The 55,944-nt window shown below is 69.8% G+C and carries 52 protein-coding genes, 8 pseudogenes and 1 riboswitch (1 of these 61 only partly in view); of the genes and pseudogenes, 37 read left to right on the top strand and 23 right to left on the bottom strand.

Features of this window, described 5'->3' with window-relative positions:
- On the top strand, window positions 1-243 hold the end of the coding sequence (locus tag NLX86_RS30355; RefSeq protein WP_254375019.1) for a DUF4394 domain-containing protein. 663 nt of this gene lie to the left of the window's left edge; 243 of the gene's 906 nt are visible here — the last part of the coding sequence; the start codon falls outside the window, past its left edge; its stop codon occupies window positions 241-243.
- Window positions 244-393: 150 nt separating this feature from the next.
- Here NLX86_RS30355 and NLX86_RS30350 read toward each other — a convergent pair whose 3' ends face one another.
- Window positions 394-498, bottom strand: a complete 105-nt coding sequence (locus NLX86_RS30350; protein ID WP_254375018.1) for a hypothetical protein — start codon at window positions 496-498, stop codon at window positions 394-396.
- A 96-nt stretch (window positions 499-594) separates the two neighbouring features.
- Window positions 595-1,437, bottom strand: coding sequence for a galactosyldiacylglycerol synthase (locus NLX86_RS30345; RefSeq protein ID WP_254375017.1), 843 nt, complete (start codon window positions 1,435-1,437; stop codon window positions 595-597).
- A 21-nt stretch (window positions 1,438-1,458) separates the two neighbouring features.
- Between NLX86_RS30345 and NLX86_RS30340 the strand changes: the two genes are divergently transcribed.
- The 6 genes from NLX86_RS30340 (at window position 1,459) to NLX86_RS30315 (ending at window position 6,544) form a co-directional block, all read left to right on the top strand.
- Window positions 1,459-1,629 carry a hypothetical protein gene (locus NLX86_RS30340; RefSeq protein WP_254375032.1) on the top strand — a complete coding sequence of 57 codons (171 nt, stop codon included), beginning with the start codon at window positions 1,459-1,461 and terminating at the stop codon, window positions 1,627-1,629.
- Between the two features lie 112 nt (window positions 1,630-1,741).
- Entirely contained in the window at window positions 1,742-2,446 is a 705-nt protein-coding gene (locus NLX86_RS30335; RefSeq protein ID WP_254375031.1) for a polysaccharide deacetylase family protein, read from the top strand.
- 108 nt (window positions 2,447-2,554) lie between these two features.
- A complete protein-coding gene (locus NLX86_RS30330) occupies window positions 2,555-3,391 on the top strand; it encodes a GAF domain-containing protein (RefSeq protein ID WP_254375016.1) in 837 nt (278 codons plus the stop codon).
- Window positions 3,349-3,948, top strand: a complete 600-nt coding sequence (locus NLX86_RS30325) for a PP2C family protein-serine/threonine phosphatase (protein ID WP_254375015.1) — start codon at window positions 3,349-3,351, stop codon at window positions 3,946-3,948. The genes NLX86_RS30330 and NLX86_RS30325 overlap by 43 nt, the downstream gene beginning before the upstream one ends.
- Window positions 3,945-4,334, top strand: coding sequence for an STAS domain-containing protein (locus tag NLX86_RS30320; RefSeq protein WP_254375014.1), 390 nt, complete (start codon window positions 3,945-3,947; stop codon window positions 4,332-4,334). The genes NLX86_RS30325 and NLX86_RS30320 overlap by 4 nt, the downstream gene beginning before the upstream one ends.
- Window positions 4,335-4,459: 125 nt before the next feature.
- Window positions 4,460-6,544: a SpoIIE family protein phosphatase gene (locus NLX86_RS30315; protein ID WP_254375013.1), complete on the top strand. Its 2,085-nt coding sequence runs from the start codon at window positions 4,460-4,462 to the stop codon at window positions 6,542-6,544.
- Window positions 6,545-6,837: 293 nt separating this feature from the next.
- On the opposite strand, the gene NLX86_RS30310 is transcribed toward NLX86_RS30315, so the two are convergent.
- Window positions 6,838-9,519, bottom strand: a complete 2,682-nt coding sequence (locus NLX86_RS30310) for a SpoIIE family protein phosphatase/ATP-binding protein (protein ID WP_254375012.1) — start codon at window positions 9,517-9,519, stop codon at window positions 6,838-6,840.
- Window positions 9,520-9,686: 167 nt separating this feature from the next.
- On the opposite strand from NLX86_RS30310, the gene NLX86_RS30305 reads away from it, so the two are divergent.
- The 4 genes from NLX86_RS30305 (at window position 9,687) to NLX86_RS30290 (ending at window position 14,769) form a co-directional block, all read left to right on the top strand.
- Window positions 9,687-10,115, top strand: coding sequence for a GNAT family N-acetyltransferase (locus NLX86_RS30305; protein WP_254375011.1), 429 nt, complete (start codon window positions 9,687-9,689; stop codon window positions 10,113-10,115).
- A gap of 102 nt (window positions 10,116-10,217) precedes the next feature.
- The gene (locus NLX86_RS30300; protein ID WP_254375010.1) at window positions 10,218-12,662 is read left to right on the top strand and encodes a SpoIIE family protein phosphatase; all 2,445 of its coding nucleotides are present in this window, start codon (window positions 10,218-10,220) and stop codon (window positions 12,660-12,662) included.
- A gap of 273 nt (window positions 12,663-12,935) precedes the next feature.
- Window positions 12,936-13,931 carry a hypothetical protein gene (locus tag NLX86_RS30295; RefSeq protein WP_254375009.1) on the top strand — a complete coding sequence of 332 codons (996 nt, stop codon included), beginning with the start codon at window positions 12,936-12,938 and terminating at the stop codon, window positions 13,929-13,931.
- Window positions 13,932-14,061: 130 nt separating this feature from the next.
- Entirely contained in the window at window positions 14,062-14,769 is a 708-nt protein-coding gene (locus tag NLX86_RS30290) for a class F sortase (protein WP_254375008.1), read from the top strand.
- Window positions 14,770-14,780: 11 nt separating this feature from the next.
- On the opposite strand, the gene NLX86_RS30285 is transcribed toward NLX86_RS30290, so the two are convergent.
- On the bottom strand, window positions 14,781-16,259 hold the full coding sequence (locus tag NLX86_RS30285; protein ID WP_254375007.1) for a glutamate-cysteine ligase family protein: 1,479 nt from the start codon (window positions 16,257-16,259) through the stop codon (window positions 14,781-14,783).
- A 187-nt stretch (window positions 16,260-16,446) separates the two neighbouring features.
- On the opposite strand from NLX86_RS30285, the gene NLX86_RS30280 reads away from it, so the two are divergent.
- The 3 genes and pseudogenes from NLX86_RS30280 to NLX86_RS30270 all read left to right on the top strand — a co-directional run.
- Window positions 16,447-17,280 carry a class II glutamine amidotransferase gene (locus tag NLX86_RS30280; RefSeq protein ID WP_254375006.1) on the top strand — a complete coding sequence of 278 codons (834 nt, stop codon included), beginning with the start codon at window positions 16,447-16,449 and terminating at the stop codon, window positions 17,278-17,280.
- Window positions 17,281-17,349: 69 nt separating this feature from the next.
- A complete protein-coding gene (locus NLX86_RS30275) occupies window positions 17,350-18,225 on the top strand; it encodes an aldo/keto reductase (protein ID WP_254375005.1) in 876 nt (291 codons plus the stop codon).
- A gap of 313 nt (window positions 18,226-18,538) precedes the next feature.
- Window positions 18,539-19,327 (top strand): annotated as a pseudogene (locus NLX86_RS30270) (NAD(P)/FAD-dependent oxidoreductase); the annotation flags it as partial.
- Here NLX86_RS30270 and NLX86_RS30265 read toward each other — a convergent pair.
- Window positions 19,310-19,938, bottom strand: a pseudogene (locus NLX86_RS30265) (LD-carboxypeptidase); the annotation flags it as partial. The pseudogenes NLX86_RS30270 and NLX86_RS30265 sit on opposite strands and share 18 nt — an antisense overlap.
- 314 nt (window positions 19,939-20,252) lie before the next feature.
- A riboswitch (cyclic di-AMP (ydaO/yuaA leader) is annotated at window positions 20,253-20,444 on the top strand.
- Between the two features lie 4 nt (window positions 20,445-20,448).
- On the opposite strand from NLX86_RS30265, the gene NLX86_RS30260 reads away from it, so the two are divergent.
- The 3 genes from NLX86_RS30260 (at window position 20,449) to NLX86_RS30250 (ending at window position 21,940) form a co-directional block, all read left to right on the top strand.
- A complete protein-coding gene (locus tag NLX86_RS30260) occupies window positions 20,449-21,219 on the top strand; it encodes a transglycosylase SLT domain-containing protein (RefSeq protein WP_254375004.1) in 771 nt (256 codons plus the stop codon).
- Between the two features lie 142 nt (window positions 21,220-21,361).
- Window positions 21,362-21,508: a hypothetical protein gene (locus NLX86_RS30255; RefSeq protein ID WP_254375003.1), complete on the top strand. Its 147-nt coding sequence runs from the start codon at window positions 21,362-21,364 to the stop codon at window positions 21,506-21,508.
- Window positions 21,509-21,526: 18 nt separating this feature from the next.
- The gene (locus NLX86_RS30250; RefSeq protein ID WP_254375002.1) at window positions 21,527-21,940 is read left to right on the top strand and encodes a dihydrofolate reductase family protein; all 414 of its coding nucleotides are present in this window, start codon (window positions 21,527-21,529) and stop codon (window positions 21,938-21,940) included.
- A gap of 206 nt (window positions 21,941-22,146) precedes the next feature.
- On the opposite strand, the pseudogene NLX86_RS30245 reads toward NLX86_RS30250, so the two are convergent.
- Window positions 22,147-22,885 (bottom strand): annotated as a pseudogene (locus NLX86_RS30245) (beta-galactosidase); the annotation flags it as partial.
- Here NLX86_RS30245 and NLX86_RS30240 point away from each other — a divergent pair.
- Both NLX86_RS30240 and NLX86_RS35205 read left to right on the top strand, forming a co-directional pair.
- Window positions 22,811-23,113: pseudogene (locus tag NLX86_RS30240) on the top strand (hypothetical protein); the annotation flags it as partial. The pseudogenes NLX86_RS30245 and NLX86_RS30240 sit on opposite strands and share 75 nt — an antisense overlap.
- A gap of 32 nt (window positions 23,114-23,145) precedes the next feature.
- A pseudogene (locus NLX86_RS35205) lies at window positions 23,146-23,268 on the top strand (hypothetical protein); the annotation flags it as partial.
- Between the two features lie 84 nt (window positions 23,269-23,352).
- Here the strand turns inward: NLX86_RS35205 and arsM are convergent.
- Window positions 23,353-24,114: an arsenite methyltransferase gene (arsM, locus tag NLX86_RS30235; protein ID WP_254375001.1), complete on the bottom strand. Its 762-nt coding sequence runs from the start codon at window positions 24,112-24,114 to the stop codon at window positions 23,353-23,355.
- A gap of 298 nt (window positions 24,115-24,412) precedes the next feature.
- Between arsM and NLX86_RS30230 the strand changes: the two genes are divergently transcribed.
- On the top strand, window positions 24,413-24,574 hold the full coding sequence (locus NLX86_RS30230) for a hypothetical protein (RefSeq protein ID WP_254375000.1): 162 nt from the start codon (window positions 24,413-24,415) through the stop codon (window positions 24,572-24,574).
- Between the two features lie 188 nt (window positions 24,575-24,762).
- Here the strand turns inward: NLX86_RS30230 and NLX86_RS30225 are convergent, their stop codons facing one another.
- The gene (locus tag NLX86_RS30225; protein ID WP_374213996.1) at window positions 24,763-25,374 is read right to left on the bottom strand and encodes a TetR/AcrR family transcriptional regulator; all 612 of its coding nucleotides are present in this window, start codon (window positions 25,372-25,374) and stop codon (window positions 24,763-24,765) included.
- Window positions 25,375-25,507: 133 nt separating this feature from the next.
- Between NLX86_RS30225 and NLX86_RS30220 the strand changes: the two genes are divergently transcribed.
- The 6 genes from NLX86_RS30220 (at window position 25,508) to NLX86_RS30195 (ending at window position 31,544) form a co-directional block, all read left to right on the top strand.
- Complete coding sequence (locus NLX86_RS30220; protein WP_254374998.1) at window positions 25,508-27,973, top strand: glycoside hydrolase family 3 protein; 2,466 nt, start codon at window positions 25,508-25,510, stop codon at window positions 27,971-27,973.
- A gap of 159 nt (window positions 27,974-28,132) precedes the next feature.
- Complete coding sequence (locus NLX86_RS30215) at window positions 28,133-28,492, top strand: hypothetical protein (RefSeq protein ID WP_254374997.1); 360 nt, start codon at window positions 28,133-28,135, stop codon at window positions 28,490-28,492.
- Between the two features lie 103 nt (window positions 28,493-28,595).
- Complete coding sequence (locus NLX86_RS30210) at window positions 28,596-29,318, top strand: response regulator transcription factor (protein ID WP_254374996.1); 723 nt, start codon at window positions 28,596-28,598, stop codon at window positions 29,316-29,318.
- A complete protein-coding gene (locus NLX86_RS30205; protein WP_254374995.1) occupies window positions 29,315-30,856 on the top strand; it encodes a HAMP domain-containing sensor histidine kinase in 1,542 nt (513 codons plus the stop codon). The genes NLX86_RS30210 and NLX86_RS30205 overlap by 4 nt, the downstream gene beginning before the upstream one ends.
- Before the next feature lie 50 nt (window positions 30,857-30,906).
- The gene (locus NLX86_RS30200) at window positions 30,907-31,305 is read left to right on the top strand and encodes a hypothetical protein (RefSeq protein WP_254374994.1); all 399 of its coding nucleotides are present in this window, start codon (window positions 30,907-30,909) and stop codon (window positions 31,303-31,305) included.
- Window positions 31,305-31,544, top strand: coding sequence for a hypothetical protein (locus NLX86_RS30195; RefSeq protein ID WP_254374993.1), 240 nt, complete (start codon window positions 31,305-31,307; stop codon window positions 31,542-31,544). The genes NLX86_RS30200 and NLX86_RS30195 overlap by 1 nt, the downstream gene beginning before the upstream one ends.
- A gap of 67 nt (window positions 31,545-31,611) precedes the next feature.
- On the opposite strand, the gene NLX86_RS30190 is transcribed toward NLX86_RS30195, so the two are convergent.
- The 3 genes and pseudogenes from NLX86_RS30190 to NLX86_RS30180 all read right to left on the bottom strand — a co-directional run bounded on the left by NLX86_RS30190 (window position 31,612) and on the right by NLX86_RS30180 (window position 33,734).
- A complete protein-coding gene (locus NLX86_RS30190) occupies window positions 31,612-32,217 on the bottom strand; it encodes a TetR/AcrR family transcriptional regulator (RefSeq protein WP_254375030.1) in 606 nt (201 codons plus the stop codon).
- A gap of 124 nt (window positions 32,218-32,341) precedes the next feature.
- Window positions 32,342-33,180, bottom strand: a pseudogene (locus NLX86_RS30185) (3-hydroxybutyryl-CoA dehydrogenase); the annotation flags it as partial.
- Between the two features lie 116 nt (window positions 33,181-33,296).
- Window positions 33,297-33,734 carry an acyl-CoA dehydrogenase family protein gene (locus NLX86_RS30180; protein ID WP_254374992.1) on the bottom strand — a complete coding sequence of 146 codons (438 nt, stop codon included), beginning with the start codon at window positions 33,732-33,734 and terminating at the stop codon, window positions 33,297-33,299.
- 24 nt (window positions 33,735-33,758) lie between these two features.
- Here NLX86_RS30180 and NLX86_RS30175 point away from each other — a divergent pair.
- Window positions 33,759-34,076, top strand: a pseudogene (locus NLX86_RS30175) (aldehyde dehydrogenase family protein); the annotation flags it as partial.
- Window positions 34,077-34,145: 69 nt separating this feature from the next.
- Here the strand turns inward: NLX86_RS30175 and NLX86_RS30170 are convergent.
- The 9 genes from NLX86_RS30170 to NLX86_RS30130 all read right to left on the bottom strand — a co-directional run bounded on the left by NLX86_RS30170 (window position 34,146) and on the right by NLX86_RS30130 (window position 45,191).
- Window positions 34,146-34,826 carry a triacylglycerol lipase gene (locus NLX86_RS30170; protein ID WP_254374991.1) on the bottom strand — a complete coding sequence of 227 codons (681 nt, stop codon included), beginning with the start codon at window positions 34,824-34,826 and terminating at the stop codon, window positions 34,146-34,148.
- Between the two features lie 62 nt (window positions 34,827-34,888).
- On the bottom strand, window positions 34,889-36,217 hold the full coding sequence (locus tag NLX86_RS30165) for a M14 family metallopeptidase (protein ID WP_254374990.1): 1,329 nt from the start codon (window positions 36,215-36,217) through the stop codon (window positions 34,889-34,891).
- Window positions 36,218-36,352: 135 nt separating this feature from the next.
- Window positions 36,353-37,561, bottom strand: coding sequence for a S8 family peptidase (locus tag NLX86_RS30160; protein WP_254374989.1), 1,209 nt, complete (start codon window positions 37,559-37,561; stop codon window positions 36,353-36,355).
- 364 nt (window positions 37,562-37,925) lie between these two features.
- Window positions 37,926-39,236, bottom strand: coding sequence for a hypothetical protein (locus NLX86_RS30155; RefSeq protein ID WP_254374988.1), 1,311 nt, complete (start codon window positions 39,234-39,236; stop codon window positions 37,926-37,928).
- Window positions 39,237-39,339: 103 nt separating this feature from the next.
- A complete protein-coding gene (locus NLX86_RS30150) occupies window positions 39,340-41,259 on the bottom strand; it encodes a GAF domain-containing protein (protein ID WP_254374987.1) in 1,920 nt (639 codons plus the stop codon).
- Window positions 41,260-41,361: 102 nt separating this feature from the next.
- Window positions 41,362-42,735, bottom strand: a complete 1,374-nt coding sequence (locus tag NLX86_RS30145; RefSeq protein WP_254374986.1) for an MFS transporter — start codon at window positions 42,733-42,735, stop codon at window positions 41,362-41,364.
- Window positions 42,736-42,778: 43 nt separating this feature from the next.
- Entirely contained in the window at window positions 42,779-43,576 is a 798-nt protein-coding gene (locus tag NLX86_RS30140) for a 3-hydroxybutyrate dehydrogenase (protein WP_254374985.1), read from the bottom strand.
- Between the two features lie 171 nt (window positions 43,577-43,747).
- Window positions 43,748-44,407 (bottom strand): CoA transferase subunit B, encoded by a 660-nt coding sequence (locus tag NLX86_RS30135; RefSeq protein WP_254374984.1) that lies wholly within the window; start codon window positions 44,405-44,407, stop codon window positions 43,748-43,750.
- 1 nt (window position 44,408) lies between these two features.
- Window positions 44,409-45,191, bottom strand: coding sequence for a CoA transferase subunit A (locus NLX86_RS30130; protein ID WP_254374983.1), 783 nt, complete (start codon window positions 45,189-45,191; stop codon window positions 44,409-44,411).
- Window positions 45,192-45,396: 205 nt separating this feature from the next.
- On the opposite strand from NLX86_RS30130, the gene NLX86_RS30125 reads away from it, so the two are divergent.
- On the top strand, window positions 45,397-45,978 hold the full coding sequence (locus tag NLX86_RS30125) for a TetR/AcrR family transcriptional regulator (RefSeq protein ID WP_254374982.1): 582 nt from the start codon (window positions 45,397-45,399) through the stop codon (window positions 45,976-45,978).
- Window positions 45,975-46,811, top strand: coding sequence for an oxidoreductase (locus tag NLX86_RS30120; protein WP_254374981.1), 837 nt, complete (start codon window positions 45,975-45,977; stop codon window positions 46,809-46,811). The genes NLX86_RS30125 and NLX86_RS30120 overlap by 4 nt, the downstream gene beginning before the upstream one ends.
- A gap of 218 nt (window positions 46,812-47,029) precedes the next feature.
- Here the strand turns inward: NLX86_RS30120 and NLX86_RS30115 are convergent, their stop codons facing one another.
- On the bottom strand, window positions 47,030-47,542 hold the full coding sequence (locus NLX86_RS30115; RefSeq protein WP_254374980.1) for a DinB family protein: 513 nt from the start codon (window positions 47,540-47,542) through the stop codon (window positions 47,030-47,032).
- A 224-nt stretch (window positions 47,543-47,766) separates the two neighbouring features.
- Between NLX86_RS30115 and NLX86_RS30110 the strand changes: the two genes are divergently transcribed.
- The 5 genes from NLX86_RS30110 to NLX86_RS30090 all read left to right on the top strand — a co-directional run bounded on the left by NLX86_RS30110 (window position 47,767) and on the right by NLX86_RS30090 (window position 52,266).
- Window positions 47,767-48,135, top strand: coding sequence for a hypothetical protein (locus NLX86_RS30110; RefSeq protein ID WP_254374979.1), 369 nt, complete (start codon window positions 47,767-47,769; stop codon window positions 48,133-48,135).
- 1,086 nt (window positions 48,136-49,221) lie between these two features.
- Window positions 49,222-49,905, top strand: coding sequence for a hypothetical protein (locus NLX86_RS30105; RefSeq protein ID WP_254374978.1), 684 nt, complete (start codon window positions 49,222-49,224; stop codon window positions 49,903-49,905).
- Window positions 49,905-50,594 carry a hypothetical protein gene (locus NLX86_RS30100; protein WP_254374977.1) on the top strand — a complete coding sequence of 230 codons (690 nt, stop codon included), beginning with the start codon at window positions 49,905-49,907 and terminating at the stop codon, window positions 50,592-50,594. Before NLX86_RS30105 ends, NLX86_RS30100 begins: the two co-directional genes overlap by 1 nt.
- 717 nt (window positions 50,595-51,311) lie before the next feature.
- Entirely contained in the window at window positions 51,312-51,902 is a 591-nt protein-coding gene (locus tag NLX86_RS30095; protein WP_254374976.1) for a type II toxin-antitoxin system prevent-host-death family antitoxin, read from the top strand.
- A 130-nt stretch (window positions 51,903-52,032) separates the two neighbouring features.
- On the top strand, window positions 52,033-52,266 hold the full coding sequence (locus tag NLX86_RS30090) for a hypothetical protein (protein ID WP_254374975.1): 234 nt from the start codon (window positions 52,033-52,035) through the stop codon (window positions 52,264-52,266).
- 222 nt (window positions 52,267-52,488) lie between these two features.
- Here the strand turns inward: NLX86_RS30090 and NLX86_RS30085 are convergent, their stop codons facing one another.
- The gene (locus tag NLX86_RS30085; RefSeq protein WP_254374974.1) at window positions 52,489-52,989 is read right to left on the bottom strand and encodes a hypothetical protein; all 501 of its coding nucleotides are present in this window, start codon (window positions 52,987-52,989) and stop codon (window positions 52,489-52,491) included.
- A gap of 19 nt (window positions 52,990-53,008) precedes the next feature.
- Window positions 53,009-53,599 (bottom strand): hypothetical protein, encoded by a 591-nt coding sequence (locus NLX86_RS30080; protein ID WP_254374973.1) that lies wholly within the window; start codon window positions 53,597-53,599, stop codon window positions 53,009-53,011.
- Window positions 53,600-53,649: 50 nt separating this feature from the next.
- Here NLX86_RS30080 and NLX86_RS30075 point away from each other — a divergent pair.
- The 3 genes and pseudogenes from NLX86_RS30075 to NLX86_RS35200 form a co-directional block, all read left to right on the top strand.
- Window positions 53,650-53,946 (top strand): annotated as a pseudogene (locus NLX86_RS30075) (glycoside hydrolase family 15 protein); the annotation flags it as partial.
- A gap of 337 nt (window positions 53,947-54,283) precedes the next feature.
- Window positions 54,284-55,537 carry an agmatinase gene (gene speB, locus NLX86_RS30070; protein WP_254374972.1) on the top strand — a complete coding sequence of 418 codons (1,254 nt, stop codon included), beginning with the start codon at window positions 54,284-54,286 and terminating at the stop codon, window positions 55,535-55,537.
- Between the two features lie 224 nt (window positions 55,538-55,761).
- Window positions 55,762-55,944 (top strand): DUF4158 domain-containing protein (locus NLX86_RS35200; protein WP_374213995.1); only part of this gene is annotated, 183 nt, incomplete at its 3' end.

Here is a 55,944-nt window from a genome sequence, read left to right as displayed (position 1 = left end):
CCGGCCAACGCCGGAAACCTCGCACCCACCGGCAGCCTCGGCGTCGACGCCGGACTGAACGCCGGTTTCGACATCTACTACAACTCCAAGGCAGGCAAGAACCTCGGCTTCGCCGCCCTGAAGACCAACGGCTCCTACGGCTTCTACAAGGTCAGCCTGCTCACCGGCCGAGCCACCAGCCTGGGCGCCTTCCCCAAGGACTGGCAGGTCACCGACGTCGCGCTGCCCCTGAACCAGCGCTGACCCCAGCCCCCGCCGACAGTGCTGTGCCGGAGCAGACCACTCTCCGGCACAGCCGTCCGCCGTGGGGTCCTGGTCCTGTGACGGAACTGGACCTCGTCCGGCTGCGCCGGGCCCGAGACCGGATGGACGGCTCAGCGGCCGCAAGGTCCGTCAGGCCGCGGTGAGGTGGTGACGGGTACGGACGGGGAATCCGGTCAGCCGGTCGCGCTCCACCAGGCCGCGCTGTTCGAGTACGTGCAGCCGGTCGGCGAGCACCTTGGCGCTGATCTCGGGCAGTCGCTCGCGCAGCCCGCTCGCGCAGGACCAGTGTGGTCCAGCGGCCTCGACAATCCGCTCGGCACGGCCCGACGATCAGCTGCCCCCGGCGTAGGGCCCACCGCGTGGTCCCTCCGGGGCGGTCAGGTCGGTGATCAGGCGCGCCGCGTCCGACAGGAACGCGGACGCGCCCCGCGCGAGCTGCCGGTCGCGGGCCGCTCCCGGCTGCGCCAGCCGGTCGACCGCCCCAAGCAGCTCGCCGAGATCGCGGGCGGTTACGGACAAGCCCGCCGCCGCCATGTGCCGTACGCCCTCGGCCCCGTGGCCCGGGATGGGCCGGTAGGCGATGACGGGCACGCGCGCGGCGAGCGCCTGTACGGCCGTCTGCCCGGCCGCGTTGTCGATCAGGACACGCGCGCACGGCATCAGCTGCGCCATGTCCGTCACCCATCCCAGGGCGAGTACACCCGGCAGCCGGGCGGCCCGGCGGCGCAGCCGCTCGTCGCGCCCGCAGAGCAGAACGGGCAGGCACCCGTGGCGGGCGAGGCCGCGCACCGTGCCGAGCAGCGCCGAGCCCACGCCCCACGCGCCCGCCGACACGAGGACCGGCGGCCGGCCGGGCGCGTACCGGGCGAAGGTGGCCTCCCACCGCGAGCGCCGCGCGAGAGGCAGCCCCTGCGGAAGGTGGAATTCCGGTGCGACGAGGGGACCGGAGGCCACGGCCGGCCGGCCGGTGCCCGTGCGGGCAGCCGCCGCGGCCGCCTCGGTGACGCATACGTGCAGGTCGTTGCCGGGGTGCAGCCAGCCACGGTGCAGGGCGAAGTCGGTGACGTACACGACCGTCGGTACGGACAGCACCCCGCTGCCGCGCAGCCGGCCGGTGATCTGCCCCGCGAGGTGGAACGTGGAGACGACGGCGTCTGGCGCCCACTCATCCACAGCCGTACACGGCCCTGGGGCGTGGGCCTCGGCAGCTTCCTGCTGTTGCAGGTCACTCTGAGGGCGGGCGCGCTGGTCGCCTCACAACCGGCGCTGACCCTGGGCGACGCGTTTCTCAGCGCGGTGCTCGGGGTGGTGCTCTTCCATGAGCACATCGAGCTCGGCGTGCGGATCGTGCCAGATCGCCGCTGATCTCGGGTGAGGACGGGAAGGAGGCATCGTGGTGAGCGCCCTGCACGGGAGCGGCGCACCGCCGGCCCGTACGGGCGGGGCGGCCCCGACGCGCGGGGCGGCCCGTCCGGTCATGGCCGTCGCGGCGCTCGCCGTCGCCGGATGGCACGTCGGCCCCGCCGCCACCTGGCTGCCGGCCGTGCGCGGTGCCCTCAGCCCCGCGCTCGACGGCCGGGGAGATCCCCGCCGGGTGGCGCTCACCTTCGACGACGGCCCGGACCCAGACAGCACCCCGTACTTCCTCGCGGCTCTGGACCGGCTCTCGGTGCGGGCCACATTCTTCGTACTGGGCAGCAGGCTGGAACGCCACCCGGACCTCGGACGTCGCATGGTCGCCCAGGGCCATGAGCTCGCCGTACACGGCTGGCACCACGAGCGGCCCTGGCGCCCCCGGCCGGTCCGCGACGCGCGCGAGGTGGCACGTGCGGCGGACGCCGTGCGCGGCGTCTGCGGCGTACAGCCTCTCTGGTACCGGCCCCCGTACGGCATCCTCACCGGCGGCCGCTGGGCGGCCGCGCGCCGGGCCGGACTCTCGCCGGTGCTCTGGTCCGCGTGGGGGCGCGACTGGACCGCGCGGGCCACCCCCGACAGCGTGCTCGAAGAGGTGACGAGGACCCTGCGCGGTGGCGCGACGGTGCTGCTGCACGACACCGACGCGCAGAGCGCGCCCGGTTCCTGGCGCGCTGCGCTGGGCGCGCTGCCCGACCTGGTCGCCGTCTGCCGTACCGGCGGCCTGACGGTCGGCCGGCTCGCGGACCACGGACTGGCCCGGTTCTGAATCCCTTCCTCCGCATCCCTTCCTCCGCGACCCCGGCCCTGGCATAAGGTCGCCCAGGAAGACCGGCTGAACAGCCCGCCAGTCGTCAGGTCGTGGGGAAGGGCCATCATGTCGACAGCTGTACCTGCGGCCGCGCCGGGTGGCGAGCCGGTCCTGAAGTGCGTGCCGCCGGCTGCGGAAGAGGCGGCACGGATGGCGGCGGTGCGCCGCTACGACATCCTCGACACCCCGCCCGACGGCGCGTTCGACCGTGTCGCCGCGATGGCGGCCCGCCTGTTCGACGTCCCGGTGGCGAGCGTGACGATCGTCGACGCCGACCGGATCTGGTTCAAGGCGGCCCACGGCCTGGAAGGCGTCAAGGAGATCGGCCGGGACCCGGGCCTGTGCGCCTCGGCGATCCTCACCGACGACACCCTGGTGATCTCCGACACCCTCACCGACCCGGTCGCCTGCACCAACCCGCTGGTCGCGGGCCCGATGGGAGTACGCTTCTACGCCGCGGCCCCGATCATCACCACCGACGGGCACCGGCTGGGCACCGTCAACATCCTCGACACCGCCCCCCGCCTGATCACCGAGGCCGACTCCGCCACCCTGGCCGACCTCGCGACGATGGTGCTCGACGCGATGGAGCTGCGCCTGTCGGGCCTGCGTCTGCTGCGGGCAGAGCAGGAGCGCCGCAAGGAACAGGAGGAGGCGCGGGAGCGGGCCGAGCGCGACACGGCGCCATCGCCGCGTTCGCCTCCACACTCCAGCGCACGCTCCTGCCCCCGGCGCTTCCGGTCGTCCCCGGTCTGGAGTTGGCCTGCCACTACCAGACCGACTCGCCACGCGAGGTCGGTGGCGACTTCTACGACGTCTTCCTCCTCGGCGGCGGCCGGTGGGCGTTCTTCCTGGGCGATGTGTGCGGCAAGGGCGCCGCGGCCGCGGCCGTCACCTCCCTGACCCGCTACACCCTGCGCGCAGCCGCTCAGCACGACGGCGACCCCGTTGCCGTGCTCGCCGCACTCAACAGCGCGCTGCTGCTGGACCCGTCCAGCGGCAGCCGGTTCTGCACCTGCGTCTTCGGCACCCTCGACCCCGATCCGCGTGGCGGCTTCACCGTGACGGTGGCAACCGGCGGCCACCCCCCGGTACTCCACCTCCACCCGGGCGATGCGAGTGACGAGGCAGGAGTGGAAGCCGTGCGCCCCGCCGGCGGAATGCTGGTCGGCGCCTTCCCCGAAGCCCACTTCGCCTCGCGCACCCTCCATCTGGCCCCCGGCCACAGCCTGCTGCTGTACACCGACGGGCTCACGGAAGCCCGCCTCGCTGACGGAAGCATGCTCGGCGAGACGGGCCTCGCCGGCTTTCTGGCCGGGCGCACCGGGCCGGCCACCGCGACCGCGCTGGTGGCGGACACCGTCGCCCTGATCACCGACCTCCCCGAGGGCGCAGGTGACGACATCGCCCTCCTCGCCCTGTCCGTCCCGCCCGCACCGGCCAGGAGCTCTGTCCTGTGAACGACAGCAACCTCACGCTGACCGTCGCACACACCGACGGCCCCCTCGCCCTGGTCACCGCGACCGGCCAGATCGACATCGACACCGCCCCGGCCCTGCGCGCCCGCGCGCTGGAGCTGATCGCGGCAGGCCACCCGCACCTGATCCTGGATCTGGGCGGCGTCACCTTCTGCGACTCCTCCGGCTTCAACGCCCTCATCGGCATCCTGCGCTGCGCCAATGACGCCGACGGCTCCCTGGCACTGGCTGCCGTCCCCGACCGCCTGTCCCGGATGCTGGACCTCACCGGCGTGAGCCGGCTGATGCCGTCCTACGCCCACGCCGCCGAAGCCTTCAAGGCACACGGCGCGACGGCACCAGCTGGTCCGGGCGGAGGATGTCGCTGACCTGTTCCGGTGTCAGCAGGCTGGTGCTCGCGCGGCCGGCAGATGTGCGTCAGACGGCCCGGTGCGGCCTTTCGGCCGAGGCGGAGAGAGTATGGAACGGTGCCGGTGGCTGGAAGGAGCTTGGGATGTGCGCAGCCGAGTCCTTCCCCGAAGATCCCGGGCAGCCCGGGAGTGTGACGTCCGAGCCCGGTGGCCTGCTGGACGTGCTGAGCGTCGCCGCTGTGGTGCTGGACGCGGACGGGCGGATCGTGCTGTGGAGCCCGCAGGCCGAGGAACTGTTCGGCTACACCGCCGGGGAGGCGCTCGGCCGGTTCGCGGGCCGGCTGCTGGTCCATGAGGAGCACCTGGAGCTGGTGGCGCAGCTGTTCACCCGGGTCATGGCGGGCGAGGGCAGCTGGGCAGGGGTCTTCCCCGTGCGGCACAAGGACGGCGGCACCAGGCTGGTGGAGTTCCGCAACATGCGGCTGGAGGACGAGAACGAAGACCTGTACGCCCTGGGCCTGGCGACCCGCCAGGCCACGTTGCGCGGCGTGGAGCGGGATCTGGCGTTGTCCACCCGGCTGGTCTCCCAGTCACCGATCGGGCTGGCGGTGGTCGACACCGACCTGCGTTGTGTCGCCGTCAACCCGGCGCTGGAGCGCATCAACGGCCTGCCGGCTGCCGGGCAGGTGGGCCGGCGTGCTCGCGAGGCCCTGCCCTTCCTGGACACCGATGCCGTCGAGTCCGCGATGAGTGAGGTTCTGGCCACGGGTGTTCCGATCCTTGACCAGGAGTACGTCGGGCGCACCCCGGCGGTTCCGGAGGAGGAGCACGCATGGTCGGTGTCCTTCTACCGGCTGGAGACATCGAACGGGAGGATCCTGGGGGTGGCGACCTCCGTCGTGGAGGTCACCGAGCGGTATCTCGCCACAGCAGAGGCCGCCCAGGCCCGTCACCGCCTTGCCCTCGTCGCCGACGCCTCCATGCGTATCGGGACCACGCTCGACCTCGACCAGACCGCCCGGGAACTCGCCGAGATGTCCGTGCGGGAGCTGGCGGACGTCGCTGCAGTCGACGTACTCGACAGCGTCCTGAACGGTCGCCCGCCCACCGACACACATCAGGGGCCCGCGGTCTTCCGCGCTCTGGCCCTGGCCGCCGCCCATCCCACCGAGGCGGTACGGGCGGCTGACCCGCCCGGCGAGGTCGCCCGGTACGAGGCCGACCGGATGGTCACCCAGTGCGTGAACACCGGCCACCCGGTCCGCGTGCCCCACCTGGGCCGCGACGACCTGGCCTCCATCGCCCGCAGCCCCGAAGCCGCCACGCTCCTGGCTGCCGCGGGAGTGCACTCCTACCTGGCGGTGCCGCTGATCGCTCGCGGCGAGGTCCTCGGCGCCCTCGACCTCAAACGCACCCGCAACAACCCGGCACCGTTCACCGCCGACGACGAGATCCTGGCCGGCGAGCTGGCCGCGCGGGCGGCCGTGTGCATCGACAACGCCCGCTGGTATCAGCAGGTACGCAACACCGCCCTCACCCTCCAGCGCAGCCTTCTCCCTCAGCAGCCACCGGACCAGCCCGGGCTGGAGATCGCCTACCGGTACCAGCCCGCCCTGGCAGCGAGTGAGGTGGGCGGCGACTGGTTCGACGTCATTCCGCTGACCGGCGACAAGACCGCGCTCGTCGTCGGCGACGTCATGGGCAGCGGTATCAGCGCCGCCGTCACGATGGGCCAGCTCCGCACCGCCACCCGCACACTCGCCGAACTCGACCTCGAACCCGCCCAGGTGCTGCACCACCTCGACCGCATCACCGACCGTATGGGGCAGACCATCACCACCTGCGTCTACGCGGTCTACGATCCCGGCCGCCACCAGTGCCTGATCTCCAACGCCGGACACCTGCCCCCCGTGCTGGTACGTCCGGACCGGCCCCCCGAGCTGCTCGGCCTGCCCACCGGCGCCCCGCTCGGCGTCGGCGATGTCACGTTCCACACCACCACGCTCGATCTGCACCCCGCAGACGCACTGGTCCTGTACACCGACGGCCTGGTCGAAACCCGTCACCATGCGATCGACGAACGCCTGGACGTCCTCATCGGCCTCCTCGGCGCGCCACTGCGGTCGCTGGAGGAAACGTGCGACGTGCTCCTGCACGAACTGCGCCACCCCGGCGACCACGACGACGTGGCCCTGCTCATGGCCCGGGTCCGGCCCTCCGGGTCGTAGGTGGCGGGAATCCCCAGCACCGGACCCCCGAGGAGTGCGCAGAGGCCCGGGACACGAGGACACGCGGCAGACGCGGGAGACGCGGGACACCAAGGAACCGGCCCGCCGGGCATTCCGGGTGCCGTCGAGATGCCCGACCTCATCGGGCGGACCGTCCAGGCCGCAGTCGCCGCGTGCGACGGCGACCTCGATGCCGCGACAGCCGGGTTCGCAGTGGGGGAAGTACGAGTACGTCAGCTCCCTCGGCTTCGCCGCCTAACCGGACGGAATGGGCGGCGTGGGGGAGCGCGCGGTCAGTCCGGGGGCGAGGGCAGGGGCTGTTCCGTCCAGATGACCTTGCCGGCGTCGGTGTACCTGGTGCCCCAGCGCTCCGCGAACTGGGCCACCAGGAAGAGTCCCCGGCCGCCCTCGTCCGTCGTGGCGGCGCGCCGAAGGTGCGGCGACGTACTGCTGCCGTCCGTCACCTCGCAGATCAGGGACCGGTCCCTGAGCAGGCGTACGCGAATGGGACCCGTGCCGTAGCGGATTGCGTTGGTGACCAGCTCACTCAGGATCAGCTCCGTGGTGAAGGCCTCTTCCTCCAGTCCCCATTCGCCCAGCGTCCGGGCCGCCGCCGAACGCACCCGGGCGACCGCCGACGGGTCGGTCGGCACGTCCCAGACGACGGCCCGGTCGGCGCTCAGCACCCGCGTACGGGCGACAACCAGCGCGATGTCGTCGCGAGGCCGCTGGGGCAGCATGGCCTCCAGCACTGCCCGGCACGTCTCCTCCGGCGTCCTGCCGGGATGGGCCAGCGCCCGCCGCAGCAACTCCAGACCCTCGTCGATGTCCCGGCCTCGGTCCTCCACCAGCCCGTCCGTGTAGAGCACCAGGCTGCTGCCCTCCGGAAGTTCCAGCTTGGTCGTCTCGAACGGCAGACTGCCCAGTCCGAGCGGCGGACCGCCGGGAATGCCGGGGAACTCCACGCGGCCGTCGGGGTGCACGATCGCCGGCTCGAGGTGGCCCGCGCGGGCCAGTGTGCATACGCGGGACCCCGGGTCGTAGATCGCGTACAGACAGGTGGCGCCGGTGACCGAGGCGACCGCGCCGTCGTCGGTCTCGTCCTGGTCGATCCGCGTGACCAGCTCGTCCATGTGCCACAGCAGCTCGTCGGGCGGCAGGTCCAGGGTGGAGAAATTGTGCACCGCCGTACGCAGTCGGCCCATGGTGGCGGCGGCATGCAGCCCGTGGCCGACGACGTCCCCCACCACGAGCGCCACCCGGGCGCCCGGCAGCGGGATGACGTCGAACCAGTCCCCGCCGACTCCGCCCCGGCCGGCCTGCGCGGGCAGGTAGCGATGGGCGACGTCGAGCGCGTTCTGCTCGGGCAGGCCCTGCGGCAGCAGACTGCGCTGCAGGGTGACCGCCATGGTGTGCTCGCGCGTGTAGCGGCGGGCGTTGTCGATGCTCACCGCCGCGCGGGCGACCAGCTCCTCGGCGAGGGACAGATCGTCGTCCTCGAAGGGCTCGGGCTTCTCCGACCGCCAGAACGTCGCCACGCCCAGAATGACGCCGCGGGCGCGCAGCGGAGCGGCGATCATCGAGTGGATTCCGAAGCCGACGAGCCTGCGCGCCCGCTCCGGGTCCTGCACCTGCCAGCCGGAGAAGGTCGTCATGTCAGCCTCGAGAACGGCTTTCCCCGTCTCGAAACCGGCGGCCTGCGGCGTGGCCGGAAGGAAGTGGATCAGCTTCCCCGTCGCGTAGAGCGGGGTGTCGTCCCGGATGCCCCGGAACGCGATGCGCCGCATGTCCGTGCCGCCATCCGCCGGTTCTTCCCCGCGCAGTACGGGGTCCGCCAGGTCGACGGTGACGAAGTCGGCGAACCGGGGGACCGCGAAATCCGCCAGCTCCTGCGAGGTCCGGACCACGTCGAGGCCGGTGCCGATCTCCATCCCGGCGTCGTACAGCAGCTTCAGCCGCCCCCGCGCCACATCGGCGCGGCCCGTCAGAGCCCGCAGCTCGGTGGTGTCCCGCAGGGTCGCGACGGTGCCGGACGGCCCGCGACTCTGGTCGGCCGACTCCTGTTCGGTCAACCGCTGGTTGACGGCCAGCAGTCGGTCCCCGGCCGGATGCACCTCGTCGGTGGCGACCCGCCCCGAGACCAGCAGCCGGGCGGTGCCCGGGTCCAGCCCCAGTTCGGAGACCGGGCGGCCCTCAACGTCCGCGGGCAGGTCGAGGAGCCGGCGCGCCTCGTCGTTGGCGAGCAGGATCCGGCGCTCGGTGCCGAGGATGAGCACCCCCTCCCGTACCGCGTGCAGGACCGCGTCGTGATGCTCGTACATACGGGTCATCTCGACGGGGCCGAGGCCCCGGGTCTGGCGGCGCAGCCGTCTGCTCACCAGCGCCGTCCCGGCCGTGGCGAGGAGAAGCACCCCGGCGGCGACGCCGAGGAGCAGCGGAAGCTGCTCATCGACGACACCGCTCACGTTCTCGATCGTGATGCCGACGGACACCATCCCGACGACCGTGCCATCACCGTCGGTGACAGGAACCACGGCCTGCACCAGCGGCCCGATGGTCCCCGTGATCTTCTCCGTGACGATCCCGCCCGCCAGCGCGGGCTCCAGATCGCCGACGAACTGCTTCCCGATCCGGTCGGGCAACGGGTGGGTGTAGCGGATTCCGTCCGGGCTCAGCACGACGATGAAGTCGACCCCGGACCGCTTCCGCGACTCCTCGGCCCGCGGCTGCAGCACACTCGTCGGGTCGGGGCCGGCGAGGGCGTCCACGATCCCGGGCGAATTCGCGAAGGTCTCGGCCACGGCGACGGACCGGTTGCGGGCCTCCCGCTCGCTGTCCGTACGGGACTGCAGTACGAGGGCCACCACGGCGGCCACCACGAGCACCACAACCACCGCCACCTGTAGGACGAAGACCTGACCGGCGACGGTTCGCACTCCGAGGACCGAGCGAAGGCGCCCGAAGGATCCGCCCATGGCTTCATCTAACACGTCCTGCTCGCCCCCGCGCGACCCTTGATTCGTACACGCCAGAACACGGGCGTGGCGGCAGGTCCGGGGAGTTGGACGGTTTACCTGTCCGCAACAGGAGCTCGGCAGAATCCGCAGCATGAAGATCGAACCGGTCTCCTGGACGGACCCGGATGCCACTGCGCTGCGTGCACCGGCAGCGGGCCGAGATCGCCGCGGCATACGGGACCCCGGACAGCGAGCCGGGGGTAGCGCCCTCGGCAGCGGACATCGCGGTGTTCTTTGTGGCGTCCGACGACGACGGCACCGCGGTGGGGTGCGGAGGACTGCGCGACCTCGGTGGAGGCGTAGGCGAGGTCAAGCGCATGTACGTCGCCCCGGCCTGGCGCGGCTCAGGCGTCGCCGCCCGCATCCTGCGCACCCTGGAGGAGTGGGCGCGCGGGCAGGGATGGACGAGCCTGCGGCTGGAGACGGGGGACCGCCAGCCCGATGCGGTGCGCTTCTACACGCGCTCCGGATACGGACGGATCCCGAATTTCGGCGCCTATGCGGGCCTGGGGAGTTCCCTGTGCTTCGAGCGGCCGCTCAGCGAGGGTTCCTGATCCTTCCTGATCCGCGGTTCCGACCGGGCACGGCGCAGCGCGGTTGTGCCGGTCCTGGGCAGGGCGGATTCTGTAGGTAATGAACCGGGCTGGTGTGGCGCCATGAGCACGTGGAACGCGGCGCAGAGTGCCGACTTCCGTGGTCCCCTCGACGTCACCAGGGCAGCCACGGCGGTTCTGGACGCCCAGAGCGTGATCATCGGGTGGAGCCCCGCGGCCGAGGATCTCCTCGGTTACCCGTCGTACGAGATTATCGGGCGGCCCCTGGATACGTTCCTGCCGTCCGTTGTGGCATCGGGTATCCCCGCAGCCACGGAGCCGATCCTTCCGCTCGGCCCGTTCGGCGGAAGCGAGATCCGCGTAGCCAAGCACCGGAACGGCCACACTCTGCTGGTCGCCACCGCTGTGTGTCCGTTGCCCGGCACCGGCACGGCGGAGCGCGTGCTCGTGGCTGCGGACCTGGCGAGTCTGCGGATGTGGGAGTCGCGGTTGTCCATGCTGCACGGGCTGGCCACCCAGTCACCCGTCGGCCTGGCCATCTACGGCACCGACCTACGCCTGACCTGGTGCAACGCGGCGTACGAGCGGGAGATCGGAGCGCCGCTCGCCGCGTTCCGTGGTCTGCGGGCCGATGAGCTGTACTCCGAGGGCAGATTCGTGACCAAGGGGTACCCGGACACGCTCGACGCGGTCATGCGCCAAGTCCTCGACACCGGCGAACCGATCCTCGACCTGCACTTCCGCGGCCAGCCACCCAGCGACCCGGGCAGAGACCACCTCTGGTCCTGCTCCTACTACCGGCTCCAGGACGCCGACGGGCACGTCTTCGGACTGTGTGAGGACGCTTTCGACATCACCGACCGGTACGAGGCCCAGCGGCGGCTTTCCCTGCTCGTCGAGGCAGGCCGAGGAATTGGCACCGCCCTGGACGCGATCGTCACCGCCGAGGAGATCACCGAGGTGGCCGTCCCGGATTTCGCCCACACCGTCACGGTCGACCTCGCCAAGGCCGTACTGGAAGGGGAGGTGCCGGGCGACGGCAGCTCCGCGGTGATGGCACTTGTACGGGTCGCCTCCCGCTCGGCCCCGGCAGCCTCGGCCCCGGCTGCCGAGCAGGGCGACCCGGGGAAGCGGCGGGAGCGGCGGGGGAAGGCGCAGCGTCATCGGCCGCACCCCGTGGAGTACGCACCGGGTTCGCCCCAGCACCGCAGCCTCTCCTCAGGCGGGCTCGTACTCGACGACAACACCCTGGTCGTGCCCTTGCGGGCCGAGGGAGGCACGCTGGGCCTCGTCACCTTCCTCCGCAGCAGCACCTCGGCCACCTTCGACGGCGGTGAGGTCGCACTCGCCGACGAGCTGGTCGCCCGAACGGCGGTATCGATCGACAACGCCCGCCGCTTCACCCGCGAACGCACCGCGGCCCTCTCCCTGCAGCGTCAACTGCTGCCGCAACACCTGCCGCAGCAGTCGGCTGTGGACCTGGCCTACCGTTATCTGCCCACCGACGACGTGACCGGGGTCGGCGGCGACTGGTTCGACGTCATCCCGCTCTCCGGAACCCGCGTCGGGCTCGTCGTCGGAGACGTGGTGGGCCACGGCCTGCAGGCGGCGGCCACCATGGGAAGACTGCGCACGACCGTACGCGCGCTCGCCCAGCTGGACATGGCTCCCGACGAGCTGCTGAAGCGACTCGACGATCTGGTGGGCCAGTCGGCTGAGGAGCAGTCGGAGGCTCGGGGCTCGCTCGCCGACCGCTACGACGACGTGATCACCGGGGCGACCTGTCTCTACGCCGTCTACGATCCGGTCTCGCGACGGTGCGCCATGGCCCGTGCCGGGCATCTGCCGCCGGCGATCGTGGACCCCGAGGGCCGTCTGTCCTTCCTGGACCTTCCGGCCGGCCCGCCGCTGGGGCTCGGCGGCCTGCCGTTCGAGTCCCTGGAGATCGAGCTTCCGGTGGGCAGCTTGGTGGCGCTCTTCACCGACGGGCTGGTCGAAGCCCGCGAGCGCGACATCGATGTGGGGCTGGACACCCTGGGGCGGGTGCTCAGCGACCGCCGCGGGTCCCTGGAAGAGCTGTGCGACCGGGCCGTATCGGAACTTCTGCCGGACGGCACGACAGCCGACGACACGGCACTGCTGCTCGTCCGCACCCGCGAACTCGGCGCCCAGCAGGTCGCCGACTGGGAACTGCCCGCGGAACCGGTCGCGGTGGGCCATGCCCGCGATCTGGCCACCGGCCAGTTGCACGACTGGGGACTGGAAGAGCTGTCGTTCTCGACCGAGCTCGTGGTCAGCGAGTTGGTGACCAACGCCGTCAGGCACGCCGGCGGGCCGCTGCACCTGCGCCTCATCCGTGATCGCACGCTCCTGTGCGAGGTCGCGGACGCCGGCCACACCTCACCGCACCCTCGCCACAGCGCGGAGGACGACGAAGGCGGGCGCGGACTGTTCATCGTCGCGCAGCTGGTCCAGAGATGGGGCACGCGCTACAGCCGGTCCGGAAAGACCATCTGGACGGAACAGGCCCTCCCGTCGGCCGACTGACCGGCGGTGTTCAGGCCGTAGCCGCCGAACGCCGAGCGGCCCCGGGCGCGAATGCGGACACAGGCGGCCGCTGAGGACCCAAAACATCGCTTCGGCGTGGCGTGCAGTCCAATGGGTGATTATCCGCTCTTCGCCACTCGAAGAGCCCATGGTTGCGGTGCTCTCAGCTGGCGCGAACTCGCAATTCAGCTGACGGTGGATCATGTCGCTATTGCGATCCGATGAGCCGACGAAGTGTCAGCCCTCGCGGTGGCGGCGAAAGGAATGTGCCCCATGCGCTCTGCCCGCACCCTGCTCGCCTCAGCCACCATCACGGCTGTCCTCGCGATCTCCGCTCCCGTAGCGAGTGCCATCATCGCCGAGGGCCGGGAATACGACAGCTCTTCCTCCAGCAGCGATGACCACGACGAGTCGAAGAAGGATGACCACGACGAGTCGAAGAAGGATGACCACGACGAGTCGAAGAAGGATGACCACGACGAGTCGAAGAAGGACGACTACGACGAGTCCAAGAAGGACGACTACGACGAGTCCAAGAAGGACGACTACGACGAGTCCAAGAAGGACGACCACGACTACAAGAAGGACGACCACGACTACAAGAAGGACGACCACGACTACAAGAAGGATGACCACGACAAGGACGGCAAGCACGAGAAGCCGAACGGTGGCGTCCACACCGGTGGTGGCGCCCTGGCCCACCTCGTAGCCGCGGACGACCACGACGAGTCGAAGAAGGACGACCACGACGAGTCGAAGAAGGACGACCACGACGAGTCGAAGAAGGATGACCACGACGAGTCGAAGAAGGATGACCACGACGAGTCGAAGAAGGATGACCACGACGAGTCGAAGAAGGACGACTACGACGAGTCGAAGAAGGACGACCACGACTACAAGAAGGACGACCACGACTACAAGAAGGACGACCACGACAAGGACGGCAAGCACGAGAAGCCGAACGGCGGTGTCCACACTGGCGGCGGTGCCATGTCCATGACGCTGGCCGGCAGCTGGGACCAGGAGGGTGGCAACTCCAGCGGCTACGGCCACGACAAGGGCGAGAAGGGCGACGACCACGGGTACGGGAAGGACGACCACGGGTACGGGAAGCACGACAAGCCGTACGGCGGTGTCCACACCGGTGGCGGTGCCATGGCCCTGTCCGGCGGCAGCCTGGCTGCCGGCTCGGTGCTGATGATCGGTGGTCTCGGCGCCGCGGCGTACAAGCTGCGCCGCCGCAACGTGACGGGTGGTGCGGCGGCCTAAGGGGCCCGACCACTAGCACGTCGCTGCGCTGTCGCGGCCGCCGCCCGTCACGGGCGGTGGCCGCGGCGATTGCTTTTCCGCACCGCACCGTACGCCCGGCAAGGCCCCCGTACGTGAAAGGCACGCTTGTATGACCGCTCAGCCTCCGCCCGGTCCGAACCCGCCCAGTCCCGCCCCCGCCTCCAGTCCCGCCAACCGCACCATGCTCTGGCCCTTTGTGGTGTTCGGGCTGGGTCTCCTCCTCATCTTCAACTCCTCCGGCACCTTCGCGGAAGGCCAGTCGCAGGTCCGCCCCGCGGCCGCGGCCCCAGCCCCAGCCTCAGCCCCAGCGACACCGAGTGCCACCGCCTCCACTCCCGCGGGGCCGGCGCTGCCCCGTTCCGCCCCGAAGCGGCTGTCGATCACGGACATCGCCGTCGATGCGCCCTTCATCCCGTTGTCCATCGGCGCGTCCGGACAGCTCAACGCACCACCCCCGAACGACAAAAACCTGGTCGGCTGGTTCCAGGGCGGTGTGACACCCGGCGAGCGCGGCGCATCGATCGTCGCGGGCCACGTCGACACCAAGACCGGCCCGGCCGTCTTTCTGCAGCTCAGCTGGCTCAAGCCCGGGAGCAAGGTCGACATCGCCCGCGAGGACGGCACCGTCGCCACGTTCAAGGTGGACTCCGTCGAAACCTTCAGCAAAGCGCGCTTCCCCAACGAGCGGGTCTACGCCGACACCCCATCTCCGGAGCTGCGCCTGATCACCTGCGGTGGCGAATACGACAGGAAGGCCCAGGACTACACGGCCAACGTTGTGGTGTTCGCCCACCTCGACTCCGTCAGGCGCGCCTGAACACGTGGGGATCAGTCGACCGGCCAGGTGTGTGCCGGAGCGTTGAGGTGCATGTAGTCGATGTACTGCTGCGTCATCCGGCGCAGAGCTTCATGGCGGTTGACATGGGTGGTGTCGTCGATGTGGTGGAACATCTCCGCCTGCCATACGGCGCCATTGCGGCTGGTGACGCACCGCTGCTCGATGATGCCGAGCAGCGGCTCCCGCCATGCCGCGTCCATGCCCGAACTCTCCAGCCCACGGTGTGCCAGAGGGAGCAGGCGCCGTAGTACGAGTTCGGGCACCGGCACCTCGCCCATCCCGGGCCAGTACAGGCGCGCGTCGATCCCGTGCCGCGCCGCAGCGTGCAGGTTGTCCTCCGCCGCCGCGAACGACATCTGTGACCAGACCGGCCGTTCCTCGTCGACCAGGGCGCGCGTCAGCCCGTAGTAGAAGGCGCCGTTTGCGAGGACGTCGGCCACCGTGGGGCCGGCGGGCAGCACCCGGTTCTCCACCCGCAGATGCGGTTTGCCATGGGCGACGGCGTAGACCGGGCGGTTCCACCGGTAGATGGTGCCGTTGTGCAGGGTGAGTTCGGCGAGTTCCGGAATGTCGCCGCCGTCGAGCGTCTCCAGCGGATCCTCCTCGTCGCACAGCGGCAGCAGCGCGGGGAAGTAGCGCACGTTCTCCTCGAAGAGATCGAAGACGCTGGTGATCCACCGCTCGCCGAACCACACCCGCGGTCGCACCCCCTGCACCTTGATCTCCTCCGGACGCGTGTCGGTGGCCTGTTCACAGAGGGGGATACGTGTCTCGCGCCAGAGCTCCTTGCCGAACAGGAACGGAGAGTTCGCCGCCAAGGCGACTTGCACCCCGGCGATCGCCTGCGCCGCGTTCCAGTAGTCCGCGAACTCGTCCGGCGAGACCTGGAGATGGAACTGGGTGCTGGTGCAGGCCGCCTCGGGCGTGATGGTGTCCGCGTAGGTACGCAGCCGGTCCACCCCGTCCACCGCGATCCGCAGATCCTCGCCCCGGGCAGCGAATACCTGCTCGTTCAGCAGGTGATACCGCGGGTTCTCCGACAGCGCCGCCTCGCCCACATCCGACTGCTGCAGCGTCGGCAGAATCCCGATCATGGCCAGATGCGCTCCCACCGCCGCGGCCCGCTCCTCGGCATGGTTGAGCGCGTCCCGGATCTCCTGCTCCCACGCATCGGGGCCGCCGGCCGTCAGCCGCCGCGGTGGCACGTTGATCTCCAGGTTGAACCGGCCCAGCTCGCTCGACCAGGCGGGATCCGCGATCGCCTCGAGCACGTCGGTGTTCCGCATCGTCGGCTCCCCGGCCGCGTCCACCAGATTCAGCTCGATCTCCAGACCCACCTGGGGCCGCTCGCTTTCGAAGCGTGCCTCACGCAGCATCTGCGCGAACGCATCGAGGCACTTCTGCATCTTGTTCCGGTACCGGCGTCGGTCATCACGGGTGAACACCAGCGCCGGGACATCTCGTCCCATCGGCCCTCCCGAGTCTCCTCGGCAGACGCACCCTCCTCCAGCGTCCCACTCCACGGCCGACCGGACCAGTGAGAAGGGCACGACGGGACCGCCTGGGCTACTCTCTGTTGTGTAGCGGGACGATTCTCGTCCGGTTTCGTCCGGGATGACACGGCCGCTGGGCCGCCTGGCGGAAAGGATTGTGCCCATGTGCCGATGGCTCGCCTATTCCGGAACGCCTGTTCTGCTCGACGACATCCTGTACAAACCGGCGCACTCCCTGATCGACCAGAGCCTGCATTCGCGGCTGGGGGTCGAGACGACCAACGGCGATGGTTTCGGCATCGGTTGGTACGGACCCGACGGTGACACTCCGGCGATCGTCCGGGACATCGGACCTGCGTGGAACAACCGCAATCTGCAAGAGATCTCGAACCATGTCCGCTCGCGACTGTTCTTCGCCCACGTCCGTGCGTCGACCGGTACGGCGGTGCAGCAGACCAATTGCCACCCCTTCCGCCACGGCCGCTGGATGTGGATGCACAACGGTGCGATCACCGACTTTCACCGGCTCCGGCGGGATCTCTGCCTGGCCATCGACCCGGCGTTGTTCTCCTCCATCGAGGGATCGACGGACTCCGAGGTGATGTTCTACCTGGCGATCACGTTCGGACTGGACCAGGACGCGCCGAGCGCCGTGGCACAGATGGCCGGCCTGGTGGAGCGGCTCGGGCGGGAGCACGGCGTGGAGTTCCCGCTCCAGATGACGATCGCGGTGACCGACAGCGAACGCCTCTGGGCCTTCCGCTACTCGAGCCGGCGCACCTCGCGGTCGCTGTTCTACAGCAGCCGAGCGGATACGCTACGGGCGCTGCACCCCGACATAGCGTTCCTGCGAGATGTGTCCGACGAGACCCGCCTTGTGGTGTCCGAGCCGCTGGGGGACCTGCCAGGCGTCTGGAACGAACTCCCGGAGGGCAGTTACGGACTCGTCCAGCCCGGCGCGGACGAACTGCTGCCCTTCGCCCCGGAGCCCGCGTAGTCCCGGATCCGCGTCGTCGAAGCGGTTCGCGATCTTGTGATCTGCCGCGTTGATGAGCATGCTGCTGCTATGACGCCGACACCGATCAATTCCCCAGGGAACACCTTCGAGCTCGGAGGCACGGTCACCGTCCCGCGTCTGGGCTTCGGTGCCATGCAACTGCCGGGCCGTTGGAACGGACCCGCAGTCGACCATGCGACGGCGGTGGCCGTCGCGCGCCGTGCCGTTGAGCTCGGCGCGCGTCACATAGACACCGCCGCCTTCTACTTCTGCGGCACCAGCCGCGCCAACGACATCCTGCGCAACGCCCTCCACCCCCATCCGGTGGACGTCACGATCGCCACCAAGGTCGGCCCGCTTCGCACCGCGACCGGGGAGATGTACGGCGAGGCCGGCCCCGAACAGCTGCGCCCTGCGGTGGAGCAGAATCTGCGCGAACTCGGCGTCGATGTCCTGGACCTCGTGTATCTGCGGGTGGGCCGCCTCGGGGCAGCGGCCAGTGACCCCATCGGCGACCGCTTCCACGTACTTGCCGAGCTGCGCGACGAAGGCCTGATCCGGCAGCTGGGGGTGAGCAACGTGACGCGCGAGCAACTCGCCGAGGCCCGCTCCATCGCGCCGGTCGCGGCAGTGCAGAACCGGTTCGGCGTGCTCGATCAGGCGGACGCCGCGCTGGTCGACGAATGCGCGGACGCAGGCATCGCCTTTATGCCGTTCTTTGCCCTCGGCGGCGGTCACACCTCACTCGCCGGCGAGAACCTGCAGAAAGTCGGGGAGCGGCACGGTGCGACAGCGTTCCAAGCAGCCATCGCCTGGGGACTGGCGCGCTCGCCCTCGATCGTGCAGATCCCCGGCACCAGCTCGCTCCCTCACCTCGAGGAGAACATGGCGGCGGCACGCCTTGTCCTCGATGAGGCCGACATGGAGCTGCTCGGAAGGCGATAGCGCAGGGCACGACGCCGTTCGGTGGCGAAGTCTCCCCCGTGCCGGGCGGGGCGGGCGCGTAGGTGGAGCCGTTCGCCAGCAGCAGCGCGCGGGCCCACGGCGGTCAGCACGTGCGAGAGGTCGTCGTCTGCCATGCCTCTATTTGCCGCTTCGGCAAGAACATTGGTCAATTGGTGCGGTGTCGGCGCACTGTCCGTGAAACGGAGGTAGCTATGGCTGTGCCAACAGAAGAGACCGTGATGACCTTCCTGCCCGCAGGCGAGGAGCGCCGTGACGACGTCGTGGTGGTCGGTGGCGGACCCGCCGGACTGAGCGCGAGGACTCACCACCGTCGGAGCTGCTGGCCGACGGTCGAGCGGAGGCGACCGGCTACGGCGCCGAGATCGTCAAGGGCAGCGTCGTGGCCGCCGAGCGCACGGACACGGGCGGCTTCCGCGTCATCCTCGACGACGGGTCCGTAGTCGCGGCAGACCGACTGCTGGTGACCACCGGCCTGGTCGACGAGCTGCCCGACGTACCCGGCGTGGCGGAACGCTGGGGACGCGGAGTGCTGCACTGCCCGTACTGCCACGGCTGGGAGGTCCGAGACCAGGCCATCGGCATCCTGGCCACCGGCCCGCCGACGGTCCATCAGGCCCTGCTGTGGCGACAGTGGACCAAGACCGTGACCCTCTTCCCCACACCGCACCCGAGCCGAGCGACGACGAGTACGAGCAACTCGCAGCCTGCGACATCGTGGTGGTGGACGGGCAAGTGACGGATCTCCGGGCGGCGGGGCGACCGGCTCACCGGAGTGACCCTGGCCGACGGCCGGGTGATTCCCTGTCAGGCGCTGGTGGTTGCCCCGCGCTTCACCGCCCGCGCCGGCCTGCTCACCAAACTGGGCCCTGAGACGACTGAGCAGGAGTGGGGCGGACACGTGGTCGGCAGCTGCATCGCCGCCGACGCGACCGGGGCGACGCAGGTACCGGGCGTGTGGGTGGCCGGCAATGTCGCCAACCTGACCGAGCAGGTCATCGGCGCTGCCGGCGCGGGTGTACGGGCGGCAGCGGCGATCAACGCCGACCTGATCGCGGAGGACACCCGCCGGGCCGTCCACTCGCACCACACCGCCGTACGGGATCACCACCTGCGGATCGGTGTGTCCGAAGTCCACATCAAAGACCGCCATGGTGTCCGGGGCGTACGCGGCCGGCGCGCGCGCAGCACCGCATCGCGCTGCTCATCGCCGTAACGCCGCTTGTCCTCGGCCTCGTTCGGCTGCTGGAAGGACCAGGCCTTGGCGCGGCCCATCAGTAGCGCAGGGAATCGGGCCAACAGGCCGCGGTCACCCATGTTGCGCAGGATGCGGAATACGTCCTGTCCGCCGGGCATTTCCTCGGAGGTCTCCAGGAACAGGACGCTGCCCTCGTACGCGGCAGGGTCGGGAGCAGCAGGTTGGTGTTGTCGCTGGAGCCGAGGAATGGCTTGGGGGCGGCGCGGATCAACTCCCGGTCCAGCAGCGGCAGCACGGTGATCTGGTCGTCACCGCCTTGACCGTCGGATCGGCGAACGCGGCGTGGACGTCGTCGGCACGCTCTTGAGGTGACCGCCATGCGGTCGCCGGGGACGGGCTTGGGCGGATACGCAGCCGACCTCATGCGCGTGAAGGTAGGGGCGTGGCTGCGTCCTGATCAGCCCGGCTTCCGGGATGCAACGTTCGCGCGGTGAGATTTACGGCCAGAAGGCTCCGGTATGACCGAATTGCCTCTATGGTGCCTGATGTCTTTATCGAGGCTTCGTGGGCGACTTATTGCCTTCTGGTCCGGCGCCACCGGGCCGCTGTTCTGTGCCGCCCGTGATACGGCTCACATCTGCAACGCTGCGCAGTAATGGCGCCGAGCCCAGATCCCCTCTGGAGAAAGAAAGTTGAGCTTCCGATCCGCGGTGGGTGAGGGGAATTCTCACGGCCGGATCGGCCGCACGGATTGCGATGAGGAATTCAAGGCTTGTTCTGCCCGGTCGATTTCGCTTACGGTCACCGCAATCCGGGTGGACCGCCGAATCCTGCCACCGTCCGGAATCCGCACCCACCACTCACGTACGGCAGGAGCGGGGGACCCAGGTAAGCCGCCGATCCGGAATTCCGGAACGGCTCGGGGTTAAGTCGCAGTCACGCTGCGGCCGGGCATCTCCAGTCCGAACCCGACAGCTCACCTCGCAGGCGACGGAGAGGAATTCGTCATGCCCGCAAAGGGTAAGCACCGTCGGCCCAAGGCCAATCCGATCACTCGCGGCTTCGTGGCCGCCGGCACGGGCGGCGCCGTACTCGCCCTCCCGGTGTTCGGCGCAACCGCCGCCGGCGCGGCGGAGAAGGCGGCGACGCCGGCCGTCGCTCCTGTCGCAGCCGTCGCCATTACGCCGGCCGCCGCGACGGCCAAGCCCCTGACCTATTCCGTGGTCGTGGGTGACTCCCTTTCCAAGATCGCAGACGAGCACCCCCGCAGCGGCGGCTGGAAGAAGCTCTACAAGGACAACCGGAAAGTCGTCGGTGACGACCCCAGGCTGATTCATCCCGGCCTCAAGCTGACGATCGGTGCCAAGGCGAAGGCCGCGACCAAGGCGAAGGCCGCGACCAAGGCCAAGGCGCAGTCCGGCGAGAGCAAGGCCACCGCCCCGAAGCCCGCCACCTACACCAACGACCTCGACGGCTGGATCAAGGAATCGCTGGACGTGATGGCCCAGCACGGCATCCCCGGCACCTACGACGGCATCCACCGCAACATCATGCGCGAGTCCTCGGGCAACCCGCTGGCCATCAACAACTGGGACTCCAACGCCGTGGCCGGAACGCCGTCCAAGGGGCTCCTCCAGGTCATCGATCCGACATTCCAGGCCTATCACGTGCCCGGTACCTCGATGGACAGCTATGACCCGGTCGCCAACATCACCGCCGCGTGCAACTACGCCGCCCACAGGTACGGCTCGATCGACAACGTGAACGGCCCCTACTGATCCGCGGTCTCCGCCGTCGAAGCACTGCGTGCGGATGAACGGTGTCGTGCCGGGCGGCGCCGTTCGGGTCAGTGCGATGCGCGGGGCGTATCGTCTGTGACCGGTGGAAGCCCGATTCCTGAGGACCTCGGTGAGGCCGGCGATGAGAAGGATCGTCCTGATGATGTCGGTTTCCCTCGATGGTTTCATCGAGGGACCGGACCGCCAGATCGACTGGCACATGGTCGATGACGAGCTGCACAGCCACTTCAACGAGCAGCTCAGGGCGATGGGCGCCTTCCTGAACTGACGGGTCACCTACGAGCTCATGGCCGCGTTCTGGCCAACTGCCGACGCCGATCCCTCAAGCACCGGGCCGATGGTGGAGTTTGCCCGTATCTGGCGGGACATGCCCAAGATTGTGTTCTCCCGGACTCTGGAGCGGGCCGACTGGAACACCACCGTCGTGCGGGACGTCACCGTCGAGGAAATCATGGCGCTCAAGGCGCAGCCGGGTGGGGATCTGGCGCTCGGAGGTGCCGACCTCGCCGCGGCCTTCATGCGGCACGACCTGATCGACGAGTACCGCCTCTACATCCATCCGATCCTCATTGGGCAGGGCAAGCCCCTGTTTCAGGTATCGGATGCCAAGATCAGTCTCCGGCTGACCGAGACCCGGACCTTCGGCAACGGCGTCGTCCTCCTCCGTTACCAGCGCACCGAGGCTTCCCCGCCGGAGTGATCTTTTGTCGGCATGCCGCCGATGCCGGGAAGAGGTGGCTGCCATCGTGCGGCGCGGCGACGCGCCGGACATCGCCCAGATGGGCTCTCACGCCGACTACGCTGCCGAAGGCAAGCTCTACCCCGCCGACCAGCTGCTCAGCATCCCGGCCCAGGCCGACTTCCTGCCGGCGGCCGCCACGGCGGGCCCATCCTCCGGCTGTTCTCCTACAACAAGGAGCTCTTCACACAGGCCGGTATGGCGAAGCCGCCACGCACATGGACCGAGGTCCGGCCGCGATGCCGGGCGAGTGACCGGGCGCTGAGATCTCCGGCTGCGGGTTCGCCGCTGAGGAGTTCGGTGCCGAAGAGCTCCAGGTAGTCGCCGCTGTCACCGGAGCGGCGCACCACCTCGACGTCGCAGGGCAGTTCGGTACGGGGCACGATGCCGGCGTCCTCGCAGGCGGCGTCGAGGATCGTGTCCAGCGCGACCGAGTCCGGCCGGGAGGAGACGTACCAGGCGGTGCCCCGGCCCAGCCGGTGACGGCTGACGGCGGGGCGGCCGCCCGCGGCCGGTCCGTCGGCGTACGTCCACACGGTCTCGGCCCCGCGCGACACCACGAACTCGGTCCACACGTCGGCCGCGAGCGAGGCCCCTCGGGCCGGTAATCCGTACGGCCTCGCTCGCACCGAGCGGCGACCACTCCTCGACGGTCTGGCCGAGTGGGTCGCGCAGCACACCCGGACAGGCGCCGGGGTGGACGGTGTCTTGCTCGTCGACGATCCCCGAGAAGCAGGAGACGACGAGCGTGCCGCCGTTCTCGACGTACGTACGCAGATTGCGTCCCGTCCCCTCGGTGGCGAGGAAGAGCGCGGGAACCACGACCGGGCGATGGGCCCGCAGGTCGGTCTCCGGGTGGGCGAAGTCGACGGTCAGATGCCGGTCGTCGAGCGCCTCGTAGAAGCTGATCCCGGGAACCTTCACCAACACGGTTACGGTCACCGCGTCGACGGCGGACCCGCACCCGGAGGACAACACCGCCACGGAGACGACCACCGTCACCCCGGCCGGTGGTGGGACTCGCTCCGCTTCGGGCAGCCGGCAACCATCACCGGAAGCCCCGGGAACGACGTGATCAACGATACGCAGGGCCCCGACGTCATCGTCGGCGGTGACGGCAACGACTCCATCTACGGCCTGGACGGCTCGACTGCGGCACCGGCAACGATGTGCTTTCCGGCGGCTCCGGTGCCGATCAGCTCGACGGCGGCCCGGGGACGAACGTCAACAACGGCGGTTCCGGGACCGACGTGTGCACCAACCCCAGCTCGGAGCAGGGCTGCCCCTGAAGCACGGCTGTTCGTGGCTGTGCGAGCCGAGGGCGGCACCCCCTGCAGGAGGTGCCGCCCTCGGGCGTTCCGGCCGGACGCCCCTCAGTCGGCCGGACCGGGCTTGGTGGCGCGGACGATGGCCGAGTGCATGCCGTCGGCGACGGGATGGGTCGCGGTGACCTCCACATCGGTGAAACCGGCCGCCTCCAGCCCCTGCCGGTACTCCGCGAAGGAGAGCGCGCCGACCATGCAGCCGACGTACTCGCCGGGTTCGGCCCGCTGCTCGGGGGTCAGGTCGTCGTCGGCGACGACGTCCGTGATGCCGAGACGGCCGCCGGGGACGAGGACCCGGAAGGTCTCGGCGAAGACCGCGGGCTTGTCGGTGGACAGGTTGATGACGCAGTTGGAGATGACGACGTCGATCGTCTCCGCCGGCAGCGGGACGGCCTCGATGGTGCCCTTGAGGAATTCGACATTGGTGGCCCCGGCCTTCTTCTGGTTGGCCAGGGCGAGGGCGAGCATCTCGTCGGTCATGTCCAGCCCGTACGCCTTGCCCGTGGGCCCGACGCGGCCGGCGGACAGCAGGACGTCGATGCCTCCGCCGGATCCGAGGTCGAGGACGCGATCACCCTCTCGGAGGTCGGCGACGGCGGTGGGGTTGCCGCAGCCCAGCGAAGCTGCGACGGCCTCGGCGGGCAGCTGCTCGCGCTCCCCGGCGTCGTAGAGGGTGGAGCCGAAGCTCTCGCCGATCTCGATGAGCTGCGGCCCGCAACAGGCGGCGGTGCCGCCCTCGGTGACCTGGACGGCGGCGGCCGCGTAGCGCTCCCGGACGGACTCGCGCAGCTCGGCGTTCTGCTCGCTCATGAGGCTCACTCCCGGTCCTGTATCGACGCTTGCTGATACAAGCCTGGGTTCTGTATCGACAAATGTCAACATTGAAAAACGTCGATTCAAAGTCTGGGATGGCCGGGTCAGGCCGAGATTGGCGCGTCCATGAAGCGGGCGGCCGGCCCGTGCTTCTCGGTGCGACGACGTGTGGCGGGGGCGTCCGGGACGCATTGAGTCGAGGTCGACGCCGGCGAAGGTCGCGTCAAGAACTTGCATAGTTATGCAAATTTGGACATAATGTGCGTATCGCCCCGCTAGGAGGAGTACGCAGAGCATGGCCGCCCACGAAGCCCGCCCCAACGCCCCCACCCCAGCGCTCCGCGCGAACGTCGCCCTGGCTCGCGGCTGCCACGAGTGCGGCGAGTGGGGCACCAAGGTCACCCCCGAAGGCCGCGACGAACTGTGCCCGGCGTGCCAGCACCACCACGATGCCTGACCAGCCCGGCCGGCGTCAGCGGCTGGTCACGGGTGTGCCGTTGTAGAGGTTGCGGTCGGTGACGTGGCGAGGCCGCACAGAGGGTCAGTCCGAGCCGACCTGGTCGCCGACGCGGGCGACCGTCTCCCCGAGCCAGATGTGCGCCGCGTCCTGGGTGTGCAGTGCCAGCACATCGCCTCCCGGACCGGTCAGGCGGGCGGCTTCTCGCCCAGCAGGGCCAGAAAGTTCTGGAACGCCTGCGGCATGTCCACCGTTTCCGGCGCGAGCAGCCACTGGTACTGCAAGCCGTCCATGACTGCCACCAGCAGGGGTGCCGCCTGCTCGGGCGTGAGGCCGCCGGGGAGCCGGTCGCCGTACTCGGCCCGCAGGACGCCTGCCATGCTCTCGCGCACCTTCACGTAACGCCGGGTGAAGAAGTCGCGCGCCGGGTGGTCCTCCGTGACGCTCTCGCCGAGGAGGGCGGAGAAGGTCTGCACGATGCCGGGACGCATCGCGTTGTACTCGACGAGCGAGGTGAGCAGGTCGAGCCGCCACTGGGTGTCCGGTACCGCGTCCCACTGGTCGCGCTCCTCCAGGACGGCGACGAGCAGTGCCTCCTTGGTGGGGAAGTGGTGCAGAAGGCCTTGCTGGGTGAGCCCGACCCGCTCGGCGATCGCCCCGAGGCTGGCGCTCCGGTAGCCGCGCTCGGCGATCACTTCCAGGGCGGCGCGGAGGATCCCCGCGCGCCGCTCCTCACCCTTGACCGTGGCTGCCATCGCGCCCCTTCCCGGAAGTCTGCTGCTGGTAGGACCGTACGACATCATAAAGTAACAAATGCATTACGTAACCTACCGATCTACAGGTAGGCAAAGCATGATGAGGACGCGACAGGCACCGGCGGGCTGCGGCACAACCCCGGCCGGGCGGAACGGACATCAACGAGGAGGTACCGCAATGGCGGTAACCCAGGACACGCACGCTGATCGGGCGCGCGAGGCGGTGGTCGAAGCGGCGCTCGGCAAGCTCGACCTCGACACGAAGGCCACGCTGCTCGCCGGGCAGGACATGTGGTCCCTGCCGGCGATCCCCCAGATCGGGCTGGGCTCCCTGGTCATGTCCGACGGCCCGATCGGCGTGCGGGGCGTCCGCTGGACCGCCGACGATCCGTCGATCGCCCTGCCCTCGCCGACCGCGCTCGCCGCCACCTGGGACCCGGCCCTCGCCCGCCGCGCCGGCACGCTGCTGGCGCAGGAGGCCCGCCGCAAGGGCGTCCACGTCCTGCTCGCGCCGACCGTCAATCTGCACCGCTCACCGCTCGGCGGCCGCCACTTCGAGGCCTACAGCGAGGACCCGTACCTGACCGGTGCGATCGGCACCGGCTATGTACAGGGCGTGCAGTCCGGCGGTGTCGGCACCACGGTCAAGCACTTCGTCGCGAACGACGCCGAGACCGACCGCTTCACCGTCAACAACGTCGTCTCCGCTCGCGTACTGCGTGAGCTCTACCTCGCGCCTTTCGAAGCCATCGTCAAGAACGCGCGGCCATGGGGCATCATGACCGCCTACAACGCGGTCAATGGCGTGACGATGACCGAGCACCGCCACCTTGTGAGCGAAGTCCTGCGCGGCGAATGGGGTTTCGACGGGTTCAACGTCTCCGACTGGATGGCGGCCCGCTCCACCACCGGTGACATCGAGGGCGGACTCGACGTCGCCATGCCGGGGCCGCGAACCGTCTACGGTGAGGCGCTCGCCGACGCCGTCCGCGCCGGCGAGGTCGAGGAGGCGGTGGTCGACGACGCCGTGCGCAACGTCCTGCGTCTGGCGGCGCGGGTCGGCGTACTCGAGGGCGCGGAGCCCGTGGTCGCCCAGCTCCCCGCCGAGGTGGACGGCGAGGCCGTGGCCCGCGAAATCGCCCGCCGCGCCTTTGTCCTCGTCCGCAACGAATCCGTACGGGGTGCGGACCGGGCCCTGCCCATCAACCCCGCCCGAGTCCGCAAGGTCGCCCTCATCGGCGCCGCGGCTCGCGACGCCCGCGTCCTCGGCGGCGGCTCGGCGACTGTCTTCCCGGCCCGCACCGTCTCCCCGCTCGACGGCCTGTCCGCCGCGCTCCCCGAGGGAGTCCTCACGTACGCCGTAGGCGCCGACCCGAGTGACGAACTCGCTCCCGCAGGCAAGGACTTCACCCTGCGTGCCGTCTGTCGTGACGCCGAAGGCACCGTCGTCGGCGAGGGGTCCCTGCCCAACGGCCAGCTCCAGTGGATCGGCGACGACCTGCCCGCCGGGGTCACCCACGAGGCACTGCACAGCATCGAGATCACCGGCACGTTCACGCCGCGCGAGAGCGGCGAACACGCCTTCGGCACCCGCGGTCTGGGCACCTTCACGCTCACCGTCGCCGGCCAGGCCGTCTTCGACGGGGTACAGCCGATGGGGAACGCGTCCGACCCGTTCGAGGCGTTCTTCGGCACTCCTCTCGAGCGCGGGAAGGTCCACCTCACCGAGGGCGAGCCTGTGGAGGTCTCCCTGCTCCACCGGCTGCCCGGCGAGTCCGCGGCACCGCTGTCCGGCGTGATGTTCTCCCTGGTGCACCTCGGCCCGCGCCGCGACGCCGATGCGCTGATCGCCGAAGCCGTCGAGGCCGCTCGTGGCGCCGACACCGCCGTTGTCGTGGTCGCCACCACCGAGCGCGTGGAGTCCGAGGGCTTCGACCGGCAGGACCTGAGACTGCCGGGCCGCCAGGACGACCTCGTCCGCGCGGTCGCCGCCGCCAATCCGAACACCGTCGTGGTCGTCAACTCCGGTTCCCCGGTGGAGCTCCCGTGGCGCGACGATGTCGCGGCCGTGCTCCTCAGCTGGTTCCCCGGCCAGGAAGGCGGCACCGCCCTCGCCGACGTCCTCCTCGGCGCCGAGGAGCCTGGCGGCCGCCTGCCCACGACATGGGGCGCCCTCGCACAGGCCCCCGTCACCCAGGTCACGCCGGCGGACGGCGAACTCCACTACGCCGAAGGCGTGTTCGTCGGCTACCGCGCCTGGGAGAAGGCGGGCGCCGCCCCGGCGTACGCCTTCGGGCACGGCCTCGGCTACACCGACTGGACGTACGAGTCCATGGAGACCGACGGGACCTCGGCCAAGGTGCGCATCCGCAACTCCGGCGAGCGCGCAGGCCACGAGGTCGTCCAGGTCTACCTCGCCCCCTCCCAGGCCGACGCCGACCGGCCGGCCCGCTGGCTCGCCGGGTTCGCGGGCGCGGACGCCGCCCCGGGCGAGAGCGTCGAGGTGACCGTGGAACTCACCGCCCGTGCCTTCGAGATCTGGGACGAGCACATCAACTCCTGGCGCCTCGTGCAGGGTTCGTACGAGGTCCAGGTCGGACGCTCGATCGCCGACCGCCGCCTGAGCGCCCTGATCACCGTCTGACCGGCGGCTCCACAGAGCGGCTCCCGGGGCGGCGCCTGACAGCCGCCCCGGGAGCTCACGCCGAGGGGGCGCATGTCTGACGGCGATGCGGGGGCTCGTCCGGCGGCACGGCTGGGCGCTACACCTCGACGACGGCGGGACCGGATGGATACTGACCTGGTGCGCCAGGTATTGGTCCACAACGCAGTAGTGATCATGGAAGCCGGTGGCGATGTGCGCGCACCCGGCGCGGCCATCACGGCCGCGCTGTGCGGGCACTGGGAGCACGAGCCGCCGTGCCCGCTGGCACCGCACCACACCGCCGCAGAGCACGTCGCCGGCGAGGTGCGGCTGAGGGTGCTCTTCGCCGTCGGCCCCGTGGCTGAGGCCGAGGTCCGCAGACGGATCGATGAAGCCCTGTCCAGGGCATGCCTCATCGACCCGGAGGGCGTCACCACGCGCTGGCAGTTCCGCGGGGCCCAACCAGGCCTCATCCGGGAGGACGAGGCCGGGCGCGCCGAGCAGCTGATCCAGAGCTGATGCGTATACCCCGGGGCCCCGGGGTACCGCCGCTGTCCGGTGGTGCACGATGGACGCCTGGAACAGAGGGCGAGTCCGTCGGGCTCGGGGATGGGAGGCCGGGGTGGCCGGGACCGGTGAGCGGGGACGGGTTCTGGTGGTCGACGACGACGCGGCGATCCGCCGGTCGCTGGAGCGGGCACTGCGGCTGGGAGGCTTCACCGTGGATCTCGCGGAGGGCGGGCTCGCGGCACTGCGAAGTGTCAGGCACAGTCCGCCCGACGTGATCGTGCTGGACATTTCGATGCCCGACCTCAGCGGCATCGAAGTGTGCGGAGCGCTGCGCGCCGACGGCAACGACGTGCCAGTACTGATGCTGTCCGCCCTGGACGAGACGACGGACCGGATCGCGGGCCTCCAGGCCGGCGGCGACGACTACCTGGTCAAACCCTTCGCCCTCCAGGAACTGGTACTCAGACTCCAGGCCCTGCTGCGCAGACGACCGCCCGAGGACACCGGCCGGGTGCGGATCGGGTCGCTGGTGATGGACCCCGCGGCGCGCGAGGCACGGCTGGACGGGGTCCCGCTGCCGCTGACCCGCCGGGAGTTCGAGCTCCTCGACGTGCTGGCCCGCAACGCCGGACTCGTGCTCACGCGCGACCAGTTGCTGGACCGGGTGTGGGGGTACGACTTCGACGTCCGTACGGGTGTCGTCGATACGTTTGTCAGCTATCTGCGCCGCAAGCTGGAAACCGGCGGGCAGCCCAGGCTGATCCACACCGTCCGCGGGGTCGGCTTCGTCCTACGGGTCGACACGGGCTCCGTCGAGGGCCGGGAGGCGCGGTGAAACTGTCCACGCGGATCGCGCTCGCCGTGGGCGTCGCCGTCGTCCTGCTCGTGCTCGGCGCCGGCTGGTTGCTGGTGCGACTGGTGGCGGCCGATCTGCACGCACAGCAGGACGCCCATCTGCGCGACCGCGCCACCACCGTCGCCGGAAACGCGCGCGGCCTGCTCCAAGCGGCGGCCGCCGACCGGGCACCCGCCGTGGAACGTGCCCGGGAGCGCCGCCTCTACAACTCCGCTCTCGACGTCGGCATCCGGCTGATCGGCCCCGAAGGGACCGCGTCCGGCGGGCCGCAGCCGGACACGTCCGTGCCGCTGCCCGACAGCGCCCCGGAACCGGTCACGGTGCGCGACGGCGACACGAGCTGGCGGGCCATGTCGGTCCGGGTCAAGGGGCTGCGGAAGGGGGTCGACGGCACCCTGTGGCTGTTCTCGCCCGACACGACGAGCGAGGCACAGCTGGGGCTCGTGCGCACGCGCGTGCTCACCGTGGCCGGCCTGACCGCGCCGCTGGCCGGGCTGCTCGCCGGAGCTGTGGCCACCCGCGCGAGCCGCCCGCTGCGGCGGCTGCAGCAGCGCACCAGCGGACTCGACCCGCGGGCCACCACGACCCGCCTGGACCACAGCCCCACCCGTGTCACCGAGGTCGACGACCTGGCCCGCACCCTGCAGACGGTGCTGTCCCGCTACGACGAGCAGGCGGCTCGTACGGCCGAAGGACTGGCCACCGCGCGGTCCTTCTCGGCCGCCGCTTCACACGAGCTGCGTACACCGCTGATGAGTATGCAGACCAATCTGGAGATACTCGCCGAACATCCTCACCTGGCGGAGGCGGAGCGGGCACAGGTGGTCGCCGACCTGCGACGGGAACACGCACGGCTGCTGGGCCTGCTGGTGATGCTGCGCGAACTCGGGCGCGGCGACCTGGTCGAGAACGACGCCTTCGGACCGGTGGACCTGGCGGAGCTGGCCGACGCATCCGTCGCGGACCTGCGGCGCAGGCATCCCGAGCCGCGGATCGCTGTGAGCGGCGAGGCGGGACTGTACGTCCACGGCTGGGAGCCCGGGCTGCGCACTGTGCTGGACAACCTGCTGGCCAACGCCGTCGTCCATGGCCGCCGGGGGGCGGAGCCCGCCCGGGTCGAGGTGCTCCTGCGCACCGACGGGCGGCAGGACGGTGCTGAAGTGGTGCTCACCGTGGACGACGAGGGGCCCGGTATACCGACGCCCTCGCGCGAGACCGTCTTCGAGCGGTTTCACCGCGGGGCCGGCAGTCCGGGTTCCGGTCTGGGGCTCACGCTGGTCGCCCAGCAGGTCGCGCTGCACGGGGGAAGGGTACGAGTGCTGGACCGGCCGGGCGGCAGCGGGACCCGCTTCGAGGTCCGGCTGCCGGTCCGGCACGGCGCCCCGGACGCCGAGCTCACGCTGCCGCTGCGGCGGGACTGGATGATCGAGACCGCGGCACATCCGCGGGAGTCCCGGCAGTCGCATCCGCGGGGGTCTTGGCAGTCGCCACAGAGTTTCCACAAAGACGGCTCCTAGCCTTCCGGTCGGACGGGCAACCGCCCCGAACCGATCGTGGAGGAACTGTCATGTTGACGTTCAGGAAAACCGCCGTCAGCTTCGCCGCCCTCGGCTGTCTGCTCGCCGGTGCGGGCAGCGCCGCGGCCGACGGCGGCGCGCCGTCACCGGACGCTGCCCGCGCCGGTGACGGCGCGCATGCACTGTGCAAGCGCGTACCGAAGATCGACAAGCGCATCGACAGGGCGCTGGACCGCTTGAACGGCAATGCGGCCAAGCGCGGCTCGCTCGCCGGACTGAAGAAGCGGGTGGCCGCCGCCGAGGCTGCCGGCCACACGGAAATCCACACCCTCCTCAACAACCGGCTGACCGCCCGCAAGTCGCTCCTCACCACGCTCGAGCAGCGCCGGAAGGACGTGTCCGCGGTCAAGACGTGGTGCGAGGCCAACGACAACGGGAGCGAGCACTGATGCAGCTGGTCCGGCGGCCTCGCGCCGTCACACTCGCGGTGGCGGCGCTGGCCGTCGCCCTGCTGGTCACCGGGTGCGCCCAGGACACCGAGGGCGCCGGCACGGCCGGTGACAGCGCGCCGGCCGGGAGCGGTTCGGGGCAGGTGACCACCGACCCGAGCGATCTGGCCCGTATGCAGAAGCTCCTGGAGGGCGCCGAGTCCGCCGCGAACGACGCCGACGCCGCGGCCGACGAGTAACCTCCCGCCTTCCCGGCCTTGGTGCAGGCACCAAGGCCGGGAAGTGGGCGGTCAGCCGGCCCGTTCCTCAGACTTCCGGGAACGCGGACGGAGTGCCGAGAGTTCCGGCCACGGCCTGCCAGATCGCTGCCTGTGCGGTGTCGAGAGTGACCCGCGGATCGTCCAGCATCAGCCGGATACCGAAGCCGTCGCACAGGGCGAGAACCAGCGTGCTGGTCGCGTCGATGTCGCAGCGGCTGAACTCCCCGGAGCTGATTCCCCGCCGCAGTGCCTCAGCGACCCAGGTGTGGAGCTGCTCGTACAGGTCGACGGCGAGATGGTGTGCGGATTCGTCGCGCAGGGCCCGTACCCACAGCTCCTGCCAGAGCTTCCAGTCCTGCCGGAGTTCCGGGTCGGTGGGCAGCATGCTGTGCACGATGCGTGCCAGGATGACCGAGGCCGGGACCGAGTCGGCGTCGCGTTCGAGTTCGGTGCCGGTCTGGGCGAAGGAATGCTTCATCGCCTCGGCGAACAGCTTCTCGCGCGTCTCGAAGTGGTAGTGCAGCAGAGCCGTCGATACGCCGGCGTGCTCGGCGACCATACGCATACGGATCTTCTCGAAGCCCATCTCGGCGATCACTTCGCAGGCGGAGGTGAGGGTCCGCTCACGCGTCTCGAGCGTGCGTTCGGCCATGGTCACGTTGCTGCTCCCGTTCTGGATCGGCGCGATGGGGTGTGGCGGAGCCCGCCTGCCGGTCCCGCGACGTTCCATCTTTCCGTATCGCCGCACCGGCTTCCGTCCGATCGGCCCGGCGGCGGCCCGATTTCCGCCCGAGCAGGCCCGCGTCGACCACCCGGGCCAGCAGCGGTGGCGGCGCGTACAGCGGCTCACGGAACTCCTCGTACATCGACACCGCGATGGCGTGGGTGGTTTCCAGTCCGATGAGATCGGCGAGCGCGAGCGGGCCAGCCGGTGGGCGCAGCCCAGGATCATCCCCCGGTCGATGTCCTCGGCCGACGCGGCGCCCGACTCGGCCATCCGTACCGCGGCCAGCATGTAGGGGACGAGCAGGGCATTGACGATGAACCCGGCCCGGTCCCGGGCCCGTACGACCTGCTTGCCCAGCACGTCGGAGGCGAACACCTCCGCCCGCCGTGCCGTGCTCTCGCCGGTCAGCAGCGACGGCACCAGCTCGACCAGGGAGGGGCAGCACTGGTACGGGGTTGAAGAAGTGCAGGCCGACCACCTGCTCCGGGCGGCCGGTGGCCGCCGCGAGGCGGATGACCGGGATGGAAGAGGTGTTGGTCGCCAGGATCGCGTCCTGGCGTGTCACGGTCGCATCGAGTTGCGCAAAGACCTCCACCTTCGCAGCCTCGTCCTCGGCGACGGCCTCCACGACCAGATCCCGGTCGGCCATCCGGCCCATGTCCGTGGTCGTCACGATCCGCGCCAGCGCTGCGTCCCGGTCCTCGGCGGACAGTTTTCCGGCAGAGGTGGCGCGGTCGAACGAGCACGTGATGCGTCTGTGCCCGGCATCCGCCGCCGTGCGGCTCGTTTCGACCACGACGACGTCCCGACCTGCCGGGCGCACACTTCGGCGATGCCGGATCCCATCAGGCCGCAGCCCACGACCCCGATCCGTTCCATGTCGGCCATCGCTTCTCCTCGGTTCTCTGTGACGGGTTACGGGACATGAGGCGTGAGGTACGTCGCAGGGCGGCCGCCGCCGGACCCGGTCACCGGACCGGGCCCGAGCGGCTGCCCGCCCGCGCTCAGCCGGCGGAAGGCATCTGCAGAACGCCCGTTCCCCGCTTGACCAGTTCGCCGGCGACGATGAGGCGCTGGATCTCGGAGGTGCCTTCCCAGATGCGGTCGACGCGCAGTTCGCGGTAGAGGCGCTCGACGGGGTAGGAGCGGTCGTAGCCGCGTCCGCCGAAGATCTGCACACACCGGTCGATGACCCGGCCGGCCGCCTCGCTCGCCGACAGCTTGGCGATAGCGGGCTTGGCGTGCAGGGTCTTGCGGTCGGCCTGCCCTTCGTCCACCTCCCAGGCGACCTGGTGGGCGTAGGCGCGGTTGACGGCGCAGTCGGCGAGCATGCCCTGGATGAGCTGGAAGTCGGCGATGGGGGAGCCGAACTGCTCAACGGCCCAGTCGCGGGCGAGTTCCAGGGCGCGTTCGGCGGCGCCGGTCGTGCGGGCGGCGATCATCAGCCGCTCGTCGGTGAACCACTCCTTCGTCAGAGGGACGAGATCGTGCAGGAGGAGATCTTCGGTCCCGTCGTCACGGTGCAGCCCTTCACCGACGAGGGCGAGGCGCTGCGCCTGGCGAACGACGTACGGTTCGGGCCGGCGGCCAGTGTATGGACCGCGGACCACGAGCGCGCGATGCGGGCGACCCGGGCGCTGCACACCGGGATCGTGTGGGTGAACACCCACGGCACCACCGTCTCCGAGATGCCGCACGGCGGAGTCAAGCACTCGGGTTACGGCAGCGATCTGTCCCTGGCGGGCCTGCTGGACTACACGCAGGTCAAGCATGTGATGCTCTGAGCGGTCTTGCCACAGGCCGGCCGCTGTCTCCTCCCGTGGCGCGGGGGAGGAGACAGCGGCGGGCGTCACTCAGCCGACGAAGGACTTGACCTGCGCGTAGACCGTGGAGTCGGTGCGCAGTTCGCCGTGGCTGAGGCAGGCGGTCTTGGTGTTCGTGGCTCCGGAGAGGGCGACGCTGCTGTCCGGGTTGATCACGCTGTCGCAGGGGGACCACCAGGTGGCGTACCGGGATGCGCCAGGCGTCTCGTCGCCGGAGTTGAGCGTGTTGAGGAAGCTGGAGCCGGGGCGCATCTCCGAGCAGGAGGTGTCACCGCAGAAGTACGCGGTGTCCGTGCCGTGGTTGGGACCGCCGAGGGAGATCCAGGCGTCGATCTTGGCGGCTCCGCCGAGGTTCTTGGCGTAGTAGCGGGAGGACAGCCCGCCCATGGAGTGGGTGACAACATCGACCTTGGACGCTCCGGTCGCGGCGAGCACGCGGTCGATCTCCGCGGAGAGCTGGGAGGCGGTGGTCGCATTGGACTGGCGGGTGTTGTAGGTCCACTTGTCGAGGTGTCCGGCCGGCCAGCCGTCGGCGGCGAACCGGCCGGCCATGGTGTCCCAGGTGGAACCGCTGGAGTTCCAGCCGTGGACGAAGACGATGGGATCGGGAGTGGCGGCGGCTTGCGCACCTGCCGCGGGTGTATGGACCGAGAGTGCGCCGAGACAGCCGACGGCGAGTGCGGTGATCAGCGCAGGGCGGGACGTACCCATGACGGGCCTCCGGTGAGAGGGAGAGCGGCGAGCGGGGGAGGGAGTCCGCGGACGGCGGCGGCTCAGCAGTACTGGGCTTCCTTGCCGATGGAGCGGTACATGCAGTCCGCGTTCTCGATCAGTTGCAGCACCGCGTCCCGGTTGCGGCTGGTCTCGCGCTCTATCACCTCGTCCGGCGGATAGAAACCGCCGCTGAAGGCGCTCTTCGGGTACATCTCGAAGGTGTAACCGAAGATCTTCTGCGCGCCCCACAGATAGTCGTCGATCGATCCGTCCGTGATGTAGAGGTCACTCGACTGCTCGGCCTTGTATCCGTTGCTCGCGGCCATCTTCTGGCCGACGGTCGCGAAGGCGTCGCGGTCGTCCTGGGTCAGGCCCGGCGCGGTGTCGGCGGAGGTGTATCCGTACGGCCACAGCACCAGTTCGCTGTAGGTGTGGAAGTCGATGCCGGCCTTGATCTGCTGCTTGCCGCCGATGATGCGGCTGCGCACGAAGTCGGCGACGACCTTGACCTCGGGGGCGGACTCCGGCGACTTCCCGCGGTAGGTGTCCGAGCTGGTGCTGCCGGAGGAACCGCCGCAGCAGCCCCACTTGTAGTCCCAGTTGCGGTTCATGTCCGTACCGACGTAGCTGGAACCGGCGTTGGGCTGGCGGTTCTTGCGCCAGCTGCGGTAGGAGCCGGTGGCGATGTCGTACTCGCTGCCGTCCGGGTTGAGGCTCGGGATGATCCAGATCTCCCGGCTGTTGACGGCGTCCGCGACACGTGAGTCCGTCGCGTAGTCCTCGCCGAACTCGCGCAGCAGATACAGCGCCATTTCGACGGTGAGGTGCTCGCGGGCGTGCTGCTGGTGGGTGAACAGCACCTCGGGCTCGTTCTCGTCAGTGGCCACGTTGTCGCTGATCTTGATCGCGACGATGTCCCGGCCTTCGTACGACTTGCCGATCACCTGCTTGCTCATGATGCTCGGGTACGCCGCGATCCGCTGGTCGATCTCCGCGTTCATCTCGGCGTAGTTGTGGTACTTGGAGTCCGCGGACGGGAAGTCGAGGGTCCCGACGCCCTGGCCGTTCGTGCGGGCCGGGGGCCCGGGGAGCTCCTCGAGTACGTAGCCGAGCCGCCGCAGTTTCCTCGCCTGGGCGGTATCGGCGCTGACGACCACCGCATGGGCGTCCGCCTCGTCGATGGAGACGCCGGTCGCGGCGAGCGCCGTACGGTCGGCGGCACTTGAGGGGCCGTGGATCTCGTACTGCCGGATGTCCTCGTCGGCGGTGGCCGTGGACGGCCGGGCCGGCGGAGAGGCCGTGGCGGATGCGGTGAGCGGCGCCGCGAGCGCGAGCGCCAGCAGGACCGCGAGCGTCGCGGACCGACCGCCGCGTGGGCGAAGTCGCATGGGTTCTCCTGGGTGGGGAGTGTGTGGGGGTGCCCGAAGTGGCGCGAGGGAGATGGAGTTCGGGCGGACTTGAGGGGCGGTCGGCCGGACGGGGTCACAGGCGCGAGAGCGCGGCGCCCCGTCCGGCCGCGGAGATCAGAACAGGGTGTAGAGGAGCTTGTTCGGGGATCCGGTCTTGGGGTCCTGAACGACGCCGCTGGTGGCGTTGTTGACGAGGGCGTCGCGGACCTGGGCGGGTGTGGCGCTCGGGTTGGCGGCCAGGTGGAGGGCTGCGGCGCCGGCGGTGTGCGGTGCCGCCATCGAGGTGCCGCTGATGGTCTTGGTGGCGGTGTCGCTGTCCTTCCAGGCGGAGGTGATGTTCACGCCGGGGGCGAACAGGTCCAGGCAGGTGCCGTAGTTGGAGAAGGAGGCACGCTTGTCGGAGCTGTCGGTCGCGCCGACCGTGATGGCTTCGGTGACGCGGGCAGGGGAGACGTTGCAGGCCTTCTCGGGGAAGCCGAAGATGTTGCCGTTGCCAGCCGCGATGGAGTAGCTGACGCCGGACGCGATGGAGTTCCTGACCGCGTTGTCGAGGCTGGTGTTGGCGCCGCCGCCCAGGCTCATGTTGGCGACAGCCGGCTTCACGGCGTTGGACGTCACCCAGTCGACGCCCGCGATGACGCCGGAGTTGCTGCCGGATCCGTCGCAGTTGAGGACCCGGACTCCGACCACCTTGGCGCCCTTGGCGACGCCATAGGTCGCGCCGGCCGCCGTAGCGCCGACATGTGTGCCATGTCCATGACAATCATTTCCGTTCTGGCCGTCCCCGACGGTGTCGGTGCCGATGGACGCCCGGCCGCCGAACTCGCTGTGCGAGGTGCGCAGCCCGGTGTCGATGACATAGACGCTCACGTTGGAGGCGGTCGTGTTGTACGTGTACGTGCCGCTCAGCGGCAGGTTGCGCTGATCGATCCGGTCGATGCCCCAGGTGGCGTTCGACTGGGTGTCGGTGACGGCCACCTTCGAGTCCTGCTCGACGTAGGCGACCCGCGGGTCCGCCGCGACCTTCCGGGCCCGTGCCTCCGTCATCCGTACGGAGAAGCCCTTCACGGCGGTGCGGTAGACGTGTGAGAGCCGGCCGGCGTGCCGGCTCGCCAGCTCCCTCGCCACCGAATCCGGCGTGGACTTCGCACCGCTGTTGAGGACGACGATCCAGCTGTCGGCGATCGCCGCGTCCGCCGAGGCGAGACGCAGGTCCCCCAGGGGCGCCGACGCACCCTGGGCGGGCGAGCCGGCGAGCTGCAAGCCTCCCACGAGCAGTACAGCGGGAATCAGTGCGCCGATACGGCGGGTGCTGGGTCTCATGTGGTGTGACCAGACCTTTCGTTGACCGGATTGCGGACACGTACGGGCTGCTCAGTGGTGCGCGCCGTCGGGATCACCGGCGGCGACTTGCCTCATCCCCTGTCGATGACAGGGGATGGGGCGGGGCAACAGCGACCGGCGGCCCGCTTGCCGCACCGCGCAGGAGACAATGGCGCCAGGCGCTGTCAACACACGTTACGGATGCTGTTACCCCGCTTGTCAGGGAGTGTGAGGGCGGGGAATCCGGCCGTCAAGGGGGTGGGCGGTGCTGATGTTTCAGTGGTGACGAAGCGTCAGCAGCACGTGCACTCAGGATCCTTGGACGTTCTTACGGGCAGCCCATCGGGTGCGCGCCGGTCGACTCCTACGGACGCTCCAGCCCGGTCAGGCCTCGCCGATAGATCTCCGCTGCTTCCTGCGTGCGCCCCCACTTGATCAGTCGGTCGCCGAAGAGGCGGCACGTCAGGGCGACCTCGAGGACGGCACCGACGTGCTCGTAGCGGTCGAGCGCGGCGCGGAACAGGCGCTCGGCCGCGGTGTCATCCCCGACGTCAGCGGCGATCCGGGCGTCGATGCGGTCCAGTTCGGCGGCCTGCTCGGGATCGCGGTACTCCAGCGCGAGTGCGCGGCAGTCGTCCACGAGTTCGGCCGCCTCGGCGGTGCGCCCCAGCCGCCGCAGCACCTCCGCGAGTTCGGCTCTGGCATTGACCAGACGGGGCAGTGCGCGCGTCTCGGCAAGGATGGACGCGGCGAGGCGGAGCCTGTCCTCGGCTTCCGCGAGATCCTCCCGGCGGGCGGAGAGGAAGCCGCGAGCGAAGTGGCACATGCCGACCTCGGTGCGCAGCCTGAGGTGCTCGTACAGGGCGACTGCCCGGGTCAGCACCTGCTCCGCTTCGTCGTACCGCGCCTGCGCGGCCAGTACCCGGTTGATGTGGTAGTAGCCCTGCGCGAGAATCTCGGGATCTCTTACGTGCGAGGCGATCTCCAGTGCCGCGTCGGCGGAGGCAGCCGCCTGATCGAGGTCGCCCCGCTCGACGTGCGGAAGCACGGTTGCGGCGCGGAGCGCGAACTCCGCCGCGGTCTGTCCGGTCCGCCGGGCTTCCCGTAGGTGGTCCTCCGCCAGCGCGAGCGCGTCATTGATCGCCCCGCTGGCGAACAGAGCCCCCATCCTGCCCATCACTGCCTGCAACCGGCTGCTCAGGGGTTGTCCGGTCAGCAGGGCTTCGGCCTGGGCGAACGCGTCGAGCGCGCGGTCGGGATCCCCTTGATGCCGGGCGAGAAACCCCAGCCCGCAGCGGCCGGCGGCGCCGAATTCCGGATCCTGGTGGAGATCGGCGGCGGAGATCACGTCGGAGTACGTCTCGGACGCCTGAGCCACGTCGCCCCGGGACAGGGCGAGCCGGGCTTCGGCGATCGCGTCCCGCAGCGCCTGTCGCCGGCCCGGTTCGTACCGGTAGCAGAGGTCCTCCAGGGTGACGCCGAGACGGCCGGCGAAGTAGGCGCTGGCGCGCGGGGACGGGGTGCGCTTGCCGCCCTCGATCGACGACACGTAGGCGCGGGTGAACGCATCTCCGGCAAGGTGGGTCTGGGTCGCGCCTTTCTGGGTGCGCAGGCGCAGGATGCGTGACCCGATCCCGGCCGCGTCGGCTCCCAGAGGGAATGCATCGTCGGACATCCGGACACTGTAGGCCCTGCGTCTCGCCCGGTTTCAGGCACCTTCGCACGGTGCCCAACTCGCTCCGGACCTGCGCTTGTGTTCACCTCGGCGCGGACACCCCCTAGGTTCGCTCGTCGCCCGGCGGCGACACCTGAAGGATGCGCAGGGCAAGTTGGAGTTCCAGGGCGCGCTCGGGACTCTGCCAGTCACTGCCGAGCAGACGGCCGATGCGCTCGAGGCGCTGCACCACCGTGTTGACGTGAATGTGCAGGGCTTCCCTGGCCTTGGCCTGGCTCATGCCGACGGCGAAGTACACGCGCATGGTGTGCACCAGGTCGGTCCCGCGCTTCGCGTCGTACTCCAGCACCTGCCCCAGGGTGTGCTGCACATAGCCGGCCAGGTCGTTCTGATCGCCGAGGAGCACACCGAGGAAGCCGAGATCCGGCAGGGCCGCGCCCTGCCCGAAGTGGCCCAGCGCGCTCAGGGCCGACAGACAGCGGTCCGCTTCCGCGTAGGCGCCGGAGATGTCCGCCGCACCCGTGACCGAGCCGGCGGCTCCGACGGTGACCGGGAATCCGAGCGTCCGGCCCAGTTCGGCGGCCAGCGTGCGGGCGCATGAGCTGGCACTGTCGGACGGCGCCAGCAGCACCACGTGATCGTGGTACAGCCCTGCCAGGCCCTTTCGCCCACGGGCGCTGCGTGCCGCCGCGCTGAGCAGCCGTTGCCGGGAGGCGGGCTCGCAGGCCGCCACGAACACCGCGTGCGGCCGGTTCAGGTTCACGCCGAGCCGGCGGGCCCTGGCGGCGAGGCCGGCGGGGTCGCCCGTCGTGGAGAGCAGGTCTCCCAGTAGCTCTCCGCGGACACGGTCCTCGGCCTCGGCGACGGAGCGGCGCAGCAGCAGGAGCAGCGCGGTGATGAGGCCGGCCCGCTCGAAGAGCCTGCGATCGGAGTCGCCCAGGTCCGGCCGCCCGGTCAGACAGATGCTGCCCAGCAGTTCGGGGCCGGCGAGTACCGCGCACACCCAGATGCCGTTCAGCGGGACTGCCCGCCCGCTCGCGCGGGAGGCAGCCACGGCCTGGGCGGGCGGCGCCTGAGGTTCGGCCCCTGCGGCCCGGGCGAGTTCGGCTCCGTCGGCGTCGTGGATCAGGGTTCCGCCGTCCAGCAGGGCGCCGATCGCGGCGGCCACGTCGGCGACGTCGCCTCCTCGCAGCACCAGGTCCGTAAGACGGTCGTGAGCCTCCTCGGCGCGGCGCATGGCGTCGTTGTGCGTACGGATGGTCTGCGAGGCGGCGTTGAGGTCGACCAGCGCGGCCCTGGTTTCCTCCAGCAGCCTGGCACTGTCGATGGCGATGGCCGCATGGTCCGCCAGCGAGGAGAGCAACGCCACCTCGTCCGGCGTGAACTCCCGCGGTGTCCGGTCGGCGGCATAGAGGACACCGATGACGCGGGCGCCCAGGCGCAGGGGCACCCCCAGGATGGCCCGTAGACCCTCCTCCCCAACGGCGCTGTCGATGGGGGTGGTGTGCTGGAAGCGGGGGTCGCTCGGATAGTCATCGGTGGCGTACGGGCGGGCGGTCTGGGCCACCAGACCGCCCAGCCCTTCGCCCATGCCGAGGCGCAGTTGCTGGAAGGCGGCGGAGACCGACCCGTCGGTCACCCTCATGTACGTGTCGCCGACGGCCTCGTCGTTGAGGGACAGGTAGGTGACGTCGGTGCCGAGCAGCTGTCTGGCCCGGTGGGCGATCGCCCGCAGCACCGCGTCCAGGTCACTGAGCGCGGCGAGGTCGCCGGCGGTGTCGAACAGGGCGGTCAGCTCGGATTCGCGCCTGCGGTGCTGGCTGAGCGTCCGCCGGATCCGCAGGGCGACCTCGGTGGCCGCCTCGACGGCGGCCAGCTCGGCCTGTGGGGCGTTGGCGGCACGGGCGGCGGCGTAGGGGCGGGCGAAGTGCTCGGCCGGCGCACCCTGGGCCAGAAGATCGAGAAGGTTCTGCAGGGCACCCCATGCCTGCTCGCCACCCGGGGCTGTCACACGAGTGAGCATACGGCGATCACCTCCGTGGTGTGGGGCCTTAGGCGTGTCCCGCCCATCCGTACCCGCCCGTCGTACCGTCCCCTATGCACGGTACGACGGGCGGGACGGGGTTCAGCGGCCGACGGGCGCAGCGTCGTGCCGCCCCTGGTCCTGGGCGGGCACCGCGGCGGCCGTTACCGGCTCGGCCAGACTCCGGCCGCGGGTCTCCTTGGCAACCAGCACGGTCACGGTGGTGACCAGCGCCGCGAAGGAGAGGTAGACCGAAACCGGCACGGAGGAGCCGTAGTCCTTGAGCAGCTCCACCGCGATGATCGGGGCGAGGGCGCCGCCGATGATGGAGGCCACCTGGGAGCCCATCGAGGCGCCGGAGTAGCGGACCTTGGTGTCGAACATCTCGGAGATGAAGGCCGCCTGCGGGCCGTACATCGCACCGTGGAAGAGCAGACCGACGGTGACCGCGGTGGCGATCACGGGGAAGGACTTGGAGTCCAGCAGGGCGAAGAACGCGAACGCCCAGCCCGCCATGCCGACCGATCCGATCAGGGTGACCGCGCGGCGGCCGATCCGGTCCGAGAGCGCCCCCCACAGCGGGATGGTGACGAAGTGCACGGCGGAGCCGATGAGCACGGCGTTCAGTGCGTCGCTCTTGGGCAGTTCCAGGTGCACGGTGACGTAGACCAGCAGGAAGGCGGTGAGGATGTAGTACGAGATGTTCTCACCGAACCGGGTGCCGATGGCGGTGAGCACCCCGCGCCAGCTCTTGCGGAAGACCTCGACGACCGGCAGCTGCTCCTTGACGCCGTCCTTGGCCTGTGCGGCCGCCTGAGCCTGGGCTTCGAGGAAGACCGGGGACTCCGAGACCGACACCCGGATCCACAGGCCGATGACCACCAGGACTCCGGAGAGCAGGAAGGGGATGCGCCAGCCCCAGGCGAGGAACGCCTCGTCGGACTGGACTGCGGCGAGGAGGGCCAGTACGCCGGTGGCGAGCAGATTGCCGCCCGGTGCGCCGGCCTGGGGCCAGGACGCCCAGAATCCGCGGTTCTTGTCGTCACCGTGCTCGGAGACGAGCAGGACGGCGCCGCCCCACTCGCCGCCGAGTGCGAAGCCCTGGATCAGGCGCAGCACGGTGAGCAGGATCGGAGCGCCGACTCCGATCGTGGCGTGGGTGGGGAGCAGACCCATGGCAAAGGTCGCGCCGCCCATCAGCAGGAGGCTGAACACCAGGAGCTTCTTACGGCCGATCTTGTCGCCGAAGTGGCCGAAGACGATGCCGCCCAGAGGCCGGGCGGCGAAGCCGATCGCGTACGTGAGGAACGCGAGCAGGGTGCCGACCAGCGGGTCGCTGCTGGGGAAGAAGAGCTGGTTGAAGACGAGCGCGGCAGCGGAGCCGTAGAGGAAGAAGTCGTACCACTCGATGGTCGTGCCGATGAGGCTGGCACTGATGACGCGGCCGATGCCGCCTCTGGTGGGCTGGGTTGCCATGGCGGGGACCACCACTTTTCACTAGGTGCGGATGGAGATTTTCTCAGCCGGCGGTCCAGCCGCCGTCCATGGGGAGCGAGGCACCGGTGATGTAGCCGGTGTGCGGGCCACAGAGCCAAACCGCCACGGCGGCGACTTCCTCCGGTTCGATCAGACGCTTGATCGCCGACCGGCCCAGCATCACGTCCGCCACGACCTGGTCCGGCGTGATGCCGTGTGCGGCCGCCTGGGCATCGATCTGCTGTTCGACCAGGGGAGTGCGTACGTAGCCGGGATTGATGCAGTTACTGGTCACTCCCTGCGAGGCGCCCTCAAGCGCGGCGACCTTGCTGAGCCCTTCAAGGGCGTGCTTCGCGGCGACGTACGCGGCCTTGAAGGCGCTGGCCCGCAGCCCGTGAACGCTGGAGACGTTCACGATACGGCCCCAGCCACGCTCGTACATGTGCGGCAGCGTGTGCTGCAGCAGCAGGAACGGTGCGGTGACCATCACCTTCTGGATCAGCTCAAATCGATCCAGGGGAAAGTCGTGGAGGGGAGCCACATGCTGCAGCCCGGCATTGTTGACCAGAACATCGACATCCGCCGGCAGATTCCGGATCCCGTCCGGGTCGGCGAGGTCCACCACATGGGCGCGGCCGTTGATGCCCTCCGCAACGGCCTTGGCCGCCTCGCCGTCGATGTCCACGACGTGCACCAGGGCTCCGGCGGCGGCCAGCGCCACCGCGCAGGCCCGCCCGATGCCGCTGCCGGCGCCGGTCACCAGGGCGGTGCGCCCCGTCAGGTCGACCGCGCCGGCGACGGGCAGAGGCCCGCCGAAACCAGAAGTGATTCCGCTTGTCATGGCTGGAAACGTACGTGACACACGTCGCACACTCCCATGTGTGGCTTGACCACAATGCGCAGCGTTCATATAGCTCCCGTCGCCACACACGACGACTCGGGCGCCGTACGCACAGCGGAGCGGCGCCCCACTGGGTGGGGCGCCGCTCCGGGTGAATTCGGTTGTCGCGCGTCAGACGCCGGCCATGACCGCGAGATCGTCCGCCACCTGCAGATCCGGGTCGGTTGCCGCGCGCACCTGGGCCGCATCCACGCCGGGCGCGACCTCACGCAGCAGCAGCCCGTCGGGGGTGATGTCGATCACCGCCAGATCGGTGATCACCCGCTGCACCACTCCCCAGCCGGTGAGCGGCAGAGTGCACTCCTCGACCAGCTTGGGGGAGCCGTCCCGGGCCGTGTGCTCCATCAGCACAATGACCCGCCGCGCACCGTGGACCAGGTCCATGGCCCCGCCCATCCCCTTGACCATCTTGCCGGGGATCATCCAATTGGCCAGGTCTCCGCAGGCCGAGACCTGCATGGCACCGAGGATCGCGACGTCGATGTGCCCGCCGCGGATCATGCCGAAGGAGAGCGCGGAGTCGAAGTACGAGGCTCCCGGTCCGACCGTCACCGTTTCCTTGCCGGCATTGATCAGGTCGGGATCGACGCCGTCGTCGTAGGGGTACGGCCCTGTCCCCAGGATGCCGTTCTCCGACTGGAGGACGACGTCGACCCCTTCCGGCAGATGGTTGGGGATCAGCGTGGGAAGGCCGATACCCAGATTCACATACGAACCGTCCGTCAGTTCCCGGGCAGCGCGGACAGCCATCTGTTCACGGGTCAGAGTCATCTCAGACGCCCTCTTCCTGACGCGGCCGAACCGTACGCCGCTCGATACGCTTGTCGGCCGCGGGGTCACCGGCCGCGACCGGGACCACTCGCTGTACGAAGACTCCGGGCAGATGAATCCGGTCGGGGTCGAGTTCCCCGGGCTCCACCACCTCTTCCGCCTCGACCACGGTGATCCGTCCGGCCATCGCCGCCAGCGGATTGAAGTTGCGGGCCGAGGAATGGAAGACCAGGTTGCCGTGCCGGTCGGCGACCGCCGCCCGGACGAGGGCGAAGTCCGTGGTGATGCTCTCCTCGAGGAGATACTCGCGGTCGCCGAAGACGCGTGTCTCCTTCGGCGGTGAGGAGAGCGCGACCTGCCCGTCCGCGTCATACCGCCAGGGCAGCCCGCCCTCGGCGACCTGAGTGCCGACACCGGCCGGGGTGTAGAAGCCGGGTATGCCCGCGCCGCCGGCCCGAAGCCGCTCCGCCAATGTGCCCTGCGGCACCAACTCCACCTCGAGCTCACCGGCGAGGTACTGCCGGGCGAACTCCTTGTTCTCGCCCACATAGGAGCTGGTCATCCGCGCGATCCTGGATTCGCGGAGGAGCAGGCCGAGCCCCCAGTCGTCCACGCCGCAGTTGTTCGACACCATGCGCAGACCGCCGACGCCTCTCTCCAGCAGCGCGTGAATCAGGGCGCTCGGGATGCCGCACAGCCCGAACCCTCCCACCGCGACTGATGCCCCTTCGGGGACATCGGCCACCGCCTCGACCGCATCGACGACAACCTTGTCCAAACTCATCCACAGACCTCCGCTCCGACACGGCGTCCGCAGCCTCGGCTGTCGCGGACACACTCCCCGTGATCGACAGGAACCGAGCCTAGGAAGAAGCCACCGCCCGCAGCGATGGTGCTCGCGCACACAACATCAGGCGCCGGGATGTGGCTGCACCGGATGCGGAGAACGTAGCCTTGACGTACTGACGTTCTGTGCAAAAATTGTCAGCATGTTGGATGACGAGCGGATCGGGCCGATCCTGGACGCGGCATACGTGTGCTTCACCCGGCACGGGGTGCGGCGCACGACGATGGACGACATCGCCCGGGCAGCTGGTATGTCCCGCCCGGCCGTGTACCAGTACGTACGCAACAAGGAGGACGCCTTCCGCCGGCTGGCCGGCCGGCTGCTGGACACGGCACTGGCAGGCGCGCGCACCGCGCTGGAGTCCCCGGGAGGGCTCGGCGACCGGCTGAGCGCCGCCTTGGAGGCCAAGCTGGGCCTGGCGCTGTCCTTGTGGCGGGACAGCCCCGCGCACGCCGCTGAACTGCTGGGCGAGGACGCCCGGTTGTCCGCAGAGCTGATCGGCGCCTACAACACCGCCATGCGCGACCTGCTCGCCGAGGCGGTCGGCGCGGCCCGCCCGGGCGTCGACGCGGCCGAATTCGCCGAACTCCTCCTCGCCTTCACCCGCGGCCTGGAGACCGACCTGTCCGACCCCGATGCCCCGGCCCGACGGCTGCGGCACGGCGTGGCCCTGCTCGTCGCCGGCCTCAACCACCCGCACCCCACCACCCAGGAGCCATCATGACCACCGCAGTCCTGATCACCGGAACGTCATCAGGCATCGGCCGGGCCGCAGCGATGCGGCTGGCCCGCCGCCCGGAACTCACCGTCTACGCCACCGCCCGCCGCACCGAAGCCATGGCCGGCCTCGCCGAGTCCGGTGCCCGCCTCCTCGCGCTGGACGTCACCGACGAGAAGTCCATGCGCGAAGCCGTCGAGGCGGTCGAGGCGGAGCACGGCTGCGTCGGCGCGCTGGTCAACAACGCCGGCTACGGCGAGTACGGCACCATTGAGGAAACCGGCCTGGACGGCGTGCGCCGCCAGTTCGAGACCAATGTGTTCGGGCTGGCCCGCATGACACAGCTCGTACTGCCGGGCATGCGAGCCGCCGGGCGGGGGCGCATCGTCAACATCGGCTCCATGGGCGGCCGGCTCGTCTTCCCCGCCGGCGGCTACTACCACGCCAGCAAGTACGCCGTGGAGGCCCTCACCGACGCGCTCCGCTTCGAGGCGGCCCCCTTCGGTATCAAGGTCAGCCTCATCGAACCCGGCCTGATCCGCACCGCGTTCGGCGACACCGCCGCCCACACCCTCGCCGGATCGGCCGCCCCGGCAGGCCCCTACGCCGCCCTCAACACCGCCGCCGACCAGCAGATGGCCGACTCCTACAAGTCCACGATGCTGTCCGCCCCGCCGGAGGCGGTCGCCAAGGTCATCGAACGCGCCGTCACCACCCCAAGGCCCCGTACCCGCTACGTGGTCACCCCCGCCGCCAAGGCCCTCGTACACACCCGCCGACTGCTCGGCGCCCGCGTGTTCGACGCCTACCTGCGGCTGCAGTTCCGGGGCGCCGCATAACAGCGCCGCGACCGGCCGGCACGGCTGCGCCCGCAGCCGGGGCGGTCGCTCTGATGGGGGCCGGCAGTGAGCGTGCACGACCGGTCTTCGCCGCCATGCCTGGCCCCTGGGCAGCTCGACCGACCGCCACGCCGTGGCGCAGCGGCCGACGGGATCACGGGGATGTCCGAGCGTTCTGACGCGTCATCACACCGCGTAGTCGTCTGGTCCGAGGCGGGTCAGTAATAGCCCGTTTCGCCGTCGAGAAGTTCTCGGATGGCATCCACGTGGCCGGCATGCCGGGCGGTTTCCTCGATCATGTGGAGCATGATCCACCGCAGGGTCGCGGAAGAAGCACCGAAGTCCGGGTGCCGGCCCACGTCATCCAGTGAATGCGCGGCGATGATCTGGTTCGACACCGCACATTGCCGGTCGTACTCCTGGAGGAGCTGGGCGAGCGGGATGCCTTCGACCATCATCTCCGCATCCTCGGGCCCGTCCTCGAATTGAGGCCCGTTGGCCGGTCGGCCCAGCAGGATGACCTCGAACCAGGTGTTCTCGACCCAGCGCATGTGGGAGACGACACCGGCCATGGTCATCCGGGGCGACGGCGGAAGGACGGGCCGATGGGCATCCGTGTCGGACAACCCTTCGCATTTCCAACGGATGATCGCGCGCTGCATGTCGAGCCAGCCGGTCAGCTGGGTCCGCTCGTCGGCATCGTAGGCAGGGCGGTTGCGGGGAGGGGGCATGGGCGCCGACGCTACCCCAGCCGGCGTCCCGGCGCTCGGTGTTTTCGGGCCGGTGAGGCCTCTGGCCGGCAGACACGGGGTACCGCATGTGAAGGGGCCGGTGCGGACGGGCCGGTCTCGGTGGCAATAGCCAGAATTGCCTGCCCGGCAGTTCGCGGTGCCGGTATCGTCCAGCCCTCTGACCAGCCGTATCGACAACTCCGCGAGTCCAGGGGGCGAGACTCATGACCAGCCCGCGTGCAACGACAACCCTTTGGCGTCCCACCGGCCCCAAGGAGCTGGCCCTGGTCCGGGAGTTGCAGTGGCGTGCCTGGCCTCCCCGTCTGCCGGAGCAGCCGATCTTCTACCCGGTCCTCAACGAGGACTACGCGATCAAGATCGCGAGGGACTGGAACGTGAAGCACGACGGGGCCGGCTTCGTCACTCGCTTCGAGGTCGAGTCCGCCTTTGTGGCCCGGTATCCCGTCCAGCAGGCCGACGGGCGCACCATCCTTGAACTGTGGGTTCCGGCTGAAGAGCTCGATGACTTCAACTCTCATATTGTCGGCAGCATCGAGGTTGTCCACGAGTTCCTGCGTGCCGTGCCCACTTGAGAGGCGCCAGGCGCAAGCGAGATGTCAGAACGCCGTCACCTGAGATGCTCGGATCCGACTGTTGAAGCACCCCGGCGGGCCGGCAAGGTTCCGGTACGACACGCGGCTCTGCCACCGCGGGAGTACTCGGCTTCCCGCCGTCCTGGGGAGACCGACCGCTGGGCAGACCGCGCCTGCCGCCTCACGTCCAGCGCGTGCGAAGGGGCGCGCGGGATGTGAAGAAGGGCCCGTCCCCGGGCTTGAACCGCGACCGCGGTCCCACCTGGCAGCCGTCCCAGGCAGCGCGGGGCGCATACCCTCGCCGATCACGGGATGAGCAGGGCCTTACCCGCAACCGAGCGGGCCTCGATCGCGCGGTGGGCGTCGGCCGCCTGGGACAGCGTGCGACACCGTCGTGCAGGCCGTGGACCGGCTGTCGGCGCGCGGGCCCACCGCTGGATCGCCGCCGAACAGCGCGGCGATGGCTGGCTCCGAGCGCTCCGGGCGCGTTCGGCGTCGCTGCCGCCCGTGACGAGGACCCGGCCGTCGGTGAGGATCGCGATGCCGGGCAGAACATGTCGTGCCCGTGTTGCTGATCCGCATGTGTCCGTTGCTGCTGCCGAAACGGTTGGGGGCGTACGCAGACCAGGCGAGCAGCTTGTTGTCGGACAGCACCGCGGTGGCGACGGGGATGATCGGGAAACCGGTGCCCCGGCCCCAAACTGCGTGAACTCGTTCCGGACTTCCTAACCGGACTGGTTCTGCGCAAGCCGCCCCGGGTCTCAGCCCTACCGGATCGCCATCCAACCGCTGAGACTCCGGGTCCACAGAAAAAGCACTCAGCCGCCGCCAGTGCCGGTTTCCTAGGCCGACGAGCGGGGGCCTTCGTGCGTCCTCATAGCACCGAGGAGCGTTGCCATCGTAGCAGCGAGCCGCGGTGGCGGCACCGGCTTGCCTGCAACCGGTGTGTCTATTGGTCCACTTGTCGATGACGCCGCCGCATCCAACCAGCCCATTTCATCCCGCTTTCAACAATCTTCCGGCCACAGCCCCGCCGCCCCGACGGTGCTGCGGTTTCCCCAGGTCAACCGCACGCTTTGGTATCGGGTGGTTGCGCTTTCCCATGTGCGCGGGCTGCTGCCCGAGGAGGAACGGCGGATGTGCCGGTTTCTCTCCTACCAGCGGATCGGTGCCCGGTCAGGGTTGATCATCGGCCGCCGCGGCTATCACGACGCGGACGGCGGCATGGCGCTCGCCGAGCGCTACGCCGCCGTGCACGGCCTGGCCGAGGGGACGTTCTGGGTTGACCTCAAGCGGTTGATGCGGCGCGGCCTGGCCGAGCAGCGGGTGAAGCCGGCCCCGGGCCGCAAGGCGGCGTACGCCCTCGTGCTGACCGCGGACGCGATCCCGCACGACCTCCCCGAGGACCTGGCCCGCGCGCTCCACGTCTGGGATCTGCCGGCGGGAGAGGACCGCCACGAAGACGCGCGGTACGGACGGCTCAGCGCCGAGGCCGACGCGTTCACGCTCGCCTACGAGCCGATGGCCGTCGAGCTGGACAGCCGGACGTCTGCAGAACTCAACCGGGCGCCACGCTGGCAGCACCCGGCGGACAGTCAGGCCGCTGCTGTGGCTGCCGAGATCAGGTCCAGCGCCGTGCGGCTGGACGAGGCGGACCGGCCTGCCCTGGCGTCCATGGCGGTGGCCCCGTCGAACGCTTCCGACCGCTTCGCTGCCCGATTCTCGGGGGGACCTGAAACGTCCCCTCTATACGCGACGGCCATCGGGTAGTGATTCTCCGTTCGGGGCACTGGGACGAGCTTGGGCAGTGGCACAGCGGCTCGACAGCTGGTGCGCGTCAGGTCTGGTCGGACCTTGTCCGGACGATCGCCGTCGCTTTGCGCCGCTCCACGCCGGCCGAGGTGTTCGAAACGCTGACCAGCAACATTGCGGACGTCGACGACCTGGGCCGGTTGGCCGGGTGGCGGCTGTGGCGGCTGATCAACCGTCGCCAGGACGCCCACGGGTACCGGCCGGCTCCGCAGGTTCGGGTGTCGGCCCTGGCAAGTGCGTGGGATGAGGCCGACGCAGAGCAGTTGGCCCGCTTGCGGGCGGAGGCCGACCGTCGCGCCGGCGAACCGCAGCCCGGCACGACCGCGGTGGCCGCCACCGAACGCGCGCGGCGGCTCGCCGAGCAGGATGCGGCGCGAGCGGCCGCCGCGGCGGAGCGTGCGGCCCTCTACGCCCGTTGGGGCATCCACGTCCCGGAATGGCGTGAGGCCGAGCAGGTCGAGGCTGGACCAGTGGAGAAGCGCCGAGCCGTCGACGAGGGCCGCGCCGCGGCGCTGGCCAGGGCCCGCGAGGAGAGGCACGGACGTCGACCCGAGCAGCGTGCCGTTGAGCAGGAGCAGGAGGTGCGAGACCGCCGGGACCGCATTGCCGGTCGTCTGCAGAAGTACCTGGGCCGGGGGCAGGAATGACCGCTGCCCACGGACTGGCCACGGGCAAGAGGCGACCCCCGGCAGGCTGCACAGTCACTCGTGCCGGTGGTTCAGCCGCGTGCCCACCCCGGGCTGCCGGCGACGTGCGCCAGGGTGGGCACATGCACCGTCGGATCGTGCCCCTCCTCCTCGTTGTCGCGTTGGGCGCGACGGGATGCATGTCCGTGGCCCCGTCGGTGCGACCCCCGGCGCCGAGCCTGGCACCGGCGGGGCACCCGTCGCCTGCACCGGTCGAGTGGGCCCCCGTGCAGCCCCCGGCCCGGGACGAACTCGCCGCGACCGGGCCGGACGCCAAGCCGAGGAAGCAGAAGGCGGCCAGGCCCGTCGCGCCCCACCGGCCGAGCGATGACCGGTCGGCATCACCGCCGCGGCGGAGGTACGTGCCACCGGACCCGCCCAGGCGGGCCCCGGCCCCAGGCCGGAAGCCCGAGCGATCCCGGTCTCAGCCCCCGCCGAGTCCGCCGCGTCCCTCCTATGGCATGAGGAGCGTGTGCGCCGCGTCCGATGGTGTGGCAGCGCCCGACGTGACCGCACTGTGCCGAGACGCGTTCGGCCACTGACAGCGGCCCGCCACCTCCCGCAGGAGTCGGCGGACGAGTAGCAACCGCTTGGCGTTGGCTTCTCGGCCGCCGTATCGCTCCCGGATTGCACAGTAGCGGCGGTTCCGCCCGCCGAGATGTGTACACAATGACTCCCGTGCAGGAGAGCGGAGTCCGCGAGACGCGGGCACATCTGACGGAGCTGCTGGCAGCCGCCACCCGTGGCGAGGGCACGGTCATCACCCGGCACGGCCGCCCGCTCGCGGTGCTGCTTCCGCCCGAAGCCGCCGAGCTGTGGGAGGACCACCGGCGCGACGAGGCCGCGCAGACCGCCCGCCGGGCCGTCGCCGACCAACGACGCCAGCGGCGCGAGGCGTGGGAGAGCGAACTCGTCCACCCCGTTGCCGCCGTGATCCGCTACCAGAACCACCCCTCCAGTGACGACCCGCTGTACCTGCGCGAGGCCGACCAGGTCCCACGGCCGCGCCGCGAGCTGCGCGACCTGGTGGCACAGCTGCGGCCGGACTTCAAGTCGTGGATGGTCGAGGCGTGGTACGAGGACGACCCCCGCCGGCCCAGCCCCGACAGCACCCGCTTCCGCAACACCGCCCGGCACCGCTACGACTGGCAGGACCAGGCCGCGAACAACGTGCTGCACCTGCTCGACGCCGCGGGCAACACCCTGGCCCGCGCCGAGTACGACGACACCGCCGTGTGGATGCCCGGCGAACCGGACGCCGCCACGTAGTCGACACCGCCACAAGTCCGGTGCCACAGCGTCCATTTCGCCGCCGAGTCCGAACCCGGTGAGTGAGCGGCCGGTCCCGAGTCTGTCCACGCCCTGACGGGTGTCACCGCTCTGTACGAGACTAGGAAGCATGGCGAGGTATCCGCGGGTGGAGTGTCCGGTGTGCGGCGGCATCTACGCCGGCGCGCCGACGAGCGCGCTCGGCATGGTGTCCGTGCACGACCACAAGCGCAATCGCCGTGCCCTGGTGCTGTGCGCGGGCAGCATGGCGCGGGTGCCCGCGGTTGACGCCACTGCGTACCAGGACGAGTTGCCCGAGACCGCCGCGGTGGCCCCGGTGGCCGAGCCGATCGCCCTGTTCTGATGTTCCCCGCCCCGTGACTCAGCCGCGGGTCAGCGGACTGCCGATGTCAACCAGGAGGCATGCGGTGAGGCCGTTGCGCATCCACTCCGTGGCGAGAACGGAAGCGATGCCCGATCCGTGCAGGAGAGGCCGATCCCCTCGCGGCCGCATGCTGCTGCGAGGGGATCGGGGTCGTCAGGACGAGGACTTGTGATGGACGAGAGTTCGCCACAGGTCTCTCGACTATTCGGTTGTCAGCTCGACTTCGCAGTCCAGCGTCTGAGTGTATTCCTTGCCTGCTTGCCGGTAGTCGAACCGGCAGTAGCGGGCGGCGCCCTTCGGGGGATCGATGATCTTCATCTTGGCCAGGTAGTAGATGTCGCTCTCTTTGCCGGCCGGGACCACCACTCCGTCAGCGGCGTGATTCTTGAGCTTGTGGAAGCGCGGCGTGTATTTGTCCCCTTCAACGACAAGCAGGGCGACGCCCTCGGTGTCCTCGCTGGAGTAGGCGCCATAGTCGAGCACGGTGATTCCCTTGGGTACGTCGACCAGTTCGACGTTGGTGATCTCGATGGGACTGCTGGACGTGTTGTACGGCACGGGCAGGGCGAACCACCAGGTCTGGCCGACTTTGGCGTGCTCGCTGCCGACCACTCCGTTCGATTGCTGACCGCCTGCGAGGGCTTGGCCCTTGGCGGGGGCCGCCTGCCCTCCTTCGGAGGTGCAGGCGGCCAGCAGGACCATGGCCAGTAGTGCGGCGACCCTAGTAGGAGTAGAAGACACCGGGCTTCTCCGAAACGGGACCCTTATGGCCCCAGATGTCGTGCCTCGCGTTCTGGGTTCCGGCTGTGATGCGCTGCTTGTGCTCGCGGTCGTATTGGGTGGAGGCGCCAAGGGAGATGCCGTAGGCGGTGACGGCTGCGGACCACTTGACGCTGCGCCCCTTGGAGATCTGGAAGTAGCTACCGGCCGTGACGTAGGCGCGGTTCTTCACTGGCGACTTTATGTAAGCGCTGTAGCCGTCCTTGTGCCTGACGTCCTTGCCGTAGAGCCCCGTCGCCCTTCCATTTGACGCGTCGTATTTACCCGCGATGATCTCATAGTGCACAGCGACCCCGGGGCCGCAAATCCAGGTTACCCTGACCATTTTGTATTCGATCGGCACGCGCCACTGCTTGGCGAAGTACGGGCCCCTGTTGGTGTAGCCGGTGGAATGGCCGGTGGAAGAGCCGAGGTTGACAGAGCCTTGGATCTTCCAGTTGCTGCCGGAGGAGACGGCGACTTCGACGTTGGCGGCCAGCTTGTTGTCGTAGTCCACGTTGGCCTTGGCGTCCCAGTTGGCATGGCCCTCCACAACGGCGGTGTAGTAGGTCCTCCTCTTCTTGATCTTCGTCTTGCGTGAGCGGCCTGCGCGGTGAGGAGGGCACCTTCTCGATGTGCACGTTCTGGTACGTCGACGCTCTGGCCCGCTCGGGTCGGCTGGACGAAGCTCGGCTGACCTTCGAGAAGATGCTCACCTACGGCAACCACCTGGGCCTGTATGCCGAGGAGATCGGCCCGACGGGGGAGCAACTGGGCAACTTCCCACAGGCGTTCAGCCACCTCGCGCTCATCACCGCGGCGATGAACCTCGACTACCAGCTCGACCACGGCGTCGGCGCCGTCGGTGCCTTCCCTGGAGAGAGGTGGCTCGCGCGCTGACCTGCGGCGGCGCGCCCATCTTGTAGGGGGATTGGTGGTCGCACGCACGTCGTGGACGGTGGACGTGAAGCGGTGCCTTCTCGACACCCTTGGTGCCCTGCTTCCGGCCGCGGCGGGACGCCCTTCCTCGGCATCGGCCGGAAGCAGGGCAGGGCCCTTCGACAGCGGCGGCCTGGTAACGCAGTTTGGCCCGGTAGCAGCCAAACACTTCTGAGAGCACCATAGAGATGGTGTGAGGCCGCAGTTTGCAGGCGATGTGTCCACGTGGGCGCGGCCAGGGTTCACGGTCATGGTTGGTCCCCGTTGGGGCACTCGTGCCTTCCGGAAGGACGTCGACATGGCTGGCAATACTCCGCGCAACGAGCGTCATCACCGCAATCCGATGCGCCCCAATCCCCCGAAACCAGCGATGGAGGGCGAGAACTCCGAGTCGGTGCGCAAGAGCCTGTCCGGGATGCGTGCCAGGCGGCGGTTGCAGGACGTGCCCGAGGTGAAACGCCGTAAACTCATCGAGCGGAGCCTGGATCTTGGCCTTGAGGCGGCGCTGTCGATCAATGACCGCAACATCTCGCTGTTCTCCCGCGCTCTCGATCCGATGTTCGCGGGCATGAACACCTTCCTGAAGTCCCCCTACGTGGAGAACATCCGCGATATCGGGCGTTACAACGTCGCCGTGGTGGGGGCACCGTTCGATATGGGCACCACCTACCGGTCCGGAGCCCGCTTCGGCCCGCAGGCCGTCCGCCGCATCTCGGCCCTCTACGACTCCTACAGCCCCGACCTCGGCATGGACCTGCTTGAAGAGATCGCCATCGGCGACGCCGGGGACATCTTCGTCATCCCCGCCAACATCGAGAAGACCTTCGACCAGGTCAGCCTCGGCGTGTCCCATATCCTCGACGCGGGTGCATTCCCTGTGATCATCGGAGGCGATCACAGCATCGGATATCCCGACGCCAAGGCCCTCGCCCAGCACATCGAGGGCCGACTGGGCATCGTCCACTTCGACCGGCACATCGACACAGCCATCACGACGATGGACGAGCGGATGCACACCACCCACTGGTCCCACGCCACTGACCTGCCGAACGTGCCACCGTCGAACCTGGTCCAGATCGGCATCGGCGGCTGGATCGGCAACCACTCCGGCGTCCAGGTCGCCGCAGAGCGCGATACCACGGTCATCAGCATGTTCGACGTCGAGGAGCTCGGAATCGACCACGCTATGGAGATCGCACTGGAGATCGCCTGGAAAGACGCCGATGCCGTCTACCTCTCCTTCGACATCGACGTCGTCGACCCTGGCTACGCCCCCGGAACCGGCACACCTGAGCCCGGCGGCATGTCGCCGCGCGAAGCGCTCAAAGCCGTGCGCATGGTTGCCCAGGAGGGGCTGGTCGGCATGGACCTTGTCGAGATCTCCCCGCCCTACGATGTTGCCGACACCACGTCTCAGCTCGGTGCCCGAGTCATCATGGACACCCTCGCCACGCTCGTCGAAAACGGATACCTCGGCACTCGGCTCACGGCAGAGGAACGCGCACGAGCCGAGACCGAACGCGACCGTGCTGCCGGCCTCGGCGACACCTGATCGGAGGTGCAGCTGCGGCGAACAGACATGTAGCTGTGCGTGACGGCCGTCACGCACGGTGATTCTCATAAATGAGTAGTTCTGAGAGACGGCCCAGTTCTCGTATAGCTGCCGCCACCCGACAGGTAACGCTGAGTAACCATCTGACGTCGTTTTGGATTCCCTCGTTCCGCTTCTACGGGCTGGTCGTCACGATGTGGTGATCCAACTGGCTGGTCGAAGGAGTGCAGGTGCAGCAAGACTGGGAAGCAGAAGAGCTCATCGAGGTCTGGACACTGCTCGAAGACGACACGGCGAAGCTGCGGAACAAGTCCGGGGCGAACAGGCTGGGCTTTGCGATGCTGCTGAAGTTCTTCGAGGTGGAGGCCCGGTTCCCGGAGTCCGCCAAGGAGGTTCCGGCCGACGCG

This window comes from Streptomyces sp. A3M-1-3 (assembly GCF_024213665.1).
Taxonomy (GTDB): Bacteria; Actinomycetota; Actinomycetes; order Streptomycetales; family Streptomycetaceae; genus Streptomyces.
This window is presented reverse-complemented; position numbering and strand designations above follow the sequence as displayed.

Bases quoted from the DNA above. Each gene is read 5' to 3' on its own strand.
- NLX86_RS30335 (WP_254375031.1), top strand. From the start codon at position 1,742: ATGGCCGTCGCGGCGCTCGCCGTCGCCGGATGGCACGTCGGCCCCGCC.
- NLX86_RS30330 (WP_254375016.1), top strand. From the start codon at position 2,555: ATGTCGACAGCTGTACCTGCGGCCGCGCCGGGTGGCGAGCCGGTCCTG.
- NLX86_RS30315 (WP_254375013.1), top strand. From the start codon at position 4,460: ATGTGCGCAGCCGAGTCCTTCCCCGAAGATCCCGGGCAGCCCGGGAGT.
- NLX86_RS30310 (WP_254375012.1), bottom strand. From the start codon at position 9,519: ATGGGCGGATCCTTCGGGCGCCTTCGCTCGGTCCTCGGAGTGCGAACC.
- NLX86_RS30305 (WP_254375011.1), top strand. From the start codon at position 9,687: ATGCCACTGCGCTGCGTGCACCGGCAGCGGGCCGAGATCGCCGCGGCA.
- NLX86_RS30300 (WP_254375010.1), top strand. From the start codon at position 10,218: ATGAGCACGTGGAACGCGGCGCAGAGTGCCGACTTCCGTGGTCCCCTC.
- NLX86_RS30295 (WP_254375009.1), top strand. From the start codon at position 12,936: ATGCGCTCTGCCCGCACCCTGCTCGCCTCAGCCACCATCACGGCTGTC.
- NLX86_RS30290 (WP_254375008.1), top strand. From the start codon at position 14,062: ATGACCGCTCAGCCTCCGCCCGGTCCGAACCCGCCCAGTCCCGCCCCC.
- NLX86_RS30285 (WP_254375007.1), bottom strand. From the start codon at position 16,259: ATGGGACGAGATGTCCCGGCGCTGGTGTTCACCCGTGATGACCGACGC.
- NLX86_RS30280 (WP_254375006.1), top strand. From the start codon at position 16,447: ATGTGCCGATGGCTCGCCTATTCCGGAACGCCTGTTCTGCTCGACGAC.
- NLX86_RS30275 (WP_254375005.1), top strand. From the start codon at position 17,350: ATGACGCCGACACCGATCAATTCCCCAGGGAACACCTTCGAGCTCGGA.
- NLX86_RS30260 (WP_254375004.1), top strand. From the start codon at position 20,449: ATGCCCGCAAAGGGTAAGCACCGTCGGCCCAAGGCCAATCCGATCACT.
- NLX86_RS30255 (WP_254375003.1), top strand. From the start codon at position 21,362: ATGAGAAGGATCGTCCTGATGATGTCGGTTTCCCTCGATGGTTTCATC.
- NLX86_RS30250 (WP_254375002.1), top strand. From the start codon at position 21,527: ATGGCCGCGTTCTGGCCAACTGCCGACGCCGATCCCTCAAGCACCGGG.
- arsM (WP_254375001.1), bottom strand. From the start codon at position 24,114: ATGAGCGAGCAGAACGCCGAGCTGCGCGAGTCCGTCCGGGAGCGCTAC.
- NLX86_RS30230 (WP_254375000.1), top strand. From the start codon at position 24,413: ATGGCCGCCCACGAAGCCCGCCCCAACGCCCCCACCCCAGCGCTCCGC.
- NLX86_RS30225 (WP_374213996.1), bottom strand. From the start codon at position 25,374: ATGTCGTACGGTCCTACCAGCAGCAGACTTCCGGGAAGGGGCGCGATG.
- NLX86_RS30220 (WP_254374998.1), top strand. From the start codon at position 25,508: ATGGCGGTAACCCAGGACACGCACGCTGATCGGGCGCGCGAGGCGGTG.
- NLX86_RS30200 (WP_254374994.1), top strand. From the start codon at position 30,907: ATGTTGACGTTCAGGAAAACCGCCGTCAGCTTCGCCGCCCTCGGCTGT.
- NLX86_RS30195 (WP_254374993.1), top strand. From the start codon at position 31,305: ATGCAGCTGGTCCGGCGGCCTCGCGCCGTCACACTCGCGGTGGCGGCG.
- NLX86_RS30190 (WP_254375030.1), bottom strand. From the start codon at position 32,217: ATGGCCGAACGCACGCTCGAGACGCGTGAGCGGACCCTCACCTCCGCC.
- NLX86_RS30180 (WP_254374992.1), bottom strand. From the start codon at position 33,734: ATGATCGCCGCCCGCACGACCGGCGCCGCCGAACGCGCCCTGGAACTC.
- NLX86_RS30170 (WP_254374991.1), bottom strand. From the start codon at position 34,826: ATGGGTACGTCCCGCCCTGCGCTGATCACCGCACTCGCCGTCGGCTGT.
- NLX86_RS30165 (WP_254374990.1), bottom strand. From the start codon at position 36,217: ATGCGACTTCGCCCACGCGGCGGTCGGTCCGCGACGCTCGCGGTCCTG.
- NLX86_RS30160 (WP_254374989.1), bottom strand. From the start codon at position 37,561: ATGAGACCCAGCACCCGCCGTATCGGCGCACTGATTCCCGCTGTACTG.
- NLX86_RS30155 (WP_254374988.1), bottom strand. From the start codon at position 39,236: ATGTCCGACGATGCATTCCCTCTGGGAGCCGACGCGGCCGGGATCGGG.
- NLX86_RS30150 (WP_254374987.1), bottom strand. From the start codon at position 41,259: ATGCTCACTCGTGTGACAGCCCCGGGTGGCGAGCAGGCATGGGGTGCC.
- NLX86_RS30145 (WP_254374986.1), bottom strand. From the start codon at position 42,735: ATGGCAACCCAGCCCACCAGAGGCGGCATCGGCCGCGTCATCAGTGCC.
- NLX86_RS30140 (WP_254374985.1), bottom strand. From the start codon at position 43,576: ATGACAAGCGGAATCACTTCTGGTTTCGGCGGGCCTCTGCCCGTCGCC.
- NLX86_RS30135 (WP_254374984.1), bottom strand. From the start codon at position 44,407: ATGACTCTGACCCGTGAACAGATGGCTGTCCGCGCTGCCCGGGAACTG.
- NLX86_RS30130 (WP_254374983.1), bottom strand. From the start codon at position 45,191: ATGAGTTTGGACAAGGTTGTCGTCGATGCGGTCGAGGCGGTGGCCGAT.
- NLX86_RS30125 (WP_254374982.1), top strand. From the start codon at position 45,397: ATGTTGGATGACGAGCGGATCGGGCCGATCCTGGACGCGGCATACGTG.
- NLX86_RS30120 (WP_254374981.1), top strand. From the start codon at position 45,975: ATGACCACCGCAGTCCTGATCACCGGAACGTCATCAGGCATCGGCCGG.
- NLX86_RS30115 (WP_254374980.1), bottom strand. From the start codon at position 47,542: ATGCCCCCTCCCCGCAACCGCCCTGCCTACGATGCCGACGAGCGGACC.
- NLX86_RS30110 (WP_254374979.1), top strand. From the start codon at position 47,767: ATGACCAGCCCGCGTGCAACGACAACCCTTTGGCGTCCCACCGGCCCC.
- NLX86_RS30090 (WP_254374975.1), top strand. From the start codon at position 52,033: ATGGCGAGGTATCCGCGGGTGGAGTGTCCGGTGTGCGGCGGCATCTAC.
- NLX86_RS30085 (WP_254374974.1), bottom strand. From the start codon at position 52,989: ATGGTCCTGCTGGCCGCCTGCACCTCCGAAGGAGGGCAGGCGGCCCCC.
- speB (WP_254374972.1), top strand. From the start codon at position 54,284: ATGGCTGGCAATACTCCGCGCAACGAGCGTCATCACCGCAATCCGATG.